This window comes from Xanthomarina maritima (genome assembly GCF_008084905.1).
Lineage (GTDB): Bacteria > Bacteroidota > Bacteroidia > Flavobacteriales > Flavobacteriaceae > Xanthomarina > Xanthomarina maritima.
This window is the reverse complement of sequence record NZ_VSFC01000050.1, coordinates 57672-115342: the sequence shown is the minus strand read 5'-3', so window position 1 is coordinate 115342 and position 57671 is coordinate 57672. Positions and strand designations below refer to the sequence as shown.

58 protein-coding genes (2 of these 58 cut by a window edge) are annotated in these 57671 nt (G+C 30.4%); 20 read left to right on the top strand and 38 right to left on the bottom strand.

The features are described from left to right. The 3 genes in view from FVF61_RS09715 to FVF61_RS09705 are tightly spaced (at most 56 nt apart) and all read right to left on the bottom strand, a layout consistent with a single transcriptional unit that may run on beyond the window. Positions 1-354: the beginning of an ATP-grasp fold amidoligase family protein gene (locus FVF61_RS09715; RefSeq protein WP_233586778.1), read on the bottom strand. It extends 549 nt beyond the left edge of the window; the window shows 354 of its 903 coding nt (coding positions 1-354); the start codon lies at positions 352-354; its stop codon lies beyond the left edge, outside the window. Positions 355-410: 56 nt separating this feature from the next. Then, entirely contained in the window at positions 411-1082 is a 672-nt protein-coding gene (locus FVF61_RS09710; protein WP_148455755.1) for an adenine nucleotide alpha hydrolase family protein, read from the bottom strand. A 4-nt stretch (positions 1083-1086) separates the two neighbouring features. Beyond that, positions 1087-1902, bottom strand: coding sequence for a 2,3,4,5-tetrahydropyridine-2,6-dicarboxylate N-succinyltransferase (locus FVF61_RS09705; protein WP_148455753.1), 816 nt, complete (start codon positions 1900-1902; stop codon positions 1087-1089). 133 nt (positions 1903-2035) lie between these two features. On the opposite strand from FVF61_RS09705, the gene ruvX reads away from it, so the two are divergent. The 6 genes from ruvX to mazG all read left to right on the top strand — a co-directional run bounded on the left by ruvX (position 2036) and on the right by mazG (position 5826). Beyond that, positions 2036-2452, top strand: coding sequence for a Holliday junction resolvase RuvX (gene ruvX, locus FVF61_RS09700; RefSeq protein WP_148455751.1), 417 nt, complete (start codon positions 2036-2038; stop codon positions 2450-2452). A gap of 149 nt (positions 2453-2601) precedes the next feature. Next, a complete protein-coding gene (locus FVF61_RS09695) occupies positions 2602-3195 on the top strand; it encodes a T9SS type A sorting domain-containing protein (RefSeq protein WP_148455749.1) in 594 nt (197 codons plus the stop codon). A 332-nt stretch (positions 3196-3527) separates the two neighbouring features. Continuing rightward, positions 3528-3776: a hypothetical protein gene (locus FVF61_RS09690; protein WP_148455747.1), complete on the top strand. Its 249-nt coding sequence runs from the start codon at positions 3528-3530 to the stop codon at positions 3774-3776. Positions 3777-3886: 110 nt separating this feature from the next. Then, positions 3887-4477 carry a peptide deformylase gene (gene def / locus FVF61_RS09685; RefSeq protein ID WP_148455745.1) on the top strand — a complete coding sequence of 197 codons (591 nt, stop codon included), beginning with the start codon at positions 3887-3889 and terminating at the stop codon, positions 4475-4477. Between the two features lie 53 nt (positions 4478-4530). Beyond that, positions 4531-4953 carry a DUF5606 family protein gene (locus FVF61_RS09680; protein WP_148455743.1) on the top strand — a complete coding sequence of 141 codons (423 nt, stop codon included), beginning with the start codon at positions 4531-4533 and terminating at the stop codon, positions 4951-4953. Positions 4954-5052: 99 nt separating this feature from the next. After that, complete coding sequence (gene mazG, locus FVF61_RS09675) at positions 5053-5826, top strand: nucleoside triphosphate pyrophosphohydrolase (protein WP_148455741.1); 774 nt, start codon at positions 5053-5055, stop codon at positions 5824-5826. A gap of 249 nt (positions 5827-6075) precedes the next feature. On the opposite strand, the gene FVF61_RS09670 is transcribed toward mazG, so the two are convergent. The 13 genes from FVF61_RS09670 to FVF61_RS09610 form a co-directional block, all read right to left on the bottom strand. Then, the gene (locus FVF61_RS09670) at positions 6076-7998 is read right to left on the bottom strand and encodes a DUF349 domain-containing protein (protein ID WP_148455739.1); all 1923 of its coding nucleotides are present in this window, start codon (positions 7996-7998) and stop codon (positions 6076-6078) included. Positions 7999-8095: 97 nt separating this feature from the next. Further along, complete coding sequence (locus tag FVF61_RS09665; RefSeq protein WP_148455737.1) at positions 8096-8857, bottom strand: shikimate dehydrogenase family protein; 762 nt, start codon at positions 8855-8857, stop codon at positions 8096-8098. Continuing rightward, positions 8826-9845 carry a DUF368 domain-containing protein gene (locus tag FVF61_RS09660; RefSeq protein ID WP_148455735.1) on the bottom strand — a complete coding sequence of 340 codons (1020 nt, stop codon included), beginning with the start codon at positions 9843-9845 and terminating at the stop codon, positions 8826-8828. Before FVF61_RS09660 ends, FVF61_RS09665 begins: the two co-directional genes overlap by 32 nt. Next, on the bottom strand, positions 9845-10858 hold the full coding sequence (locus FVF61_RS09655; protein WP_148455733.1) for a DUF368 domain-containing protein: 1014 nt from the start codon (positions 10856-10858) through the stop codon (positions 9845-9847). The genes FVF61_RS09660 and FVF61_RS09655 overlap by 1 nt, the downstream gene beginning before the upstream one ends. Positions 10859-10911: 53 nt before the next feature. After that, positions 10912-12300: a tetratricopeptide repeat protein gene (locus FVF61_RS09650; RefSeq protein WP_148455731.1), complete on the bottom strand. Its 1389-nt coding sequence runs from the start codon at positions 12298-12300 to the stop codon at positions 10912-10914. A gap of 137 nt (positions 12301-12437) precedes the next feature. Beyond that, a complete protein-coding gene (locus FVF61_RS09645; RefSeq protein WP_148455729.1) occupies positions 12438-13628 on the bottom strand; it encodes an aspartate aminotransferase family protein in 1191 nt (396 codons plus the stop codon). Between the two features lies 1 nt (position 13629). After that, the gene (locus tag FVF61_RS09640; RefSeq protein ID WP_148455813.1) at positions 13630-15471 is read right to left on the bottom strand and encodes an OstA-like protein; all 1842 of its coding nucleotides are present in this window, start codon (positions 15469-15471) and stop codon (positions 13630-13632) included. Positions 15472-15593: 122 nt separating this feature from the next. Continuing rightward, on the bottom strand, positions 15594-16865 hold the full coding sequence (locus tag FVF61_RS09635) for an adenylosuccinate synthase (protein WP_148455727.1): 1272 nt from the start codon (positions 16863-16865) through the stop codon (positions 15594-15596). A gap of 11 nt (positions 16866-16876) precedes the next feature. After that, a complete protein-coding gene (locus FVF61_RS09630) occupies positions 16877-17329 on the bottom strand; it encodes a Fur family transcriptional regulator (protein ID WP_148455725.1) in 453 nt (150 codons plus the stop codon). A gap of 28 nt (positions 17330-17357) precedes the next feature. Then, on the bottom strand, positions 17358-19571 hold the full coding sequence (locus FVF61_RS09625) for a RelA/SpoT family protein (protein ID WP_148455723.1): 2214 nt from the start codon (positions 19569-19571) through the stop codon (positions 17358-17360). Positions 19572-19639: 68 nt separating this feature from the next. After that, a complete protein-coding gene (locus tag FVF61_RS09620) occupies positions 19640-20878 on the bottom strand; it encodes a M48 family metallopeptidase (RefSeq protein WP_148455721.1) in 1239 nt (412 codons plus the stop codon). Between the two features lie 5 nt (positions 20879-20883). Then, entirely contained in the window at positions 20884-21681 is a 798-nt protein-coding gene (locus tag FVF61_RS09615; RefSeq protein ID WP_148455719.1) for a TrmH family RNA methyltransferase, read from the bottom strand. Between the two features lie 45 nt (positions 21682-21726). Continuing rightward, positions 21727-22794, bottom strand: a complete 1068-nt coding sequence (locus tag FVF61_RS09610) for a DUF3810 domain-containing protein (RefSeq protein WP_148455717.1) — start codon at positions 22792-22794, stop codon at positions 21727-21729. 73 nt (positions 22795-22867) lie between these two features. Here FVF61_RS09610 and FVF61_RS09605 point away from each other — a divergent pair, with 73 nt between their 5' ends. After that, positions 22868-24328 (top strand): aminoacyl-histidine dipeptidase, encoded by a 1461-nt coding sequence (locus tag FVF61_RS09605; protein ID WP_148455715.1) that lies wholly within the window; start codon positions 22868-22870, stop codon positions 24326-24328. 74 nt (positions 24329-24402) lie between these two features. On the opposite strand, the gene FVF61_RS09600 is transcribed toward FVF61_RS09605, so the two are convergent. Genes FVF61_RS09600 through FVF61_RS09590 form a run of 3 tightly spaced genes read right to left on the bottom strand, consistent with a single transcriptional unit; the run spans position 24403 to position 27156 of the window. Beyond that, a complete protein-coding gene (locus tag FVF61_RS09600; RefSeq protein ID WP_148455713.1) occupies positions 24403-25539 on the bottom strand; it encodes a peptidylprolyl isomerase in 1137 nt (378 codons plus the stop codon). Positions 25540-25595: 56 nt separating this feature from the next. Beyond that, on the bottom strand, positions 25596-26144 hold the full coding sequence (gene gldI, locus FVF61_RS09595; protein WP_148455712.1) for a gliding motility-associated peptidyl-prolyl isomerase GldI: 549 nt from the start codon (positions 26142-26144) through the stop codon (positions 25596-25598). Beyond that, positions 26137-27156, bottom strand: coding sequence for a DHH family phosphoesterase (locus FVF61_RS09590; RefSeq protein ID WP_148455710.1), 1020 nt, complete (start codon positions 27154-27156; stop codon positions 26137-26139). Before FVF61_RS09590 ends, gldI begins: the two co-directional genes overlap by 8 nt. Before the next feature lie 90 nt (positions 27157-27246). Between FVF61_RS09590 and FVF61_RS09585 the strand changes: the two genes are divergently transcribed. Continuing rightward, entirely contained in the window at positions 27247-27666 is a 420-nt protein-coding gene (locus FVF61_RS09585; protein WP_148455708.1) for a nucleoside-diphosphate kinase, read from the top strand. Positions 27667-27762: 96 nt separating this feature from the next. Beyond that, the gene (locus tag FVF61_RS09580; RefSeq protein WP_148455706.1) at positions 27763-30306 is read left to right on the top strand and encodes a M4 family metallopeptidase; all 2544 of its coding nucleotides are present in this window, start codon (positions 27763-27765) and stop codon (positions 30304-30306) included. Positions 30307-30379: 73 nt separating this feature from the next. On the opposite strand, the gene FVF61_RS09575 is transcribed toward FVF61_RS09580, so the two are convergent. The 3 genes from FVF61_RS09575 to recF are packed head-to-tail and all read right to left on the bottom strand — an operon-like array spanning position 30380 to position 32171. Then, positions 30380-30676: a DUF721 domain-containing protein gene (locus FVF61_RS09575; RefSeq protein WP_148455704.1), complete on the bottom strand. Its 297-nt coding sequence runs from the start codon at positions 30674-30676 to the stop codon at positions 30380-30382. Beyond that, entirely contained in the window at positions 30676-31095 is a 420-nt protein-coding gene (locus FVF61_RS09570) for a lipocalin family protein (protein ID WP_148455702.1), read from the bottom strand. The genes FVF61_RS09575 and FVF61_RS09570 overlap by 1 nt, the downstream gene beginning before the upstream one ends. Further along, positions 31092-32171, bottom strand: a complete 1080-nt coding sequence (gene recF, locus FVF61_RS09565) for a DNA replication/repair protein RecF (RefSeq protein ID WP_148455700.1) — start codon at positions 32169-32171, stop codon at positions 31092-31094. The genes FVF61_RS09570 and recF overlap by 4 nt, the downstream gene beginning before the upstream one ends. A 132-nt stretch (positions 32172-32303) precedes the next feature. On the opposite strand from recF, the gene FVF61_RS09560 reads away from it, so the two are divergent. From FVF61_RS09560 to FVF61_RS09530, 7 genes are all read left to right on the top strand, one after another. Beyond that, a complete protein-coding gene (locus FVF61_RS09560; RefSeq protein WP_148455698.1) occupies positions 32304-33074 on the top strand; it encodes a tetratricopeptide repeat protein in 771 nt (256 codons plus the stop codon). A 26-nt stretch (positions 33075-33100) separates the two neighbouring features. Next, on the top strand, positions 33101-33586 hold the full coding sequence (gene ribH, locus FVF61_RS09555; protein WP_148455696.1) for a 6,7-dimethyl-8-ribityllumazine synthase: 486 nt from the start codon (positions 33101-33103) through the stop codon (positions 33584-33586). A gap of 349 nt (positions 33587-33935) precedes the next feature. Further along, positions 33936-34211 carry a riboflavin synthase subunit beta gene (locus FVF61_RS09550; protein WP_148455695.1) on the top strand — a complete coding sequence of 92 codons (276 nt, stop codon included), beginning with the start codon at positions 33936-33938 and terminating at the stop codon, positions 34209-34211. Positions 34212-34218: 7 nt separating this feature from the next. Continuing rightward, positions 34219-36072, top strand: a complete 1854-nt coding sequence (gene mutL / locus FVF61_RS09545) for a DNA mismatch repair endonuclease MutL (RefSeq protein WP_148455693.1) — start codon at positions 34219-34221, stop codon at positions 36070-36072. Positions 36073-36086: 14 nt separating this feature from the next. After that, positions 36087-36845, top strand: a complete 759-nt coding sequence (locus FVF61_RS09540; protein WP_148455811.1) for a rhomboid family intramembrane serine protease — start codon at positions 36087-36089, stop codon at positions 36843-36845. A 2-nt stretch (positions 36846-36847) separates the two neighbouring features. Further along, positions 36848-37717 (top strand): rhomboid family protein, encoded by an 870-nt coding sequence (locus tag FVF61_RS09535; protein WP_148455692.1) that lies wholly within the window; start codon positions 36848-36850, stop codon positions 37715-37717. Positions 37718-37726: 9 nt separating this feature from the next. Then, on the top strand, positions 37727-38752 hold the full coding sequence (locus FVF61_RS09530) for an endonuclease/exonuclease/phosphatase family protein (RefSeq protein ID WP_148455690.1): 1026 nt from the start codon (positions 37727-37729) through the stop codon (positions 38750-38752). Here the strand turns inward: FVF61_RS09530 and FVF61_RS09525 are convergent. The 8 genes from FVF61_RS09525 to FVF61_RS09490 form a co-directional block, all read right to left on the bottom strand. Then, a complete protein-coding gene (locus FVF61_RS09525; protein ID WP_148455688.1) occupies positions 38741-39049 on the bottom strand; it encodes a DUF6122 family protein in 309 nt (102 codons plus the stop codon). The two genes, FVF61_RS09530 and FVF61_RS09525, sit on opposite strands and share 12 nt — an antisense overlap. After that, a complete protein-coding gene (locus FVF61_RS09520) occupies positions 39049-39669 on the bottom strand; it encodes a WbqC family protein (RefSeq protein WP_148455687.1) in 621 nt (206 codons plus the stop codon). Before FVF61_RS09520 ends, FVF61_RS09525 begins: the two co-directional genes overlap by 1 nt. Before the next feature lie 90 nt (positions 39670-39759). Beyond that, a complete protein-coding gene (gene lepB, locus FVF61_RS09515) occupies positions 39760-41337 on the bottom strand; it encodes a signal peptidase I (RefSeq protein ID WP_148455685.1) in 1578 nt (525 codons plus the stop codon). A gap of 63 nt (positions 41338-41400) precedes the next feature. Further along, positions 41401-42102, bottom strand: coding sequence for a 4-hydroxy-tetrahydrodipicolinate reductase (gene dapB, locus FVF61_RS09510; protein ID WP_148455683.1), 702 nt, complete (start codon positions 42100-42102; stop codon positions 41401-41403). A gap of 3 nt (positions 42103-42105) precedes the next feature. Beyond that, a complete protein-coding gene (locus FVF61_RS09505) occupies positions 42106-42708 on the bottom strand; it encodes a DUF5683 domain-containing protein (protein WP_148455681.1) in 603 nt (200 codons plus the stop codon). Continuing rightward, on the bottom strand, positions 42698-43597 hold the full coding sequence (locus FVF61_RS09500) for a ParB/RepB/Spo0J family partition protein (RefSeq protein ID WP_148455679.1): 900 nt from the start codon (positions 43595-43597) through the stop codon (positions 42698-42700). Before FVF61_RS09500 ends, FVF61_RS09505 begins: the two co-directional genes overlap by 11 nt. A gap of 2 nt (positions 43598-43599) precedes the next feature. Continuing rightward, positions 43600-44364 (bottom strand): ParA family protein, encoded by a 765-nt coding sequence (locus FVF61_RS09495; RefSeq protein WP_148455677.1) that lies wholly within the window; start codon positions 44362-44364, stop codon positions 43600-43602. 121 nt (positions 44365-44485) lie between these two features. Continuing rightward, positions 44486-45598: a PorT family protein gene (locus FVF61_RS09490; protein ID WP_148455675.1), complete on the bottom strand. Its 1113-nt coding sequence runs from the start codon at positions 45596-45598 to the stop codon at positions 44486-44488. A 206-nt stretch (positions 45599-45804) separates the two neighbouring features. Between FVF61_RS09490 and nirK the strand changes: the two genes are divergently transcribed. From nirK to FVF61_RS09470, 4 genes are all read left to right on the top strand, one after another. Next, a complete protein-coding gene (gene nirK / locus FVF61_RS09485; protein ID WP_148455667.1) occupies positions 45805-47280 on the top strand; it encodes a copper-containing nitrite reductase in 1476 nt (491 codons plus the stop codon). 92 nt (positions 47281-47372) lie between these two features. Beyond that, the gene (locus FVF61_RS09480; RefSeq protein ID WP_317131666.1) at positions 47373-48071 is read left to right on the top strand and encodes a formylglycine-generating enzyme family protein; all 699 of its coding nucleotides are present in this window, start codon (positions 47373-47375) and stop codon (positions 48069-48071) included. Positions 48072-48076: 5 nt separating this feature from the next. After that, positions 48077-48796 carry an SCO family protein gene (locus FVF61_RS09475; RefSeq protein WP_233586773.1) on the top strand — a complete coding sequence of 240 codons (720 nt, stop codon included), beginning with the start codon at positions 48077-48079 and terminating at the stop codon, positions 48794-48796. A 66-nt stretch (positions 48797-48862) separates the two neighbouring features. Continuing rightward, positions 48863-50137 (top strand): alginate export family protein, encoded by a 1275-nt coding sequence (locus tag FVF61_RS09470; protein WP_148455663.1) that lies wholly within the window; start codon positions 48863-48865, stop codon positions 50135-50137. A 13-nt stretch (positions 50138-50150) separates the two neighbouring features. Here FVF61_RS09470 and FVF61_RS09465 read toward each other — a convergent pair whose 3' ends face one another. The 8 genes from FVF61_RS09465 to FVF61_RS09430 all read right to left on the bottom strand — a co-directional run. Then, positions 50151-50612, bottom strand: coding sequence for a hemerythrin domain-containing protein (locus tag FVF61_RS09465; RefSeq protein WP_148455661.1), 462 nt, complete (start codon positions 50610-50612; stop codon positions 50151-50153). Continuing rightward, positions 50602-51795 (bottom strand): hypothetical protein, encoded by a 1194-nt coding sequence (locus FVF61_RS09460; protein WP_148455659.1) that lies wholly within the window; start codon positions 51793-51795, stop codon positions 50602-50604. The genes FVF61_RS09465 and FVF61_RS09460 overlap by 11 nt, the downstream gene beginning before the upstream one ends. A gap of 290 nt (positions 51796-52085) precedes the next feature. After that, on the bottom strand, positions 52086-52817 hold the full coding sequence (gene ric, locus FVF61_RS09455) for an iron-sulfur cluster repair di-iron protein (protein ID WP_148455658.1): 732 nt from the start codon (positions 52815-52817) through the stop codon (positions 52086-52088). A 48-nt stretch (positions 52818-52865) separates the two neighbouring features. Further along, positions 52866-53300: an RrF2 family transcriptional regulator gene (locus tag FVF61_RS09450; RefSeq protein WP_148455656.1), complete on the bottom strand. Its 435-nt coding sequence runs from the start codon at positions 53298-53300 to the stop codon at positions 52866-52868. A gap of 133 nt (positions 53301-53433) precedes the next feature. After that, complete coding sequence (locus FVF61_RS09445) at positions 53434-54642, bottom strand: threonine aldolase family protein (protein ID WP_148455654.1); 1209 nt, start codon at positions 54640-54642, stop codon at positions 53434-53436. Between the two features lie 49 nt (positions 54643-54691). Continuing rightward, a complete protein-coding gene (locus FVF61_RS09440; RefSeq protein WP_148455652.1) occupies positions 54692-55867 on the bottom strand; it encodes a DmpA family aminopeptidase in 1176 nt (391 codons plus the stop codon). Between the two features lie 117 nt (positions 55868-55984). Beyond that, the gene (locus FVF61_RS09435; RefSeq protein WP_148455650.1) at positions 55985-56965 is read right to left on the bottom strand and encodes an SDR family NAD(P)-dependent oxidoreductase; all 981 of its coding nucleotides are present in this window, start codon (positions 56963-56965) and stop codon (positions 55985-55987) included. Between the two features lie 3 nt (positions 56966-56968). Then, positions 56969-57671, bottom strand: partial view of a sulfotransferase family protein gene (locus FVF61_RS09430; RefSeq protein ID WP_148455648.1) — the 3' portion only. Its footprint extends 548 nt past the window's final position; only the last 703 of its 1251 coding nucleotides appear in the window; its start codon lies beyond the right edge, outside the window; its stop codon occupies positions 56969-56971.

Here is a 57671-nt window from a genome sequence, read left to right as displayed (position 1 = left end):
TTTATCTGTTACAATTATATTATGACTGCTTGTATGAGTAGCTTTAATGACAAACTGACTTGGTAAATTATCAAAGGGTATTTCATCAGGTTTTTCAAATACACCATAAATTTCATTAAGATATTGAGAACCTATTTTTTCTTCAACATAAGCTCTTACATCATATTTGTCAACTAATTGATTTAAAATTTTTGGGTGATAATATACTTTATACCATTGAATTTTTTCGTTAAACTCTTCAGGGTTTTCTAAATTTAATTTTTTTCCTGTATAATACTCATAAAGAAAATGGACATAGATTTTTGGAGGTAGAAACCTCATTTTACGTAATTGTCTTAATAAAACTCTATGCATTAGTTTAAGTGTTATTCAGTTTTTGAGTATAATTAAATTAATGTATTAATCAGATATTATTCATAATTCTCTAATCTATAACCAAAACCATCTCTTATATATTGTTTACAAGGTACACATTTACCACAGGGTTTAATATTTGATTTATGACAAAACCAAGTTTTCTCCATTAAATCAATAAAATTATTCTCTTCAGCGATATTTTTCATTTCAGGTTTAGAAATAGTAATTAAAGGAAAGGTCATATTTTTAAAAAGATGTCTTCTAAAAAAATCTAATTTTTTCGGATTTATTCGCCAATTTAAACCTATTTGCTCATCCTTAATTTCAATGAGTTGATCTTCATAAAAAAGTCTATCTCTATCTTCTTTATGTGCAGATAACTCTAAATTTTTATATTTTTTTGCTACAGTTGCCAACCAGTAATATTGTTTCCCTAAGTTTATTTTAATCTTAAGCACTTTAATAATTAATTTTAGGAAAAGGTTATAAGGAATCTCTTTTCTATTGATAATTATTATTGGAAGTATTTTTCCTTTTGATTGTTTGAATCTAGAAGGAATTTCTATAGATAAGTTATGTATTAATTCTAATTCTTTTTTTGATGACTTTCTACATTGGTCATGTATGTAAATGGGCTGGATATTTGCACCAAGACGATATAATTGGATTACTCTAAAGGTAGAATCCCAACCACCAGTCCAAAGAACGTAATTTATCTTTTTCATTTAATTATACTGCCACATCATACTCACGTAATGCATCATTTAGTGAGGTCTTTTTGTTAGTGCTTTCCTTACGTTTTCCAATAATCAAAGCACAAGGTACTTGAAATTCTCCAGCTTTAAATTTTTTAGTGTAACTACCAGGAATAACTACAGATCTTGCAGGAATTACACCTTTTGTTTCCACTGGTTTATCTCCTGTGACATCAATTATTTTTGTGCTCATGGTTAAAACCACATTGGCTCCTAAAACTGCTTCTTTTTCCACTTTTACACCTTCAACTACAATGCAACGCGATCCAATAAAAGCGCCATCTTCAATAATTACAGGAGCTGCTTGTAGCGGTTCTAAAACACCTCCAATTCCTACGCCGCCAGAAAGATGAACGTTTTTGCCAATCTGTGCACAACTTCCAACTGTTGCCCAAGTATCTACCATAGTGCCTTCGTCAACATAAGCACCAATATTTACATAACTTGGCATCATAATCACGCCTTTAGAAATATATGCTCCATGTCTGGCTACGGCATGTGGTACTACACGAATACCTTTTTCTGCATAACCAGTTTTTAAAGGAATTTTATCGTGATATTCAAAAATACCTACTTCAAAAGTTTCCATTTTTTGAATAGGAAAATACATAACAACAGCTTTTTTTACCCATTCGTTTACTTGCCAACCTGTATTAGTTGGTTCTGCAACGCGTAATGCGCCTTCATCTATTAGGTTTATTACATTTTTAATACTATCTATAGTTAATTTATCTGATAGTAATTCTCTGTTATTCCAGGCTTTTTCTATAATTTGTTGTAGTTGCATCATGTTTATTAGATAGTATTTTCACAAAGATATAGTTATAATTGAATTCTGTAAAGTCTAAAGATTTAAAATAATTATAAATATGAAAAAATATTTGTGTTGAGGTTCTTTTATTTATTAGTAGTAACTTTGTGACATGGGAAGAATATTGGCTATAGATTACGGAAAAGTTAGAACAGGTATTGCTGTTTCAGACGAATTACAAATAATTGCTTCTGGACTTAATACTGTGGCTACATCTGAGTTAATACCTTTCTTAAAAACATACTTGGCTTCAGAAAATGTTGAATTGTTTGTAGTTGGAGAACCAAAACAAATGAATAATCAAGTATCAGAAAGTGAGGCTCTTATAATTCCTTTTTTAGAAAAACTTAATAAAACTTTCCCTGAAATTCCAATTGAACGTATGGATGAAAGATTTACTTCTAAAATGGCTTTTAAAACAATGATAGATAGTGGTTTGTCTAAAAAAAAGAGAAAAAATAAAGCTCTTATAGACGAGATTAGTGCCACCCTCATTCTACAAAGCTATATGTCTTCTAAGAACCTGTAGAACAGTAATATACATGGGTTTTGGTGCATTTCGTCGATTAATTTGGCTATTATTAATGTTTAGACGTTTTTATTGAACAGTTCGTCTAAATTGTTTGATAAGTATTTTACTACAATAATATATTTGTCCCAAACCCAAATTATAAACTTATGAAAAATTATTACTTATTATTAGTGTTATGTATATCAATATTTAGCATTAATAACCTACAAGCTCAGTTTTGTCCACCTATTGGATTTTCAAATTCAGATTCATTATTCTTTTTTTACGACTCTGGAACTATACCATGTGGTAATAGACCTCAAACCATTCAAGTAGATGGTAGTGAATTTACCTTAATGGAATGTGAAAACACGTATTCTATTTACGATTTAACTTCTGGGAGCCCAATTTCTAATATTAATTCTTTTACAGCTGATTTTGGAATTGGAACTTGCGAGTATACAAATGGAAACTTAACTCAAGAAACCCTTTCTATTAATCAAGTAGATCAAGTATTAAACTCTACAAGAGTTTTTCCAAATCCTTTACTATCAGGTAATAATTTACATTTAGTATTTGATTCTTATATTCAAGGAAAAGGAAACATATTTAATATAACAGGAAAAAAAGTGTTAAGTTTTGAAATAGATAATTTATCTAGAAAGCAATTAGATGTATCTTCTTTATCTAATGGTGTGTACTTAATGCAACTAGATGCTGGTGCTTCTACAATTACTAAAAAAGTGATTATAATGAAATAATACCACTTTAAATAAAATTATTTAAAACTCCTTTTCAATTGAAAAGGAGTTTTTTATTTATAATTATTTGTCAAAACTTTTTTAAACTAATATTTATTAAATTATTGATAAATCTTGATTTTTCATTTAAGTGTGTATCATTTACATCAAGATAGAAGTATTTGTATATATCGACAAAAAACCATTTGTTAAGGTTTATAAGCAGTGCGTTTATCGATGAAATACATACCTTTATCATATTATCGAATTTACGTATGTTTTCAACAAATTTATTCTTTTAATACCGTTCGTCGATTATATATTTGTCTTGTTACAATAAATTAATGTTCGACATGAAACAATTTATAATTTTAATTTTTATTGCTTTATTAACTACTTTTCAAGTTAATGCTCAATCTAATGTAGATGTTATTAACCCAACTATTAAAGTTGAATTAAATAATACTATAGAGCAAATGCAAGCAGAATCATATAATGATATTACAGCTAAAAAGAAAGATATACTAAATGCTAAAATTAATTCTAAATTAAAAGGTGAAGTAGATTTATTCTTTGTTGCAGATAAAAGTAAAATATGCTAATTAGCTACTAAATATTTATATATAGTTAAACTCCTTTTTTATAAAAGGAGTTTTTTTATATATCTTAATTAAAGATTGTATTTTTGCAAAGAATTTACAAAACATAAAAAATGATTTTACCTATTGTAGCTTATGGAGATCCTGTTTTAAAAAAAATGGGTGAAGACATACCTAAAGATTATCCAAATCTGAAAGAATTAATTGAAAATATGTATCAAACTATGGATGGTGCTTTTGGTGTTGGATTAGCTGCTCCTCAAATTGGGCTACCAATAAGACTGTTTATTGTTGATACATCACCATTTGCTGAAGATGACGTATTGTCTCCTGAAGAGCAAGAAAAATTAAAAAATTTCAAGCGTACATTTATCAATGCTAAAATAATTAATGAAGAAGGGGATGAATGGGCTTTTAATGAAGGCTGTTTAAGTATTCCAGATGTTCGGGAAGATGTTTTTAGAAAGCCTACAATAACCATAGCGTATTTTGATGAAAATTTTGAAAAACATACAGAAACTTTCGATGGTTTGATTGCACGTGTTATTCAGCATGAATACGATCATATAGAAGGTGTTTTGTTTACAGATAAACTTTCAACATTAAAAAAACGTCTTATTAAAGGAAAATTAGCAAATATTTCTAAAGGGAAAATTAGTGTAGATTATAGAATGCGTTTTTCTAATCAAAAAAAGAAACGATAATATTTGTTTTAAAATAACAAACGCAGCATATTTGCGCTCCTTAAAAATTAATTATGAGTTTAGATAAAGTATTAGCCATTTCTGGAAAACCAGGATTATACAAATTAGTAACCCAAACAAGAGGTGGATTTATAGCTGAATCTTTATTAGATAAAAAAAGATTATCTGTAAATATTCATCAAAATGTAAGTGTATTAAGTGAAATAGCTATTTATACACTAACAGAAGAAGTGCCTTTAAGAGAAGTTCTTTCTAAAATAAAAAAGAAAGAAAATGGAAAAGAAACTTCTATAAGTCACAAAGACAGTAAAGATACTTTAGAAGAATACTTTTTTGAAATCTTACCAAATTATGATGAAGATAGAGTGTATGCAAGCGATATAAAAAAAGTTGTACAATGGTATAATCTACTTCAAAAACACGATATGTTAGATTTTGATTTAGACACTTCTGATTCTAATGAAGAAGAGGAATAATAAAAATTTAATAATTTAATTTAAAAAAATCTAGCATACTCTGCTAGATTTTTTGTTTTATATCACTTATAAAATTGTAATTTTATCAAAACTACCAGAATGAATTCTAGAGAAAACAAGCTTAAAGCATTTGACCGTTTATTAACTATTATGGATGAATTGCGAGAACAATGTCCATGGGATAAAAAACAAACTATGGAAAGCCTTAGACATTTAACCATAGAAGAAACATACGAATTAGGCGATGCTATCTTAGATAATAATTTAGAGGAAATAAAAAAAGAGTTAGGAGATGTACTGCTTCATATTGTTTTCTATTCGAAAATTGGTAGTGAAACTGATGAGTTTGATATTGCAGATGTATGTAACAGTATATGTGATAAATTAGTTGATAGACATCCACATATTTATGGAGATGTGGTAGTAGATAACGAAGAAGATGTAAAACGTAACTGGGAAAAACTTAAGCTAAAAGAAGGGAAGTCTAGTGTTTTAGAAGGTGTTCCAAATAGTTTGCCAGCTTTAGTGAAAGCAAATAGAATTCAAGATAAAGTTGCAGGAGTTGGGTTTGATTGGGAAGAACCAAATCAAGTTTGGGAAAAAGTAGAGGAGGAGTTAATCGAATTTAAACAAGAAGTAAAAAATAACAATAAAGACGGTATGGAAAACGAATTTGGAGATGTGCTATTTTCTTTGGTTAATTATGCAAGATTTTTAAACATTAATCCAGAAAATGCTTTGGAACGAACCAATAAAAAATTTTCTAAGAGATTTCAATACCTTGAATCTAAAGCTAAGACTATTAATAAAAATTTAAAAGATATGACACTAAATGAGATGGATATTTTCTGGGAAGAAGCAAAAAAAATATAATTTTTTTTACTTATGATAATCCAATTTCAAATACTATCCGTATATATAATAATTGAATGACATAATTATCATAAGTAGATTAATAGCATAATCAAATTCTTACCCTTAAAAAAATGTCATTTAAAAAGTAGGTTATTTTTGGTTGGGAAAAATAACTGTTTAGTTAGTTTAGTTAGATTAAAATCCTATTAGTTAGCTTAAGCAATTGCTTAAAACACTAATAGGATTTTTATTTACATGTATATTAACTTAATACAGCTCTTTAATCTTACTAAGCTTAGTTTTCCAAAGAGAAAGCGTGTCTTTATGTTTTTGAATATTGTCTATTACTTCTTTAACTAAAGGGTTACTTTCATCAACATTTGTAAAAAACTGTAAGTTATTTTCTAACTGATTAATTTCGCTTCTTACTTCTTTAATTTTTTTACTTATAAAAGTACGTTCATTATCTAAATGTCTTGAATCTTCAGAGTTATTTAAAACTTCAAGCTTATTGTCAAACTTAATAAGCTCAGCTTCAGTTTTATTTAATTTTAGACTTTTAAAATAACTATCTAGAGTTTTATTTAGCTTGCCTTCTATATATCTTTTATTATTTGGTACATTTCCAATGTTTTTCCATTTGTCAATGTAAGATTTAATAGTTTTTAAATCTGTTTCTTTTTTGCCAGAAAGTTCTAAAGATTTAATTTCTTCAAGTAATTTAACTTTATCATTATAAGCTTCAAATTCTTCTTTGTTAGCTTCATTTTTAGCTGCATGTAATTTATCGAAATAATGGTTACAAGCAGTTTTAAACTGATTCCATATTTTATCACTATTTTTTCTTGGTACATGACCAATTTTTTTCCAATCGCTTTGAATTTTTTTCATTAAAGACGTTGTAACTTTAAAATCTTCACTGTCCTTATTATCTTCAGCTATTTTTATTAAATCTAATTTTTTCTGAAGGTTTTCATATTGATCTTTCTTTAAATCTTTATAAAAAGCATTTTTCTTTCTATTGAAGCTTCTAACTGCTGTTTTAAACGATGACCAAGTTGCTTCATTTACTTTAATAGGTACTTTTCCAGCGCTAAAGAAATTATTTCTTAAGTCTTCAAGCTCTTTAATTTTCTTTTGCCATTCGCCATGAGATTTAGCTCCACCTTCATTCAATTTTTTTATTTTTTCTATAATCTCATTTTTAATCTCTAAGTTTTTTTCATAAACTTTATCTAATTCAATAAAATAGGCTTGACGTTTGTCATGTATGGTTTTAGTAGCAGCTTTAAAACGTTTCCATATTTCTTCTCGATATTCTTTATCAACTGGACCAAGTTCTTCTTTCCACATTTTGTGAAGCACTTGTAATTCTCTAAATGAACGATTTATGTCATCGTCTAGCGCTAATTCTTCAGCACGTTCAATAATTTTTAATTTTTGTTCTAAATTATGTTTAAAGTCTAAGTCTCTTAAATCTCGATTTAGGTGAAGAAAATCATAAAAAATCTCTACATGATGGTGGTAACTATTCCATGCATTATTGTATTTGTCTCTTGGAATTGGTCCTGCAACACGCCATCTTTCTTGTAACTCTTTAAAATGTTTGTAAGTTGTGTTTATGTTTTCTTCAACATTAATCAAGCCTTTTATTTCCTCAATAATTTCTAATCTTTCGGTTAAATTATCTTTTAGACTTTTTTCAATGTTTTTATAATGTGATGTGATTTTTGCTCTATAATCTTTAATGGAGTCTTTAAATCTTTTTTGAAGTGGACTAGAATAATAAAAATCTATTTCATTCCCACCATCATTTAAAAACTCTTCTTTCTTTTCGTCTAGAAGAGAACTGAATTTCGATTTAAATTCACTTCTAATTTCTTCAACATGATTTTTTATGGCTTGAGCTTTTTCTTTATTTACAAGATGTTCGAGTTCATCTGCAAGTTCTTCCATAGACATTTTTTCATAGTCTTTTTTTACTATAATATGTCTGTCTTTGCTACCTTCATCTTCAGCATCTTCGGCATTAGATTCATCTATTTCTGAAATAACTTCATCGTCATTATCATGATTATCAGTTTCTTCCACTCTTTTTTTAACAACTTCAGTTTCATTTTCTTTTTGCTTTGTTGAAACTAATAATTCTTCTTTTCCGTCTGCTTCTTGCAGGTTATCTTGCTCTGACATTTTTGTAAAATGTTATGGTTCGTAAAATACTCTAGCGTTAAAGATAATAACAACTTCAATATTTACAAAGGCTTAGATTGTTTTTATACAAAATGAACTAAGAATTCCATACTTCCCATGCTTTATTTGCTTGAAATATTAGCATGTCTAATCCATTCATAGTTGTTGCATTATTTACTTTTCCTAGTTTAAGAAATTGGGTTTCCTTTGGATTGTAAATTAAGTCAAAAAGTATGTGTTTGTCTGAAATAGCTTGATATGGAATCTTAGGACAATCCATTATCTTAGGATATGTTCCAAGAGGTGTGCAATTAATTATAATTTGATGATTTTCAATGTCTTTTTCCTTTAATGAGGCATAGGTGTAAGCTGCACTATTTGAAGATGTTCTTGAGACAAATGCATAAGAGATGTTCATTTTTGTTAAAGCAAATGCAATGGCCTTGCTTGCTCCACCTGTTCCTAGAATTAAAGCCTTTTCGTGATGTGGTTTTAAATTTGGCTTTATAGAATTTTTAAATCCATAACAATCTGTATTGTAGCCTTTTAGTTTTCCTTTTTTAGATATTTTTATAGTATTAACAGCTCCAATATTTTTTGCTTCTTCATCTATTTTATCTAGAAATGGAATAATTAGTTCTTTGTAAGGAATAGTAACATTTAATCCTTTTATATTAGGATTTTCTTTTAAAATATTAGGAAATTCTGTAATACTCTGAATGTCAAAATTTTCATATTTAGAAAATGCAATTGCTTCATCTTTAAATTTTTTATTAAAAAAATCTTTTGAAAAAGAATAAGAAATGTTTTTACCAATTAAGCCATATTTATCTATGTGCTTTTCTAGTTTTCTGACCATAAATTTCGAGAGCTAAAACAATTAAAATTCCAACAATTATGAACCCTATAGCATAATAAGTTTGGTTGTTAAAATCAGGTATGTATCGCGTATAATTTTCAACCACTTTTCCACCAGAAGAATCTAATATCAAAATTCCTTCTAAATTGGTTTTAAAAATGGTTTTTTTCCATGGCCAAACCACACCAAGAGAACCAACAATAAAACCAATTATAGTTGCTATTGTAATGTTTTTATAATGTTTTAAAATGTAGTTTAAAATATGTGAAAAAGTTACTAATCCAACCATAGATCCTATTGTGAAAACAGCTAAAACTTTTAGCATTCTAATGCGTTCACTATTACTTACAAAACTAAAATCTCCTGTTAATATTTCAGCAAAAGTATCGTATAGAGCATTAACCGAATCAACTAACAAAAGCACATAATTACCCAATAAGATTAATATAAATGAACCTGAAAATCCTGGCAGAGTCATGCCTGAAACACTTATTATACCACAAAAGAAAACAAATATTAGATTATCGTTTTCTGTAGCAGGATCTAAAAAACTTATGCCAACACCTAATATAATTCCTATAATTAAAGCAAAATAAGTTCTATAATTCCAATCTTTAAAATCTTTACTTATATAATAAATAGAACCAATAATCATACCGAAGAAAACACTCCAAACATATAATTCAAAATGATCAATTAAGTAATCTAGAATTTTTGAAACACTAAAATAACTCACTACCATTCCCAAGACAAGCAAGCCTAAAAAACGACCATTGATATATTGATAAAAACTTTTAAAACGACCATTTATAAGCAGTTTAAATGCTTTAGTGTTTATTTTTTGAAGAGAGTAAATAAATTCTTCATAAAAGCCAGCAACAAAGGCAACCACACCCCCTGAAATACCAGGAACTTTATTTGCTGCTCCCATTCCTAACCCTTTTAAGATTAGGAAAAGCTTATCAGTAAATGTTCTGGTTTTTTGCATTATTGTTTTGTGCTTCCTATTTTTTCAAGAATAAAAATAGTTAAAAAACCTGCAATAATAAGCGCTATTGCTACATTTAATTGTGACGCTACTACATTATTATTTATTGTAGAATATAGAAGAGGAGATACACTTTCTTCTGTAACAATTTTAAAAGACTCAAAATTATTTATTTGTTGTTGATAAACAGATAATGTGCCTAGATCTGAAATTTCTGAAAAAAGCATTGCTTTTCCATTTGAATCATTTAAAACTGTTATTGTTTTTTTCCAAGGCCATATTTTATTTAATGAACCGATTATAAAACCAGTTAAGAGGGCAAGTGTCGTATTATAAAAGTTTTTAAATAGCCATTTTAAAACACGACTAAAACTCAATAATCCAACTATAGCTCCAAAACCAAATACGGCAATACGTTTAAAATCCCAATCATGTATTGCATCACTTAGGGTTTTATAAGCACCTAGAATAACTAAAATAAAAGATCCTGAAATACCAGGTAGAATCATGGCGCAAATAGCAATAGCTCCAGCTATAAATAAAAATAAAGGATTGGTATTGCTAGCTAAAGAAGGCAGTGTGGTTATGTAATAAGCTATAAAAGTTCCAATAACTAATGAAACTATTGAGGCTACATTCCATTTGGTAATTTGTTTACCAACAAAGAAGATACTTGCTATTATAAGACCAAAAAAGAAAGACCAAATTAGAATTGGATGCTGTTCTAATAGGTATTTAGCAAGCCTCATGAAAGTTACAAAACTTGTTAGAATACCAATTAAAAGAGCAAGTAAAAAACTACCATTTAATTGTTTCCAAAATGCAACAAGACCGTTTTTTCTAAGTGTTTTTAAAAGGGATAAATTTACATTGCTTATGGTAGAAATCAATTCTTCATATATGCCAGAAATTAGAGCAATGGTTCCTCCTGAGACTCCTGGAACTGCATCAGCAGCTCCCATTGCCATCCCTTTTAAGGTAATCATGAAATAATTTTTAAAACGTCTTTGCATGCTTCGGTTTTTTTAAGAAAATCAAAGGTATATAAATTAAGTTAGACGTTTTACTAATGCTTAGATTTTAGTAAATTCTTTATTTGACATTTTTTAAAAACTTTAGGAAAAAGTTCTTCGATAATAAATGCATACTCAATATTAAAACATAAACCATTTTTTAAATGATATTCACCTTTTTCAGTTTCGTTTAAGGTGAAATACAAACCTGCTAATCTGTATTCTATTTCAGCATTTTCTGGATAGAATTCTGATGCTTGAATAAAATTGTAAATTGCAGCTTTTGGTTCACCAAGTTTTAATAAGATATCACCTCTAACTAACCAGGTTTCTAATTCGTAATTACCAAGTTCAAGTGCTTTTTTGTAACCTCTTTCTGCTTCTTCTAGAAAATTTAATCTAAAATTTAATTGAGCATATAGTTTCCAATAAACAACATTTTCAGAATCTATATTTATGGCTTTGTTAATATAGTATAGCGATTTTTTATAGTTTCTTTTTTTGTTATAAAACTTTGTAATTGCTATCCAACCTTTGTCTAATAAAGGGTCTTCTTTAACTGTTTTAGAATAATATTGTATAGCTAAATCATCTTGATTTAATTTTTCATAACAATGACCAATTCTTAATAAAGCAAATGAAGTTATATCATCTAATTTTAAAGTTAAAGAATAAGCTTCTAACGCATCTTCATAACGTTTTAACTTTTCTAAAACTTTCCCTTTTTCAAGATAAGCTCCAATAAAAGAGTCTTCAGAAATAATAGCAAAATCGAATGCTGCTAAAGCTTTTTCATAATCTTTTAAGGAATAGTATTGTTTTCCTAATTGATGCCATGCTACTTCGCAATATGGATTGTTATTTAAAAAAGCATTTAAATATTCTATGGCTTCTGTATGTTGTTCTAAAAAATCAAAACAATATACCATATTATATAATGCAGAATAGTCTTCAGAATTTTCTTCCATGCATTTCATGAAATAATATTTGGCTTCTTCAAATTTGTCAAGAAACAGATATTCCATGCCTATTAAAGAATAAATGTCTTGAATATCATCTGTTAATTCTAAAGCCTTTTTTAATACATGAATAGCTTTTTTATGTTTGTCTTTCTTGGAAAAAATATTAGCTTTCTGAATATATATTTCCTCATTGTGTGGTTCTAACTCATGAAGCTCATTTAGCATGATATCTGCTTCATTAAGTTTGTCTTCAAAAACATAAATTTCAATTTTAAAAAGTTTTAAATTGGTAGAAGTAGGATGTTGCTCTAGTCCTAATTTAATGGCTTTTTTAGCTAAGGAAACTTTACCTTGAGTTAGGTAATGATGAATGATATTTTCAAATTCTTCAGAATCGAAAAACAACACATGGTTTGTTTTTAGCATCGATTCAAATTTCGTAAGTGGTAAATTGTTGTTGTCGTTGGGACTAAACTCCATAAGCACATTTATATGGTTTACAGTACTAAATGTAACGTACTAATTGATTTTAATGAGATAATAGATTAAATGTTTTTAACAAAGTAATCAACACTTTGCAAAAACATTTTGTTTTTTGTTGATTATCAGCAAGTTGTTTAACTGTGTTTTTGTTGGATTTTATCTAAAACAGATAAAATAATTTGGCATCCTTTAATAATTTCTTCGTTTGAGATAGTTAATGGAGGTGTTATTCTAATAGCTTTTGGCTCAAAAAGCAACCAGAAAAGGATTAATCCTTCTTCCTGACATCCTAAAATAAGTTGATTTGTAATTTCAGCTGATGGAGTTATAGCTGCTAACATAAGTCCTTTTCCTCTTATTTTTAAAATTAATGGATGTGTTAAATGTTCTCTTATTAATTTTTCTTTTACTAAAGTTCTAGCCATTAAATCACTTTTAATAACTTCTTTTAAAGTAGCTAACGCAGCAGCCGCTATTACTGGATGTCCACCAAAGGTAGTAATGTGTCCTAATTTAGGATTATTTTGAAGTAAGTCCATTAATTTTGCTGATGCTGTAAAGGCACCAATTGGCATTCCACCACCAAGTCCTTTACCAGTAACTAATATATCTGGTACACAATTATAATGTTCAAAACCAAAAAGCTTACCAGTTCTTCCAATTCCAGGTTGAATTTCATCTAGAATTAATAAGGCTCCAACTTTATCGCAACGCTCTCTAACTTTTTGTAAATAATGGTTTTTAGGCTCAATAAATCCAGCACCACCTTGAATAGTTTCTAAAATAACACAAGCTGTTTTTTTAGTTATTTTACTTAAATCATCTTCATTATTAAACTCAATAAAATCAACATCAGGAATTAAAGGTCTAAAAGCTCTTTTGCGTTCTTCAAAACCCATAACGCTCATTGAACCCATCGTGTTTCCATGATATGCGTTTTTGGCAGAAATTATCTGACTTCTTCCAGTTGCTCGTTTAGCTAATTTTAAAGCACCTTCTATAGCTTCAGTTCCTGAATTGGTTAAATATGTTTTTTCTAAGGAATTTGGTAAGTTTTTAGCTAATAATTTGGCAAGTTCTACAGCTGGTTCTTGAATGTATTCGCCATATACCATGACATGCATGTATTTGTCTAACTGTTCTTTAATTGCTGTAACTACTTTTGGATGCCCATGACCAAGAGTGCAAGCTGATACTCCAGCAACAAAATCTAAATAGGATTTGTTATTTTCATCATAAATATACGAGCCTTTAGCATGAGACACTTTCATTGCTAATGGATGTTGAGAAGTTTGAGCTTGGTATTTAAAGAAATCTATAGCCATATTAATTGCTATTTTCTTTTATTGTAGGTTTCTGTTTTTCTTTTTTAAGATTCATGCTATCCATAATATGTTGAGGTACTTGTCTAGCAGCTTTGGATCGCTTCTTTTTTTCGGTTTTAGTCTTATCGTTATTTATTAACTCCTTTTTAGGTTTTTCAGCTTTTTCAGCTTTTTCAATTCTACCCAACATCTTTTCATCGAAAAATTCAGCCTGTGGTACATAATCTTCCAAACCTTTAATTTTTGGTAATTTTAAGGGTGGATCTTCACTAAATAAGTCTTCTACACTTTTGGGTCTTTCGTCTTCTCGCCAATCGAAACCTCTTAATTTTCTTGCGTTCTTAGGAAAATCTGATTCAGGATAGGTTTTAGCATCGATTTGATTGTATCTAACATACTGTTCCATTTGTCCATCTGCAAAAAAGATGGAAATACTTCCAGATTTCGCTTTATCTATTCCAAAAAGTTCTTGTTTATCGTTTCTAGCAAAGAAAATGGATTCTGCATTTTTAATTACATCTACTTGTCTTAAATTGTTTTCTTCATCAAATAATCCAATCAATCTTTTACCTGAAATCTGATTATAACTGTCTTCGCTAATCGTGTCTTTACTTATTAGAAAAGTATCATAAAACACAATTAAGGAATCTATTTTTTCTGTTTTTGGATTCGATTTAATGTGAATTGTATCTCCAGTTATTTGATTATCTAAATTCCAAATAATAGGTCTTCTTTTAACAGCAAATGCATCTTTGGGAGATAAATTAGCAAGATTAATAAGTTGTGTTAAACCTGTTTGATGATTGACATGAATTGAATCTGCTTTTCCACTCATATCAGATTTGTACATTTTGGTGTTTCTAAAAGCTCTGGTAATTCGTTTATCAGGTTTTCCTGTTACCATAAGTGTATCTGCATGAATATAGATAGAATCGTTTTCTTGAACAGTTATGGCTAATGCTCTTTTGGTTATGAAAACAGAGTCCTTGGCTTTATAAACTTCAGCATAATGCCCTTTAATGATGCTTTTATTTATAGTATCTGTAACCGTAATATTATTGGTTGCTGAAGCAAAATTTCTAGAATTGTCAAAATACATGCTATCTCCTTCAAATACACGATTGTCGTATTCAATCTTTGTTTTTTTAACACCATATCCTTGTTTGTTTTCTGTATCGTAAAAGCCTTTTTCGCAATAGGTTTTACTATCCTCTGTAACAATAGTTGATGGTCCATATAAATAAGCATGACCAGTTTTTGAGTAAAAATCCAGATGTTTGGTTTTAATTTTATAATCGGGATGTGTTAATACCACATTTTTTACAAACTGGTATTTTTCTTCATTCATATAATAACGACCTATTCGGCTTGTAATGGTACCTGAAGAATCACGAACTACTTTTCCGCCACTTTTATAATAAGACTGCTGTTTAACACGATCAAAATATAAAGTATCTGTAGTTAAAGTTGAATTAGGTTCTTTTAATATTACATTTCCACTAGCGAAAGCTAATTTGGTTTTTCCACTGTATTCTACATATTTAGCAGACATGTTTATGGTGTCTCCTTGTACCATTTTTACATTGCCATAAGCTTCTATAAAATCTTCATTACTGTAAAGCAACGCTTGATCGCAATACATGTTGACGCCTTCGTGAATTACGTGGATTTGCTGAGAATCGTCTCGTGTCATGACTTTTAACCCTGGTGCTTCTTCTTCTTTAAATTCTAGAAATCCAGAGTATTTAATTTCAATGCGCTTTTGTTCTTGGGCATATGATAAGCCAAAGAATAAAAGACAAAAGAATAAGGTTAAAAAGTTCTGACTTGGTTGTTGCAACATTTTAAATTTTGTCAAAAATAATGATTAATATCTTCTGTTGGGTTGCATTAAGATATTTTTAATAGAAAAGACCTGTCATATTTAAATACAACAGGTCTTTATAATATGAAATAAATAAATTTTTATCTAAAAATAGTTTGTTTTCTATCTGGTCCCACAGAAACGACATGAATAGGAATTTCTAATTCTTTTTCTAAGAAATCGATATAGTCGTTCAATTCTTTTGGGAATTGAGATGTTTCAGTCATTTTCGTTAAATCTTCTTTCCAGCCTTTTAATTCCGTGTAAATAGGAGTGATGTTTTCTGGCTCAATATTATAAGGTAAATGTGTAATAGTCTCACCTTTATAATTGTAAGATGTACACACTTTTAAGGCTTTAAACCCTGAAAGGACATCGCCTTTCATCATCATTAATTTGGTAACACCATTTACCTGACAAGCATATTTTAAAGCCACTAAATCTAACCAGCCACAACGTCTTGCACGTCCAGTAACTGCGCCAAATTCATTACCTATTTTAGCCATTTTTTTACCAACTTCATCAAACAATTCTGTTGGAAAAGGTCCAGAACCTACACGTGTTGTATAAGCTTTAAAAATTCCATAGACATCTCCAATTTGATTAGGAGCTACACCTAAACCAGTACAAGCTCCAGCAGCTGTTGTGTTACTTGAGGTTACAAACGGATAGGTTCCAAAATCGATATCTAATAAAGAGCCTTGTGCACCTTCGGCTAAAATAGATTTTCCAGCTTTTTGTGCTTGGTATAAATATTCTTCAGAATCGATAAATTGTAAGGATTTTAATACTTCAACTGCTTCAAAAAATTCAGCTTCCATTTCTTCTAAATCGTACTGTACATCTACATTGTAGAATTTAATCATAGCTTCATGCTTATCTGCTAAAGCACGATATTTTTCTTTCCAATCTGCAAGTTCTAAATCGCCAACACGAATACCATTTCTGCCTGTTTTGTCCATGTAAGTTGGTCCAATACCTTTTAAAGTAGAACCAATTTTAGCTTTTCCTTTTGAAGCTTCGCTGGCAGCATCCAACAATCTATGAGTAGGAAGGATGACATGAGCTTTTCTGGAAATAATAAGTTTCTTTTTGTAATCGATATTAAATTGATCTAATCCTTCTAATTCTTTAGCAAAAACCACAGGGTCGATTACCACTCCATTTCCAATTACATTGATGGATTCTTTATGAAATATTCCAGAAGGAATGGTTCTTAATACATGTTTTATGCCATCAAACTCCAAAGTATGACCTGCATTTGGTCCACCTTGAAAGCGTGCAATAATGTTGTAGTTGGAGGTAAGAACATCAACAATTTTTCCTTTGCCTTCGTCTCCCCATTGTAATCCTAGTAGTAAATCTACTGCCATTGTAAAATAAGTTATTTGGTTGTTTTTCTATTGCCGTAAAAGTAGAGTGAATGGTTTTTGATTTCAATATCAAAAACTTCTTCGATAGTTTTTTTAATGCTTTGTATTCTTGGATCGCAAAACTCTATCACTTCGCCAGTATCTGTTAAAATAACATGGTCGTGTTGTTTGTCAAAATACGATTTTTCATAATGTGCTTGATTTTGACCAAATTGATGTTTTCTTACTAATCCACATTCTAATAATAATTCAATAGTATTATAAAGAGTAGCACGAGATACACGATACTTTTTGTTTTTCATGCTCAGGTATAAAGACTCAATATCGAAATGTTCTTCATTATTATAAATTTCTTGTAAAATAGCATAACGCTCTGGTGTTTTACGATGACTTTTTTGTTCTAAAAAAGCTGTAAACACGTTTTTAACAATTTCCTGATTTTTAGTATCTGTTTTTAAACTCATAATTTCGATTGCAAATTTACACTAATTTTTAAACTCTTGATACTTTATCGATACCATTAATTTTTTTTAAGTTTTCCATTAGTTTTTTAAGTAAGGTGTTGTTTTTAACTATGACATTTATTTTTCCTGTAAAAATACCATCGTCACTTTGAAAACTTAAACTTTTCATGTTTACATGCATATTAGAAGAAATAACTTTAGTTATATCGTTTACCAATCCTAAATTGTCAATTCCTGATAATATAATTTGGGCCGCAAATTCCTGTTGTGAAGAATCAATCCATTTGGCTGTCATGATTCTGTAAGCATAGTTTGATTGTAAACTTACTGCATTTGGGCAATTTTTTTTATGCACTTTTAGACCATCGTTAATGGTTAAAAAACCAAATACAGGATCTCCAGGAATTGGATTGCAGCAATTAGCAAATTTGTAATCCAACTTTTCTTCTTCTTTACCAAATACTAACATGTCGTATTTGGAAGTAATCTCATCTTTATCTAGTTCTTCCTTAGTAATGGTTGGTTTTCTGGATATTTTATTTTTAATATAGCTCATAAAAGCATTGCTTCTCGATGAAGCAAACTCTTTAAGCATGGTATTATCAATAGTTCCAATTCCTACTCGATAAAATAAATCTAAACTGGTTTTTAATTTAAAATGGTTTACTAATTCATTTATAGATTTTTCATTTAAAATAATTTTTAATTGTTTTAATTTTCTACGAAGAATCTCTTTGCCATCTTCAGCAATTATTTTTTTATCTTCTTTTAATGCTGATTTTATTTTACTTCTAGCTTTTGCAGTTGTTGCATAATCAAGCCAGTTAGGGTTTGGTTTAGCTGTTTCAGAAGTTAAGATATCTACACGATCGCCACTTTTTAGTTCATGACTTAAAGGGACTAATTTACCATTAACTTTGGCCCCTCTAGTTTTCATGCCAACTTCGGTATGAATGCTGAATGAAAAATCTAATGGTGTTGCCCCTTTTGGTAAAGATTTAAGTTCTCCTTTAGGAGTAAAAACAAATATTTCTTTTGAATATAGATTGAGTTTAAACTGCTCCACAAAATCTACAGCATTAGTTTCGTGATTTTCTAGAGCCTCTTGAAGTTTAGCAATCCAGCTATCTAAGCTATCGTCGTTTTCACTGCCTTCTTTGTATTTATAGTGAGCAGCGAAGCCTTTTTCGGCAATTTCATTCATGCGTTCACTTCTAATTTGAACTTCCACCCAGCGTCCTTTTGGACCAACTACTGTAATATGTAAGGCTTCATAACCTGTAGATTTTGGCGATGAAATCCAATCTCGAAGTCTGGTTGGGTTTGGTCTAAAATGATCGGTTACTATAGAATAAATTTTCCAGGCTAAGAATTTTTCGTCTTCTGGTTTGCTTTTATAAATAATTCTAACAGCAAATTTATCATAAACTTCATCGAATGAAACACCTTGGTTTTGCATTTTTCGTCGAATAGAAAAGATGGATTTCGGTCTTCCTTTAATGTCGTATTCTAAATGTTCTTTGTCTAAAGATGTTTTTATAACATTATTAAACTCATTTATGTATTGGTCTTGTTCTTCTTTACTCTCTTTAATTTTTGTTAGAATGTCTTTATAAACCTCAGGTTCGGTATATTTTAAGCCTAAATCTTCAAGTTCTGTTTTAATGTTATAAAGCCCTATTCTATGAGCTAAAGGTGCGTAAATATAAAGGGTTTCTGAAGCAATCTTCACTTGTTTATCAGAACGCATGGATTCCATGGTCTGCATGTTATGAAGTCTATCGGCAATTTTAATTATAATTACTCTCACATCATCATTTAATGTAAGTAGCATGCGTCTAAAATTTTCAGCCTGTAAAGACACATCCATTTCTGTATCTAAAGATGAAATCTTAGTTAAACCATCTACAATTTTAGCAACGGTTTCACCAAATAATTGCTCAATGTCTGCAATGGAATAATTTTCATTGTCTTCTACAACATCATGAAGTAATGCAGCAGCAATAGACGTGGCATCCATACCAATTTCTTGAGCGACAATTTTAGCCACAGCTATGGGATGGAAAATATAGGCTTCTCCAGACTTTCTTCTCTGATCTTTATGCGCATCTACAGCAATATCAAAGGCTTTTCTAATTAATTTTTTATCTTCGTCTGTAAGTGTTCTATAGCTTACACGAAGCAACTCTTTGTAAGCCTTTGCAATTGCAACATTTTCTTTTTCTAGCTCTAATTCTGTCATAGATTTAAAATTAGTGTAAATGGAATGAATTTACAACCCTTTTGCATTTTAAATTATTAGGACTTTTTTTAACTTTTTACTTTTAAGTTTTTTACTCGATCTAAAAGTGTTGGATGCGAATAATGCATAAATACGTAGGCTTTATGTGGGGTTAAATTACTCAAGCTGTTTTTAGATAGTTTTTTAAGTGATGTTATTAAAGGCTGTGCTTTATAGGTGTTTTTAACATAATTATCTGCTTGATATTCAAAGGTTCTTGAGAACCAATTCATAATTAAACTAGTTACTTCTGAAATTGGAGAATACAATAAACCAAAGGCAATTAAGCCTATATGAAAGCTTGGAATTTTGACACTTAAGGCTTTTGAAAGTAATGGGTTTGATATAAAAATTGATAAGATATAAAGTGTTAAACCAGTTAATAAAACCGAAGCAATTAAATTAAAAACGATGTGTTTCTTTTTATAATGTCCCACTTCGTGAGCAAGAACAGCTACAATTTCTTCATCTTCTAAATCGTTTATCAAAGTATCATAAAGGGTAACGCGTTTTTCGCTTCCAAAGCCAGAAAAATAGGCATTGGCTTTGGTGCTTCGTTTGGAGCCATCAATCACAAATATTTTATTCAATTTAAAACCAACAGAATTTGCATAATTAGAAATATTGTCTCGTAACTCACCAGCTTCTAATGGTGTTTGTTTATTAAATAGAGGCACAATTAATTTGGCATAGAACATGTTCATGATAATGGTAAACACAGAAATTAAAGCCCAAGCATATAGCCAAAAATTCTCGCCATAGAATTGATACAACCAAATAATAAGTGCTAAAATACCACCTCCTAAAACAGCCATCAAAAGCCATCCCTTAATTTTATCCATTACAAAGATTTTTTTAGTGGTTTTATTAAAACCAAAGCGTTCTTCTATAAAAAAGGTTTTGTAATAAGAGAAAGGTGTTGAAAGGATATCGCTTCCAATCATGATAATTCCGAAAAAAATAAGAGCTATAACAATTGAATTTTCGGAATAATTTCTAGCGATGTTATCTATAAACTCGAACCCGTCAAAGACCAAAAAAGCTAATGTTAAAACAATCGAGAATGTAGATGTAAGTAAGCCAAATTTATAATTGGTTTTTTTGTAGGCTTGAGATTTTTTGTATTCTGTTTCATCATAAACATCTTGGAGCTCTAGTGGAACTTCATCATTAAAATGTTTTGCATTTAAAGCATCAAGGATTTTATCAATAATAAAATTGACAATAATTATGGCTATGATGATATAGAATAGAGTAGTAGAGGTCATTAAATTTATTTAAAATTTCGTTGTCTTTTGGCTTCAAAAATAAGAATTCCAGCTGCAACAGATACATTCATAGAATCTATTTCTCCTTGCATTGGAATGATAATGTTTTGAAGGGAATTTTCTAACCATTCCTCACTAAGTCCTGTAGCTTCCGTGCCAACAACAAAAGCTGTTGGTTTAGTATAATCTTGTGTATGATAATCCTTACTTGCTTGAAGTTCTGCACAATAAATGGATATGTTATTTTCTTTTAAAAACTGAATAATGTCACTTGTAGACCCAGTCGCAATTTGATTTGTAAAAACACAGCCTACACTAGAACGAATAATATTTGGATTGTATAAATCTGTTTTAGGATTAGCAATAATAACTGCGTCTACATTAGCAGCATCTGAAGTACGTAACAAAGCTCCAATATTTCCTGGTTTTTCAGGAGCTTCAGCAACTAAAATTAAAGGATTTTCAGTATTAAAAGTTAAGGTTTTTAGAGAAAATTCTTTGGCTTTAGCAACAGCTATAACACCTTCTGTTGTTTCTCTATGGGCTAGTTTTTGGAAAACGTCTTTCGATATCTCTATCGTGTTTTGTTGTGAAGTTGTTAAGCTATTTACTTGTACTTCAGAAAATAAGTCTGGGTAAAATAAGAGCGTGTTAATTGTATAGCCTCCTTTAATAGCTAAGCTAATTTCTCGAGCTCCTTCAATTAAAAACAAACCAGATTTTTTACGATCTCTGGATTTTTCTTTAAGTTGAAATAGTTCTTTAATGTAAGTGTTTTGACTGCTTGTAATTTGCTTTATCATAAGTTGCAAAATTAGTTGTTTTGAAATTAAATGAAACTAACAAAATTATTTGATTTTGTCTTCAAAATAATTCACAATTAAAGCCACGACATAGCTGTAGCTTTCCATCCCATCTTTCTGGTTGTTAGCAATTAAATACCTGTTGTAAGTGCTTTTAAAAAGTGGTTCGGCTGGATTTTGGTAATTGTCCCAGAAATCTTGAACTTCCTGATAATTCTTTAGAACACCTTTGTTTAAGGTTTTTAAAATTTCAAAATACAATTCGTTGTCACGTTTATAAATTTCCAGTAGACAATGTTTCAGTAAAAAGGTGTAACCACTGTATTCAAAATAGCTATCTGGATGATTTATTGCCGCCAAGCCTCCAATAAAATTGGCTTCATTTTCTTTGGCATAACCTAGTTGATGAGCCACTTCATGAGATGCAACTACAGGAAATCTGTATGTAACAATGAGGTTGTTAATTTGTGCTTCATTGGTTAACGGATTTAAATATCCACTAAAACCCATATAAGTTAATGGTAAGCTAAAGAGCGATTTTTTGATGCTTTTTGGGTGATATTCTAAATGAGGAAATTCTTTTTCTAATGATTTATATCCATCTGGAATTAAAGATAAAATTTCGTTTTTACTATAAGGCAAATCAATCTTTGTAGAATCGTTTATAGCTAATTCCAGATGAAGTTTATTCGACTTTTCAATCAATTTTTCAGTTACAGAAATTAGCTGTTCTGTTGAATAGTCGGCTTCCAAATTTAAGCTTTCATGCAAAGGCAGTCTGTGGTAGTTCATGGCCCAAAACAGATGAAATGCAAAATAAATAATTGAAATAGCAGAAAACACATCTAACAACCAATGTTTTGTGTCCTTAATAATTCGTCTTCGGTTTAAAATAAACCATCTTGTTATGTATATGATTGCAAAGCCATAAACCAAATCTCCGAACGAAAACGGGATCCAACCTAATGTAAAGCGAAACAAACTAGAAATAACTGGATATATTCCTAAGCTATAATACATTTCGATTACTTCAGGAAATTGTTTTAGTAGTTTCACTAAAAAGAATAATGGAACTATTAAAATAGCTATATATGGCTTTGTGTTTTTAAACATCTTTCAAAAATAAGTAAATGTTTTAATACTCTATGAGATATAAGTACCTTTGTAAAACTTTTAAAATACAGATATGAATTCAGAAATAAGAAACTTAGAACCAAAGCAACTTTGGAATAAATTTGCCGACTTAAATGCTGTGCCAAGAGCTTCAAAAAAAGAAGAGCAAGTGATAGCATTTATGAAAGATTTCGGTAAAAAATTGAATCTTGAAACTATTGAAGATGAAGTTGGAAATGTGATTATCAAAAAACCTGCAACTCTAGGAATGGAAGACAGAGTAACTATTGTTATGCAGTCGCATTTAGACATGGTTCACCAAAAAAATGCTGATACCAATTTCGATTTTGCAACGCAAGGTATCGAGATGTTTGTCGATGGCGATTGGGTTCGTGCTAAAGGTACCACACTTGGTGCAGACAACGGTTTAGGGGTAGCAACTATTATGGCTATTTTAGAAAGTACAGATATTTCTCATCCTGCTATTGAAGCGTTGTTTACAATTGATGAAGAAACTGGAATGACAGGAGCCATGGGTTTAAAAGGTGGTTTGCTTGAAGGTGAGATTCTTTTAAATTTAGATACTGAAGAAGATGATGAGATTGGTGTTGGTTGTGCAGGAGGAGTCGATGTAACTGCTACAAGAACTTATAATGAAGAAGAAACACCTGAATTTAAAACAGGATATACTATTACTGTAAAAGGACTACAAGGTGGACATTCTGGAATGCAAATTCATGAAGGATTAGGGAATGCTAATAAAATATTGAATCGTTTGCTATTTGATGGTTTTGAGAATTTTGGATTGCGAATTTCTGAAATTGATGGAGGTAGTTTACGTAATGCAATTCCTAGAGAAAGTAAAGCCATTGTTGCTATTGATGCCATTCATGAAGACGCTTTTATTGCTGAAATGGCAGAACAAGCTAAAGAAATAAAAACAGAATTAAAAACCAAGGAACCAGATTTAGAGATTGTGATTTCTAAAACTGAAACTCCTAAAAACATCATGGATTTAGGTGTTCAGGAAGGTTTGACCAGAGCTTTATATGCTGCCTTAAATGGGGTTTATAGAATGAGTGCAGATATTCCAGAATTGGTAGAAACATCTAATAACATTGCAAGAGTAATAGTTAAAGAAGGTGTAATTAAAATAGGATGTTTAACGCGTTCTTCAGTTGAAAGTTCTAAATTGGATTTAGCTAATATGCTACGTGCCACGTTTGAATTAACAGGTTGCGAAGTGGAATTTTCAGGAGATTATCCTGGTTGGAAACCAAATATGGATTCTGCCATTTTAAAAGTGTTGGATAATTTATATGAAAAAATGAATGGCCAAAAAGCACATGTGGCTGCTTGTCATGCAGGATTGGAATGTGGTATTCTTGGACAAAATTACCCAGACATGGATATGATAAGCTTTGGACCAAATATTAAAGGTGCACACTCGCCAGATGAAAGAGCGCAAATATCATCAGCTCAAAAATACTGGAAATTTGTTTTAGAGATTTTGAAACAGATTCCTAAGAAATAATTTAAATTTAATAATTGATAAATAAAAAAGCAGCTCATAGAGCTGCTTTTTTTATTTTATATGCTGACTGTTAATTATTCAGCTAAACCAGAAATCTCTAAATCGAAAACTAAATTTGTGTTTGGTGGAATAGGACCCATTCCATTTGCTCCATAACCTAAATAACTAGGAATAAATACACGAGCTTTATCGCCTACATTCATATTTAGCATGGCTTCTCTAAAGCCAGGTACTAATTGAGCTGTTTCGTTATAAATCATTGGGAATGGTTTGTAACCACCTTGTGTATCACGTTGTTCGTTATAAGCATTGTTTTCTTTTGCAACTTCTGCCCAAGACGTATCGAATAAACGACCATCTTCAAAATATCCAGCGTAGTTAACAAGTACTTTTTGAGCAGATGTTGGTTTTACGCCATTTTCTGCTTCAGTAACAATCATGATTAGTCCAGTAGGTAATTCTTTAACAGTACCTTCAAGAGCTTCACTTTTCTTTAAAAACTCTTGACCAGCTAATTTAGCTGATTCTTTCATTTTAGCTTGTTCTTCTTCTTTTAATTGTTTTTGTCTTTCTTCTATCTTAGGAAGATCTTCAGTATATACTTTTGCAGCATCAAATGCTTCAGCATCTTGACCTTTTCTAATAATATTTATTGTTTCAATTACAACAGGTTCAACTGGCTTATTGTTACCTTGACTTACTGCAACATTAGAAATGGTGTCTTGAACTTCTAATCCAATAACCAATTCGCCAAAAACAGCGTGTCTGTTATCTAAATTAGGAGTTGGCACTTCCGTAATAAAAAACTGACTTCCATTAGTTGCAGGACCAGAATTGGCCATAGATAAAATACCTGGTTTGCTATGTTTTAAATCAGGATGAAATTCATCAAGGAATGCATATCCAGGATTACCAGAACCAGATCCAGTTGGATCTCCACCTTGAATCATAAATTTATCGATAACTCTGTGAAAAGTTGTGCCATCATAATATCTTTTTCCTTTTAAAGAATCAGGAAGGTTTGGTTGTGTTCCTTCAACTAAACCAACAAAGTTTGCAACTGTAACAGGGGCTTCTTTGTAATATAATTTAGCAACCATGATGCCTTTATTGGTTACAAATTCAGCATATAGTCCATCTTCTAAATCAGGATATTTTTGCTGTTCACACGATGTGAAACTTAATAAAATAGTTAGGAATAAAATTTTCATAGTATGTTTAAAAATGTTCATTGGTAATTATAATTTTTGTGAAATATTAGTGTTTTTTATTGTTCTTGTTTATTATCTATAATGGAGTTTACAGAGACTTCGCATAATAATGGGACATTTGTACCAATTCTGTTTTCGTCACCATAATATCCAAATGCTTTTTGCGATGGAAACATAAAAGTAACTGTTTCTCCAGCTTTCATGAGTTTTAATCCTTCTCTTAAGCCAGAAAAAAGTTCTTGTTTATCCATGACATAATTTTGAGTTTTTATGTCGTCTTTTGAATAAATAACTTGGCCATTTAATGTTTTTATGTCGTAATTAAAGTTTATAATATCTCCAAAATCTGGAGAGATAAGACTATCTGCTTGTTTTATATTATAGTAATACCAAAATCCATTTTCAGATGCGATATAGTTTTCATCTGGATTTTCTTTCATTAATTTTTTAATATAAGACTGTTCTTTCTCATTTAGTTTTATGTTTCTAGCAACAGAAGCATCAATAAAAGAACCAGATTTTGAAGACACAGGTCTTCTGGCTTCAGGCGATTTACAAGCAACCAAAAGAAGAGTGCATACTATTAAAGTTACAATTCTACTCATTGTTTAGGGCATTTTTATAGCTTGGTAATATACTAATAAAATTTTCAACTGTTGTTTTTAAATCTAAATTGCTCTTTCCTCCAGCTGCATTTGTGTGTCCGCCACCTTCAAAATGGGCTCTAGAAAACTCATTTACAGAAAAATGTCCTTTAGAGCGTAACGATATTTTTATGATGTTATTTTGCGAATCTTCAATAAAAATAGCTGCAAAAATAATATTATTTAAAGAGAGTGCATAGTTTACAAAGCCTTCAGTATCACCTTTTTTAAAGTTGAATTTGTTGAGTTCTTCTTGAGACAGAGTTATAAATGCTGTTCTGTATTCTGGTAATACTTTTAAATTAGTAAGTGCACAACCTAAAAGTTGCATACGTTCATAACTATTTGTATCAAAAATTTGATTGTGTATGTCTGAATGATTTGCGCCTTTATCTATTAAATCTGCTACAACAAGATGTGTTTTGCTTGTAGTTGAAGGAAAACGAAACGATCCAGTATCTGTCATAATTCCAGCATATAAGCAGCTGGCAATATCTACATCTATTAGATTATTATCTCCAAGCATGTCTATAAAATTGTAAACCATTTCGCAAGTGGAACTCATGTTAACATCTGAATACATATAAGTTGCGTATGCATCAGGTTGTTGATGATGGTCTATCATTATTTTTATAGCTTCACTTTTTGATAAAGCATCTTCCATGTCGCCAGCTCGATTCAATACATTAAAATCTAGAGTAAAAACTATATCAGCAGTATTAATTAGGTTATCACTTTGCTCTTTCTGTGAATCGTATTTTAAAATTTTAGATTCTTCAGGCATCCATTTCAAAAAATCTGGAAAATCGTTAGGAGAAATTACTGTTGCTTTATGATTGTGTTTTAAAAGGTAATGATATAATCCAAGTGTAGAACCAATAGCGTCTCCATCAGGGTTTTTATGAGGTACAATAACAATCTGTTTAGGTGTTTCTAACAGTTGTTTTATTTTTTTAATATCGTCTTTTGTCATAGGCAACGAAGATACAATTTTTTAATATTGGAAATTGTGGTTTTTATAATGAAATACACTACTTTTGCACGAAATTATAAAAAAAAATAAATGGCAACTAACAGAACATTTACAATGCTTAAGCCTGATTCGGTTGAAAAAGGATACATTGGCGCAATTTTAGAAAAAATCAATGCTTCAGGTTTTAGAATCGTAGCAATGAAATTAACACAAATGACAACAACAGATGCACAAGCATTTTACGCAGTCCACAAAGAAAGACCTTTCTTTGGAGAATTAGTAGAATATATGACTCGTGGTCCTATTGTAGCTGCTATTTTAGAAAAAGACAATGCAGTTGAAGATTTTAGAACTTTAATTGGAGCTACTAATCCTGCTGATGCTGCAGAAGGAACAATTAGAAAATTATATGCTGCTTCTATTGGAGAAAATGCTGTTCACGGAAGTGATAGTGATGAAAATGCTGCTATAGAAGGTGCTTTTCATTTTTCTGGAAGAGAGATGTTTTAAAAAGACAATTTTTTATATATAAAAAAAAGCCTGAAAATAATTTTCAGGCTTTTTTGCTTTTTTATAGTTAAATTCGCCAAACTCAAAAATTTACAAATGAAAAAAACTACATCTCTACTTACTTGTTTTTTGTTAATTAGCTCTATAGCTTTTTCGCAAAATATACAAGAAGCTATTAAAAAATTGCGTACAGAAACAAATGCAAAAGTTACGGTAAACAACAATGGTGTAGCCGAATTTATTAAGTTTCCATTTGCAAACGCTTTATCTATAGAAGGTTCTTCAATTCAAGAAAAAGTTGTTACTTTTTTAGAATTGAATCCTGATTTGTTTCCATTTCAAACAGTAGAAGCATCTTTTATGTTTGGAACTGTAAAAACAGATAATTACGGATTTAAACAGCTTGTTATTACCCAACATAAAAATAATGTACCAGTATTTGATGGGCAATTGCGTTTTCATTTTAATGCAGATAACCAGTTAACTGCTATAAATGGAAATTATATTCCAAATATTAAAAATCAAACAATACCTTCTATAAGTATTTCAGAAGCAAAGGCAATAGCTATTGAAACTGTAAATAAGCAAGAACTTAATCATTCAGGAGTTTCTTTATTTGCTTTTGATGCGAACTTATACCTATTTCAAAAAGGATTAATTGATAACTCTTTTGGAGCTACTTTTTTAGTTTATGAAGTTGAAGTAAGAAATGATGCAGATGTTAGAGAATATATGTATGTAAATGCCGATTCAGGTGAAATTACAGAGCAATTTACAGGAATGGCTCATGCTTTAGATAGAATTGTATACGAAAACAGCACATTTAATGTCGTATGGCAAGAAGGTGATGCTTTTCCAGGGACGTTAAGTATCTGGCAGCAAAATGAAGTTATGGCTTCAGAACATACGTATAATTTTTTCAATAATGCTTTTGGATATGTATCCTATGATGGAGCAGATGCACAAATGAGAACTATTAATAATAATCCTAATATTTCTTGTCCAAATGCGAATTGGAATGGAGTAACAGCAAACTATTGTAATGGAACGGCGTCTGATGATGTGATTGCTCATGAATGGGGACATGCTTATACAGAATATACTAGTGGTTTAATTTATGCATACCAATCTGGCGCAATGAATGAAGCTTTTTCTGATATCTGGGGAGAAACCATAGATTTATTGAATAATTATGAAGATGCAGACGATGATCACACTTTAAGAAACGCTTGTAATAGCTCTGATAGATGGAGAATGGGAGAAGATGCTACTGCTTTTGGTGGAGCTATTAGAGATATGTGGAATCCACCATGTAATGGAGACCCAGGGAAATTAACTGACTGGAATTACTATTGTGGAGAAGGAGATGGAGGAGGAGTTCATTCAAACTCTGGAATTCCTAATCATACCTATGCTCTTTTAGTAGATGGAGGGACTTTTAATGGGCAAACTATTAATGGAATTGGTTTTACAAAAGCAGCTCATATTTTTTGGAGAGCTCAAAGCGAATATTTAACTGCAACTAGTGATTTTTATTCACTAGCGGATGCTTTAGAAGCTTCTTGTACAGATTTATTAGGAATTGATTTAGAAGGATTAAGTACAGCAGCAGCTGTTGGATCTTCAGGTGAAGTGCTTACAGCTTCTGATTATAATGAATTAGTTAATACCTTAATAGCAATTGAGTTAAGAACTGAAAATAATTGTGGTCATATTCCAATTCTATCTGCAACTGAAGATCCGTGTGATTCAGCTTCAAATGCACCAATATTTTTGGAAGATTGGGAATCTGGAATGAGTGGTTGGACAGTGTCTCAAATTGCATCAAATCCTGGAACTTGGGAGTCTAGAGATTGGGTTTTAGAATCTAATTTACCTGATGGTAGAACTGGTCAAGCTATTTTTGGTGTAGATCCAGTAAATGGAAACTGTACTACTTCTTTACAAAATGGAATATTAAGATTGGAAAGCCCAGTTATAATCATTCCTAATCAGTTAACTGGAACTTTTGAAATGACGTTTATGCACTATGTTTCTACAGAAGATAGTTGGGATGGAACCAATATTAAATATAGTTTAGATGGTGGTTCTTGGACTTTATTGCCTTTATCTGCTTTTACTGTTAATGCTTATAATGGCACTATTAATAATAATGGGAATGATAATCCCATGGCTGGTGAACCAGCCTTTACTGGTTCTGATGGAGGTTCTACATCAGGAAGTTGGGGAAGAAGTTATATAGATTTATCTGTTTTAGGAGTTGCAGCAAATTCAACTATTCAATTTAGATTTGAAGTTGGTACAGATGGATGTAATGGTAGAGAAGGTTGGTATGTAGATGATATTTCTGTCTATAATTGCGAAATGCTACTTTCTGTTACAGATTTTGAAAGTTTACAAAATAGCATTAAAGTTTTTCCAAATCCTTCAAATGGAGAATACACTATTAAAAATTTAAATAATATCGATTTAGTCAAAGCTGAAATATATGATATCAATGGAAGATTAATTAATACTATTGATCTTTCAAGTGGTCAAAACCTTCAGACTATAGATATCACACAAGTAACATCTGGAATTTATTTCATGAATGTTTATACTAAAGATGCAACTCAAGTTATCAAGCTTATTAAGCAATAAAACTAGAGTTTATTTTATATAAAAAGCCTTGTATATAACTACAAGGCTTTTTTATTTTTATTAGTTTTTGGTGTTAACGCAATACCAATTTTTTTATCACTTCTTTTCCAAGAGATTCGTTTAACATACAGATGATTTTTTCTTTTCCATAACTTAGCTCTTCTCTTAATACGCTAGAGCTCAATTGCACATATAGCGTATCATTTTTTAATTGGATATCAGTTGTGTAATTATTTACACCATTTCCCATCATGTCTCTCCAAGTATCTTTTACATTAACAACATCCAAGCCATGTTCCAGTTTGTTGGTTTCAACAAATTCTTTTAAGGCATCTGCTATGCTAATATGTTCATTATTGCGTTTTGCCATTATTCTAGATTTAAAGGTTTAAACCGTTTGTATAAAAATACTGCTTTATTTTTATTTATAACTTTAAGTTGATTTTCTGTTGTTAACAAAACAGTTTCTTTCCAAGTATCAAAAGGAGTCTTATAATATAAATTTAGACTATCATTCTCTATTTTAATTGTAAATTGTTCAGAATCTTTAGAGGTTTCAAAAGTACCATCTAAAGCTGGTTTTAGTTTCATTCTGAAACCATCCAAACTATCTGAAATTTCAATAAAATCTACAGTATCATTATATGTGTAACTTTTTTTGGAACCATCTGCTAAAATAACTTCTTCAATTTCCCAATAGCCTTCAAGATGTTCTATATAAATTTCAGGATTATTAGAACAGCTTATGCAGCATAAAGCAAGCATGCTAAATATCAAAATTCGTTTCATAATTTAAAAATTTCGTAAGATTGATGCACCTGTTTTACAGCCTGTTCTGTCCTTTCCGCATGTGTATCGCTTATAAACAACTGACCAAAATTTTCGTCATTAACTAGTTTAATTATTTGTGATACTCGATTTTCATCTAGTTTATCGAAAATATCATCAAGTAATAAAATAGGATTTACACCACTTTGCGCTTTAATAAAATCGAATTGAGCTAGTTTTAAAGCAATTAAATAAGATTTTTGTTGTCCTTGACTTCCAAACTTTTTAATTGGATGGTCTTCTATTTCAAAAACTAAATCGTCTTTATGAATTCCAACACTTGTATATTGTAAGGCTTTATCTTTAGGTATCGATTTCTTTAAAAGAGATTCTAAATTACCTTCTAATAAAAGGCTGCTATAACTTAAATTAACATTTTCATTTCCTTTGCTAATTATCTTATAGCGTTCTTTAAAAATAGGAATAAAAGCTTCTAAAAAAGCCTCACGTTTTTCAAAAATAACACTTCCATACGTGTCTAATTGTTTGTCGTAAACTGCTAAAGTGTCATTATTAAACGTGTTGTTTAAAGCAAAATATTTTAATAAAGAATTTCGCTGAACCAGAATTTTATTATAGTTAATTAAATTATCTAGATACTGTTTATCGCTTTGCGAAATCACACTATCCATAAACTTTCTTCTAGTTGTGCTGCCTTCTGTAATTAAATCTCTGTCAGCAGGAGAAATAATAACAAGTGGTAAAAAGCCAATGTGATCGCTAAATCTTTCGTAAGCTTTGCTATTTCTTTTTATAATTTTTTTCTGACCTTTTTTTAAACTTATAACAATCTTTTCAGTATCACCTTCTTTTTCATAATCTCCATTAATAACAAAAAAAGTTTCGTCATGCTTAATATTTTGAGAAGCTATGGGATTAAAATAGCTTTTTCCAAAAGATAAATGATAGATAGCATCTAGGATATTGGTTTTGCCAACACCATTATTACCTACAAAGCAATTTATTTTGTTATTAAAAGTAAAAGACTGACTTTCAAAATTCTTATAGTTTAGTAATGAAAGTGATTTTAAAATCATAAAAAAGTAACTTTATTCTGTTTTTGAATTTTTAATTAAAAAAGGAAGTGCAAATTATTGAAAAATAACAAATAAATAGGCTTTTATTTATGAAGAAAAATCATATTTTTGCCACGCATTAATTTAAAAAATATGGCAACTTACAAGAAAAGAGGATATAAACCAGCTACGAAGGAAGAAAAAGAGCATGATATTGTTGATCATTCTACAACAGCTGAGGTTTTTAATACATTAGACGAATCTGCTTCTAAAACAGAAGATTGGGTTATAGCAAATCAAAAATACATTTTTGTAATTATTGGAATTGTTGCAGCCATCGTTTTAGGTTATTTAGGTTTTAACGAATTTATTGCTAAACCTAAACAAAGCGAAGCTATGAACGAAATGTTCCAAGCTAAAAAATATTTTAACCAAGCAGTAACTGGTACTGAGAAAGATTCTCTTTATACTTTATCACTTAATGGTGGAGAAGGAAAGTTAGGAATGTTAGACATAGCTTCAGAATACAGTGGGTCTCAAGCTGGTAATTTAGCAAACTATTATGCTGGAATGGCTTATATTAATCTTAAGGATTATAAAAATGCGATTACTTATTTAAGTGAATTTTCTAGCGAAGATGAAGTTTTAGCTCCAATGGCTAAAGGAAGTATTGGTGATGCTTTTGTGCAATTGAATCAACCAGAAGATGCTTTAGATTATTATGAGCAAGCTGCAAAATTAAGGACTAACGAGTTTACAACTCCATTATATTTATATAAAGCAGGTATTATTGCTTTAGAATTAGGGAAAGCTAATAAAGCATTAACTTACTTTGAAGACATTAAAGAAAATTATGCAGCATCAACAGAGGCAGCTAATATTGATGTTTTTATAGGAAAAGCACAAGCTTTAGCAAGCAATTAATTTCTCCGATTAGTCGGAAAGTAAACATGGCAACAGAAAATAAAAATTTATCAGAATACGATAAAGCTACAATCCCAAACGCGAAAGACTTTCGGTTTGGGATTGTTGTTTCAGAATGGAATGACACCATTACAGAAGGGTTGTTTCAAGGTGCTTTCAATGCTTTAATTGAAAACAAAGTGTCTTCTGAAAATATTATTAGATGGAATGTTCCAGGTAGTTACGAGCTAATTTTTGGTAGTAAAAAAATGCAGGAACAACATGTCGATGCAGTAATTGCTATTGGAAGCGTTATACAAGGTGAAACCAAACATTTCGATTTTGTTTGCGAGGCTGTTTCTCTAGGGATTAAAGATTTAAATATTCTTCATCATGTTCCAGTAATTTTTTGTGTACTTACAGATAATAATTTGCAACAAGCCATTGATCGATCTGGAGGAAAACATGGAAACAAAGGCACTGAAGCTGCTATTGCTGCAATAAAAATGGCAGATCTTAATAAAAAGGCCTAAGGTTCTTGTTGCTAGTTCTTCATAATAATTCAGTTTAACTAAAGTCTTTTGTTAACAATTTTTGGCATTTCAAAACCCTTATTTCTTTGTATTTTAAGTACATTTGAAGTATATCAAAGTAATTTCTCGTGGCATTATTCAAAAAGAATAGACAATTTTATATCAAGCCGAAGTATCAAAATGATAATAAAGACAATCTTGAAAAAGATATACAGTCAAAATGGCAAGAGTTAAAACGGACTAGAGAGCGAAAAAGTAGTATTCTAACGTCTCCGATATATATGGTCTTATTTTTGATAGCTATTTTAATGCTTTGGTATTTTTTAAGTGGTTATGAATAGAAGACATTATGGGGATTTTTAAAACAAGAAAAAATAAAACATATAGTTACACACCTAGACATTATAAAGGTGAAGGCAATCCGTATGAAATAAAACACAAGTTCGACGATTATAGAACAACAGTAGGTAGTAATAAAGGATTGAAAAATAAGATAGTTACTGCACTTAACGACTATAAACATAACACAAATCAAACAGCAAATAAAAGGGTTTTAATAATTATTGGAATCCTAATTCTTGTTTTCCTTTTTATAATTGAATTCGATTTATCCATATTCTTTTAAAACGCTAATGTCAGATATTATACAGTTATTACCAGATCATGTAGCGAATCAAATAGCAGCTGGAGAAGTAGTACAACGTCCAGCTTCTGTGGTTAAAGAACTTATGGAAAATGCCATAGATGCTAATGCTACAACCATCAAGCTTATTATTAAAGATGCTGGTAAAACTCTTGTGCAAGTAATAGATAATGGTTCTGGAATGAGTGTTACTGATGCTCGTTTAAGTTTTGAGCGTCATGCTACTTCAAAAATACGTTCAGCAGAAGATTTATTTCAATTACATACCAAAGGTTTTCGTGGTGAAGCACTAGCAAGTATTGCTGCTATTGCTCATGTGGAATTGAAAACTAAACAAGAACAAGATGAGGTTGGAACTCAAATTGTTATTGAAGGTAGCGAAGTGGTTTCGCAAGACGTTATTGTAACTCCAAAGGGTACTTCTATAGCAGTAAAAAATCTTTTTTTTAATATTCCAGCAAGACGTAATTTTTTAAAGTCGAATCAAGTCGAAACACGTCATATTATTGACGAATTTCACAGAGTGGCTTTAGCTCATCCAAACATTCAGTTTCTAATGTACCACAATGGGAGTGAGGTTTTTAACCTTCCAGAAAGTAATTACAGACAACGCATCGTTAATATTTTTGGGGCTAAAACCAACGAAAAACTAGTTCCAGTAAACGAAGAAACCGAAGTGGTGAAAATCTCAGGCTTTGTTGGTAAGCCTGAATATGCTAAGAAAACAAGAGGTGAACAATACTTCTTTGTAAACGATAGGTTTATAAAAAGTGCTTATTTAAATCATGCTATAACTTCTGCTTTTGATGGACTTTTAAAAGATAGTACACATGCTAGTTATTTTTTAAATCTTAAGGTAAATCCGAAAACGATAGATATAAATATTCATCCAACTAAAACAGAAATCAAGTTTGATGACGAGCATACACTTTATGCTATTTTACGTGCTTCTGTAAAACATAGTTTGGGGCAATTTAATATTGCCCCAGTTTTAGATTTTGAAAGAGATTCCAATTTAGATACGCCTTATAGTTATAAAGATGTAAATAATCCGAATACACCAAAAATTGAAGTTGACAGAAGTTTTAATCCGTTTCAGGAAAAACAATTTGCAGGTAAACAAACTACTGCTTTTAAAAGGCAAACACCAGCAAATTGGGATAGTCTGTACGTAGGATTAGAATCTAAAAGCACACAAGAGCAACAAGATTTTAGTAGTATTCAATTTGAAAGCGAAGACCAAACTGCTTCTATTTTTAAAGACGATTCTCAAGTTGAAACCAAGCAAACTACTTTTCAACTTCAAAATAAATATGTAATTAGTACTATTAAATCTGGCATTTTGGTTATTGATCAACATAGAGCACATCAACGTGTTTTATATGAAGATTTTCTGCAACATATTACTGTAAAAGAAAGTATGAGTCAACAGTTATTATTTCCTGTTCAACTTCATTTTTCTACTCAAGAAATTGAAATTATAAGACAAGTAAAACAAGATTTAGAACATACTGGTTTTCAATTTTCAAATATCTCAAAAGATAATATTGAAATTTCAGGGGTTCCAATTAGTGTGCCAGAGAGCGAAGTTTCAGTTATTTTAGAACAATTAATAAACGATATTCAGAATGAAGTTCCAGACAGTAATTTTAGTTCTACAGATTTGCTGGCTAAGTCTATGGCAAAGAGTCTGGCAGTAAAAACTGGGCAATCGTTAACTGTAATGGAACAAGAACATTTAGTAAATAGTTTGTTTGGTTGTAAAGAACCAAATATGTCTCCTACAAATAAAACCACATTCATTACGTTAAGTGTAGATGAATTAGAGAAGAAATTTATTTAAGTATTTTTAATATGATGAACAGAATTACAGATACCGTAAAGCATTTATTAATTATTAATGTTATCATGTTTGTTGGTACACTTACTATTGGAGGAGGCACTTTGTTTTACGACTGGTTTGCATTACATTTTCCTAAGAACGCTGCTTTTCAGCCTTGGCAAATACTTACACATATGTTTATGCATGGTGGTTTTATGCATATTTTCTTTAATATGTTTGCGCTTTGGATGTTTGGTACAGCTGTTGAAGAACGTTTTGGAGCAAAAAAATTCTTGTTTTTTTATATTTCATCTGGATTAGGTGCAGCTTTATGCATGATTGCCTATTATTATTTTAGATTTTATACAGGTATGTCTATCTTAATCGAAGCTGGATTCGATCAAACTCAAACTTTAGAAACTTTAAAATCTGGCTATAGTGTGTATGACACACGTTGGAATCAATTTTTAAATCAAGAACAACTACAGAATTTTGTAGGAGTTTTTAATAGTACTATGGTTGGAGCTTCTGGAGCTATTATGGGAGTTTTAGTAGCCTTTGGGATGTTGTATCCAGAATCTAAATTAATGTTGATTTTTTTGCCTGTTCCAATAAAAGCCAAGTATTTTATTCCTGGAATTATAGCTTTAGATTTAATTTCAGCAGTTACAGGACAATCGTTTTTTAGTCCTAGTAATACGGCTTATGTAGCTCATATTGGAGGTGCATTAACAGGATTTTTAATTATGTGGTATTGGAAAAAAACACAATTTAATAAAAATAGGTGGAATTAAATATGACATCACTTAATAAAGACATACAAGACAAACTTCAAAATTTAAACGTATTTGAAAAAATTATAGCAGCTAATCTGTTCATATTTTTTATTGGATTAATAATAAAAGTGTCTTTCAATATCAATGAGAGTTTAAGTTGGTTGGAGTTGCCAAGTAGTCTTTCAGAATTTATATTAAAACCCTGGAGTATTATTACCTATGCCTTTGTTCATTACGATTTTTGGCATATCCTCTTTAACATGCTATGGTTGTATTTTATAGGTCGTATGTTTTCTAATTTATTTCCTGTAAAACTTGGATTGAACATCTATTTTTTGGGTGCCATTTTTGGAGGATTATTGTTTTTATTTGGCTATAATGTTATTCCATCTTTTTTTGATACAAATAGTCGATTAGTTGGAGCTTCGGCTGCTGTAAGAGCTTTATTGATATTTATCTGTACATATATGCCAAATATGGAAGTCCGGTTTTTTACCTTTAATTTAAAACTTTGGTATCTAGGTGTTGCTATTGTAGTTATTGACTTTTTAGGGTTATTCGGATTAAATGCAGGTGGTAATTTCGCTCATCTTGGAGGTGCTTTGTTAGGTTATATTTATGCAATTCAATTAAAAAAAGGACATGATATAGGTAAAGGCTTCGAGCGCATTATGGACTGGTTTGTTAGTTTGTTTAAAAAATCGAATAGATCTCCTTTAAAAACAGTTCATAAAAATAAATCTGAAAGGGTAGCTGGTTATACTAAGAAAGACTTTGATGCCTTTAATAATCAGAAAAAAATTGATGTTATCTTAGATAAAATCAGTAAAAGTGGATACGATAGTTTAACGAAAGAAGAAAAAGAGTTTTTATTTAAAGCTGGTAAATAGTCATAGTTTATGAAGAATCTAAAGCTTATCGATAAAATAATATATGTTGTTAATGCTTTAGTTGCAACCATGCTTTTACTTTCTTATTTATTGCCTTATTTTCCTCCAAAAAACTTTGCTATTCTTTCGGTTTTAAGCTTAGGAGTTCCTTTCTTGATTCTAATCAATGTGTTATTCTTTATATATTGGTTAATTAAAGTGAAAAAGCAATTAGTACTTTCACTTTTGGTTTTAATTATTGGTTATTTTACCTTAGGTTCTTTATATAAATTTTCATCTTCAGATTTAGAGCCAAACCAAACAGATCTTTCAGTAATGAATTACAACGTGCGATTGTTTAATTTATACGAATGGATTCCTGAGAAAGGTGTTGAAACTAAAATGATAGATTTTATTGAATCGAAAGCTCCTGATATATTAAGTTTACAAGAATACCATCCACATAAGAATGTCGATTTATCCTTTTTTAAATACAAATTTGAAAAACTTTCTGGTAAGAAGGTTATGAATGGTCAGGCTATTTTTTCGCAATATCCAATCATAAATTCTGGCTCTGTTGAATTTCCAGATACCTCTAATAATGCCATTTTTGTAGATGTTGTTAAAAATCAAGACACTCTAAGAATCTACAATGTTCATTTACAATCGCTTGGTATAGATGCTAATGTAGACAAATTAAAACAGGAAGATTCCGATAGGCTTTTTAAACGAGTGGAACAAACCTTTAAAATGCAACAGTTTCAAACAGAATTATTTATTAAACACAAAGAGCAGTCACCTTATAAAATGATTATTTGTGGCGATTTTAATAACACTGCTTTTTCTTTTGTTTATAAAGAAATTAAAGGTAGTTTAAATGATGCTTTTAAGGTGGCAGGAAATGGTTTTGGTAGAACTTACGATTTTAAATTTTTTCCAGTAAGGATCGATTTTATATTCGCAAATAAAGAATTTGAAATAACAGATTTTAAAACATTCGATAACAAGTTTTCAGACCATTATCCCATTTTTGCAACTTTTAAATTACATGAGTAAGCAATCTGCACTATCTGCAAGTATATGAATAACTAACCCTAATCCTAGAATTCTTGTTTTTTTTTGAATTAATAAAAGCACATAAATTGCTATAGCATAATAGGAGTGTAAGGGATGAAAATTGATACTACATCTATTTGGGTCAAACATTGGATTTGCAAAGAAATGATCTATATCTATTAAAAAACAAGCTAACATAATTAAGTAAGCCTTCAGCCATGTGTCTTTAAACCATATTAGAGCTACCAGTAATGGGACTAAGAAGTGAATGCCATAATGTATAATTGACTGCAGCATTATAAACTTAACTTTTGAGCCTCTAAATAATTCAGAGCATTTGGGCCTTCGTTAAAGAGCAAATCCAGAATACTTAAATTGTTTATAAAACCATGCTTATTTCCAAAAACCTGAGTATATGTATCAAAGTTATATACTTGTTCTTTTCTTGCGTTTGCCAGATGTCTAAAGTCTGTTTTGCCTTCTGTTTTTTTTTGAAAGATGTCTGTTTTAGAACTATTTAAATTTAGTTGTAAGCTATCTAAAACGACATTCAAACAAGACATATTAAAATCTAATAGATAATCTGCTTTTTGAGTAAATAAAGGCTGAATGTCATCTTCGTAAAACTCAAAAAAAGGAGATGTTCTGTATGCAGTCTCTAAAGATTTCCAATGAATGGCTTGCCAGTTTTCAGCATTATAGATCTTTAAATCGCGATATTTTTGCCTTTCTTTTTGCGAATGAATTATAGGAATACTTAACTGTAATTTCCCATTTGCACCATAAATATAAGTTCTATTTCTATAGGTTTGTTTTTGGTAATTATCATCCATTTCAAACGTTACTTCTTCAGCTTGAGCGATTGCTACAAAATGAGCTAAGTTTGGAAAGTATGTTGGATGGATTAAAATGTTCATATGTTGTTTGTCGTTGAGATGTTTGTTGTTAAGTTGTAGAAAATATTTCAGCTAAACAACAAACACCTTTACAACTCTACGTTTTTTCAACTAACTATTAGCTTTTTTATGTTTTCTCCACTTACTAAAACCAAACCATACAGCCAGTAAAAATAAAAATGGAATTATGTATGACACTGGTTTTCCACTTCCATGAACGGTTGTAAAGAATCGATCCCAACGTGGTTTGCCAAAACTATCCCAACTCATCCAGATAAATACAGGTTTTCCAACAACATGATCAAAAGGTACAAATCCCCAAGATCTTGCATCTTGAGAGTTGTGTCTATTGTCTCCCATTAGCCAATAATAATCATTTTTAAAGGTGTAAGTAGTTGCTAGTTCATCATTGATATAAATCTGATTTCCTTTAACTTGAAGTTTATTGTTTTCGTATTCTGTAATAACACGTTTGTACAATGGTAGAACCTCTAAATTTAAATCGATAGTTGCTCCAGCTTTAGGAATATAAAGTGGCCCAAAAAAATCGTTATTCCAATTGTAATTAGGGTCATGTGGAAAAACACTTGCTTCGCGTTCACCTTTTTCACGTTTAAGAGATTCTATACTTTCAACATTTGGATGATTTTTAAATTGATTTAAAGTTTCATCTGTAATGCCAGGAAAATAACTTAAAGAGTAATCTTGGTTGTATTGAGGTAAATCTGTAATATCGTATCTTTTAACTAACTGGTCATTATTAAAAGGTCCATTTTTAGTTTCAATTTTATAAGAAAACTGAAGTTTCGCTCTATCTGGTAATTCGTTTTGTTTGCCATTAATATAAACATAACCATCACGAACTTCTAAAGAATCTCCAGGTAAGCCAACAGCACGTTTTACATAATTGGTTTTCTTATCGATAGGTTTATATCTATTTCTATCTGTATAACGCATGTTTAACATGGTGTCTACAGGCCAGTTGAAAACAACAATATCATTCTGTTTTATCTTCTGAAAACCAGGAATACGCATATAAGGCAAAGATAATTTGTTTATAAAAGCAGTATTCTTATTCTCTAAATGATCGTCATACAAATATGATTTTTTCTTTATAACAGGAATCGTATCATGAACCATTGGAGCAGAAATAGTTGTCATAGGTACTCGAGCGCCATAATGAAATTTACTTACAAATAGGAAGTCTCCAACAAGTAATGATTTCTCTAAAGAAGATGTTGGAATGGTATATGGTTGAATAAAATAAGTGTGTACAATGGTTGCAGCTACAATTGCAAAAAGAATAGAACTAACCCAATCTCCAGCTGCTGTTTTTGGATGTAAACTTCTATCTTTAACATGTTCAACATTTAAAGCGTAATTAAGATAGTAATTATAGAATCCTAAAGTTACTATTGCTAAAATAGTATCTGTTGTAGAGTTTTTACCAAAACTTCTAGCTGTTTCAACCCAAACAACTGGGAACATAATTAAATTAACGATAGGCAAGAAAAGTAAAATAGTCCACCACCAAGGTCTATTAATTATTTTCATTAAAATAATTGCATTGTAAACAGGTACAAATCCTTCCCAAGCTTGTCTGCCTGCTTTTATATATAATTTCCAAGTACCTAATCCGTGTATAACCTGAATGACAAGAAGGAAAATAAACAATTGCGTTAAAGTCATAATTTTATCTTTTGTTTTTATAAGTGTTAAAGCACTTAAAAATGTTACTTGTTTTATATTGTGTTAACCAATATTTAACACATCTTTCATAGTATAGACTCCTTTTTTGTCTAATATCCATTCTGCAGCAACAATGGCTCCAAGAGCAAAGCCTTGTCTGTTATGTGCTGTATGTGTAATTTGTATGCTATCAGTTTTACTTGTGTAATCAATAATATGAGTGCCTGGTACTGAGTCAATTCTTTTAGCAGTTATTGGTATTACTTGTTCTTTAGATTCATTTAATAACCATTTACTATATGCAGTGTGTTCAGAAATAATTCCTTCAGCTAAAGTAATTGCAGTTCCACTTGGAGCATCTAATTTTTGAGTATGATGAATTTCTTCAATAGTTACATTGTATTGTTTGAGTTGACTCATCATTTTGGCTAATTGTTTATTAAGCTCAAAAAAGATATTGACACCTAAACTAAAATTTGAAGCATAAATAAAAGCGCCATTTTCTTCCATACAGATATTTACGGCATTTTCATAATTATCTAACCAACCAGTTGTTCCAGATATTACAGGAACTCCATGTTTTAAACAATTTACTATATTAAAAAAAGCTGCTTTTGGAACACTAAAATCTATGGCAACATCTGCTAAAGTTATATCATAACCATCTTCATCAGAAGTTTTTATAACTATTTCATGACCACGTTGAATAGCAATTTCTTCAATTGTTTTGCCCATTTTTCCATAACCAAGTAATGCTATTTTCATGATTTAGAATTTGAAGTTTAAAGTTAAACCAAGATCACCAGATTTGTCAAACTCATTAATTTTATAATGAGGTTGCAGAGATAGGTTGTCATCAATATTAAATTGCATTAAATGTGCATCCACATTTGCCCAAATAATATTTAATGCATAAATACCAATAGTTACTAGAAGAGATATTTCTCTATTTCTACCAAATTGTTCTTGGGCATCTTGCAACCCATCTGTAGAAATGGTGCCATAAAACTCATCGTCTTCATAACCAGCTAATCGACGTTTATAAGCATCTCTATAACGATTGTATTCGTTGTTATTATCTATATAAAAATAAAGTCCAGCACCTAGACCAGCATAAATAATTGGAATTTTCCAATATTGTTTTAAATAAGCATGCCCAAGACCAGGTAATACTGCCGAATAAAATGCAGCACGAGCAGGAGATAATGGGTCGATAGGTTCTTTTATAATAGTACCTGTATCAACCACAAGTTCTTCTGTTGGAGTTGCTTTATTTTTTTTCTTTTTATCGTCTTTTTCACCTTCTTGAGCAAAAGTAGAAAAACAAAAAGCTAATAAAAATACAGATATAATTACAAGTTTATTTGGCACGCTTAACAAGTTTTATAATACGATTAAAATCTTCTTCTGAATGAAAAGGAATACTAATATTTCCTTTACCATTTTTTGAAACTTTAACGTGTATTTTATGACCAAAGTATTCTGAAAATTCTTTAGCTCCTTTTTTAATGTATTTTGGAAGTTCTTGTTTTGTTGGGACATTAATTGTTTTTTCAGTTTGATAGTTTTTTACTAAGGCTTCAGTATCTCTCACTGAAAGTTTGTTTGAAATAATTTTTTCGTAAATATCTAATTGAACTGATTGATCTTCAATATTAATAATAGCACGGCCATGACCCATTGAAATAAAACCATCTCTCATTCCAGTTTGAATAATTGGGTCTAGCTTAAGTAATCTTAAATAATTAGCTATGGTAGATCGTTTTTTTCCAACACGTTCACTCATTTGTTCTTGTGTTAGATTTATTTCATCAATTAATCTTTGGTAAGATAATGCAATCTCAATAGGATCTAAATCTTGACGTTGAATGTTTTCAACTAAAGCCATTTCTAACGATTCTTGATCGTTAGCAATTCGTATATAAGATGGAATGGTTTTTAAACCTATTAGTTTTGATGCTCTAAAACGACGTTCTCCAGATACTAATTGAAATTTATTAAACTCTAATTTCCTAACTGTTATTGGTTGAATTACACCTAACTCTTTAATAGAAGAAGCTAATTCAATTAATGTTTCTTCATTAAAATTAGTTCTTGGTTGAAATGGATTTATTTCAATCGAATCAATATCTAATTCAACAATGTTTCCAATAACCTTATCTGCATTTTTATCTTGTACTGAAGAGATGTCATTTGATGGGTCTTTTAAAAGAGCCGATAATCCTCTACCTAAAGCCTGTTTTTTTGTTGCCTTCGCCATTTTTAGGAGTTTTTAATAATAAGTTCTTTTGCCAAACTTAAGTAATTACTTGCACCTTTGCTACTTGCATCATAATTAATTATGTTTTCGCCATAACTTGGAGCTTCGCTTAATCTCACATTTCTTTGAATGATAGTTTGAAAAACCATATCATTAAAATGTTTTTGTACTTCTTCTACTACCTGATTCGATAAGCGTAAACGAGAATCGTACATGGTAAGTAATAAGCCTTCTATATCTAAATTTTGGTTATGTATTTTTTGAACACTTTTAATAGTGTTTAAAAGTTTCCCTAAGCCTTCTAAGGCAAAATATTCACATTGTATAGGGATTAAAACAGAATCTGCAGCAGTTAAAGCATTTAAGGTTAATAAACCTAAAGATGGAGCACAATCTATTAGAATAAAATCGTAATCGTTTTTAATTTCTTGTAATGCTTTTTTAAGCATGTATTCTCTTTCATCTTTATCAACTAATTCTATTTCTATAGCTACTAAATCTATATGAGAAGGTATAATATCTAGATTTGGTGTATTAGTTTTAATAATAGCATCTTTTGCTATGTTAGTATGTTCAAGTAGTTGGTAGGTTCCTACTTCAACAGTTTCAACATCAATCCCTAATCCTGAAGTTGCATTTGCTTGTGGATCTGCATCAATAAGAAGTACTTTTTTTTCTAAGACACCTAAGGATGCAGCTAAGTTTACTGAAGTTGTTGTTTTTCCAACGCCACCTTTTTGGTTAGCAATTGCGATGATTTTACCCATTAATGATTTGGTTTTTTATAACGGTAAAAATACAATTATTTACGAGGATAAAAAACGTAATTTGTTAACAATAATAGTCGCCTTTTAGAGCGACTATTAATTGTAATTTGATTTGTTGTTACTAAAAAATATAAGATGCTTTTAACTGAAAACCAGAGACAGTATAATAACTTTCTAATCTGTTTAAGTTATCTGTTGACTCTAAACCAAAATTAATTTTTGGTTGATACATAAGGTTAAAATCAATTTTTTGTTTACCAAATTTGATATATGTCCCAGCACTAAAGTTGTAAGTAAGCTCGTTGGTAGTATCAAAATCTAAAATAGCTGCACCAACTGTATTTTGTTGTTTAGTTACATACGACATGGAATTAAATAAAAATCCAGTATTAAATCCTATATAGGGACTAAATGACTTACTTATGTTATTAAACGTATATCGAATACCTAACATTGTTGATAAATAAGCTGTTTCTGTATTAAGATATATGTTATTACTTAAAGAATTAAATTCATTAGGAAACGTATAATCTACCATTGCAATAAAACCTAAGCTTTTATTAAACATATTAGTATTCATATAAATTTGTACCCCAAGAACAGGAGTTCCAAAGTTATTTGAAACACCAGAAGATAATTCATCAAAATCTGTACTTAAAAAATTATATCCAACATTTACAGCTATTTCAATAAATTCTTTATCTGCATTTGCTAGTGTAATTACATTATTTGCAAACTGAGTGTCTTCACTTAAATTACAGTTATTATAAGTTTCTATAATTGCTTTTAAATTACTAATAGTTAGAGAATCGTATTGATTGTATGCGTTTTCTTGAGCTTCCTTACATTTATTAACATAAATAGAAACAGTTGCATAGTTAAATGTTTTTAGAGTTAATCCTTTAACTACCTTTTTCTCTAATTCTCTAAATCCATCTTCATTATTTTCAAGAAAATAATGTTCACCACTTTTGTATAAAGAAATAGAGCCCGAGATGAGTACTTCAAATAAATATGGGTTTTTCTTATAAGATTTAACTATAAAACTAGTTCCTTCAAAATTTACATTTGTAACTCCTACCAAATCAATTATTAATTTTTGATTAGAATCAGATTTTGTTTCTATTCCAACAATAAAATCTTTAGAATTATAAGATAAATTCGCTTTATCAAACTGCTTAGTTTCACCACTACTATATTTTATTGTTGTGGTGTTGTTTTTTTGTGCGAACATGAATGTTGCACAAAAAAGGAAACATAATAGAATTGGGTTTTTCATTTATTTTTTTTATTTTTTACCAAAACAAAGATATTTATATTTAAAGTTTAATACATGATTTATGTCATGTTTTTGATAACCTTAGCAAACTATCTTTGTCAGGATTAAGAGACTAATTAGTCTTTTATTGAATCAAAAAGAAATCAACAAACAATTTATTCATGAAAACAAACCAAAAATCAAAAAGTAAATTAACAATAATGAAAGGCATTCTTTTATTATTAACACCTATGTTTTTCATAGCGTGCTCAAATGACACAAAGAAGGCAGATGTTAATGCTGCTGATATTCAAGTAAGTCAAGAAATGATTGCAGAATTAACTGCACCACCTCTTGTGCCAACACCTGTTGGAAACAGAAAAGCAAAAAAACTTATTGTAAACATGGAAATTCTTGAAGAAGAAGGAGAAATGACTAATGGAGTAAAGTATGTCTACTGGACTTTTGGAGGTAGTGTTCCTGGTAGTTTTATAAGAACTAGAGTAGGAGATGAAGTTGAGTTTACTCTGTCAAATCATCCAGACAATAAATTACCACACAACATCGATTTACATGCTGTAACTGGTCCAGGTGGTGGAGCGACATCTTCTTTCGTAGCTCCAGGTCATGAAAAGACATTTAGTTTTAAAACAATAAATCCAGGTCTTTATGTGTACCATTGTGCAACTGCTCCTGTTGGGATGCATATAGCAAATGGTATGTATGGTCTTATCTTAGTTGAACCAGAAGGAGGTTTGCCTAAAGTAGATAAAGAATATTACATCATGCAAGGAGATTTCTATACAAAAGGAGAAAATGGTGAACCAGGTTTACAACCTTTTGATATGCAAAAAGCTGTTGACGAAGATGCAGACTACGTAGTATTTAACGGAAGTGTAAATGCACTTACTGGAGATAATGCCATTACTGCAAATGTAGGTGAAACAGTTCGTCTATTTGTTGGAAATGGTGGACCAAATTTAACCTCTTCTTTCCATGTTATTGGTGAAATTTTTGACAATGTTTATGTTGAAGGTGGAGATTTATTAAATGAAAACGTTCAAACCACTTTAATACCAGCAGGAGGATCTGCTATAGTAGAGTTTAGAGTAGATGTTCCTGGAACCTTTATTCTTGTAGATCACGCTATTTTTAGAGCATTTAATAAAGGTGCTTTAGGAATGTTGAAAGTAGAAGGTGAAGAAAACAAAACAATTTATTCTGGTGTGAAACAAGAAGGTATTTATCATCCAGAAGGAGGAGGAATACAAGCTATGCCAAATGGCGATGAGCCTGAAGCTGTAGCATCTACAACTGAGAAAAGTTTAGAAGAGAAAATTGAATCTGGTAAGCAAATTTACATGCAAACTTGTTTTGCTTGTCACCAAGCAGAAGGACAAGGTATACCAAATGCATTTCCTCCTTTAGCAAATTCAGATTATTTAAATGCTGATGTAAAACGTGCTATTGGTGCTGTTGTTCATGGATTAACAGGTGAAATTACTGTAAATGGTGAAAAATACAACAGTGTAATGACTAGACAGTCTCTAAGCGACGAAGAAGTTGCTGATGTATTAACTTATGTGTATAATTCTTGGGGTAACAATAAAACCAATGTTACTAAAACTCAAGTAATGGAAGTTAAAAGTAGTCACTAATAATAACTAACTATTATATTATGAAAACTGTTTTGAGATTGACAATTTGCTTACTAATTTTTTCGATGAACACGGCAAATTGTCAATCTAAAATGGTTACTATAAAGGGAGGGACTTATATTCCTCTTTATGGAAGAGATTCTATGCAGGTTACCATTACAGATTTTCAAATGGATGTTTATCCAATTACCAATGCACAATATTTAGAGTTTGTTAAAAAATATCCAAAGTGGAAACGTTCTCAAGTGAAAAAACTATTTGCAGATGATAATTATTTAATTAATTGGAAATCTGATACTTCTCTTGGAGACAACCAGTCACTAAATGCACCTATTACCAATGTATCTTGGTTTGCAGCGAATGATTATTGCGAATGTCAAGGCAAACGATTACCAACTGTAGATGAGTGGGAATACGTTGCAATGGCTAATGAAACCATGCCAGATGCGAGAACCTTAGAAACCTTTAACGAATACATTTTAGGTTGGTACGAAAAACCCAAAACCTTTAATAACGATATTGGTTCTACCTTTAAAAACTACTGGAATGTTTACGATTTACATGGTTTGGTTTGGGAGTGGACTTCAGATTTTAATTCGGTGTTAATTTCTGGAGAATCTAGAAAAGATGTCGATAAAGATAGCAACTTGTTTTGTGGAAGTGCAGCTGTTGGAGCTACAGATTTAATGAACTATGCAGCTTTTATGCGCTATGCTATTCGTGGGAGCTTAAAAGCTAAATACTCTATGAAAAATCTAGGTTTCAGATGCGTTCAAGATATCAATAAATAAGAAAAATGAAACACTTTAAAATATTATTCTCAGTCTTTTTGATGGTTATCACTTTGTCATCATGTAATTCTAATAAATCTGAAAAAATAAATGATGAATTAGCAGTATATCAATGTCCTATGATGTGTGAAGGTGATAAAACTTATGAAGAAGCTGGAAGTTGTCCTATATGTAAAATGGATTTACAGTCAATAGAAATCCAAGAAGAAAAAGTGATAGATGAAAATGGTATTTCAGATGAATCTATTTTCAATTTAACATCTAAATGGAATACTGAAGAAGGTAAAGAAATTCAGCTTGAAGATTTAAAAGGAAAAACCTTAGTCATGGTTATGATTTATACAACCTGTAAAGCTGCTTGTCCAAGATTGGTTGCAGATATGCGAAACATTGAAGCTAAAATTCCTGATTCAAGTTTAGACGATCTTCGATTTGTATTAGTAAGTATCGATCCTATTAATGATACTCCAGAACGTTTAAAAGCCTTTGCTATAGAAAATTTTATGGATGGAGAACAATGGACTTTTTTACAAGGAACAGAAAGTAGCGTGAGAGAATTTGCCAATGTTCTTGCTGTTAAATATAAACAGATTTCACCTTTAGATTTTTCACATTCAAATATTATAAGCGTTTTTAATACTGAAGGAGAATTGATGCATCAACAAGAAGGATTAGGAGTAGATAATAAAGAAACTATTGAAACTATCTTACAACTAACACAATAAGAATAATAGTAAATAACTAAAAGAAAGCGTTTTAATTAACGCAAAAGAATCCTTAAAATATTACAAATGAAAAAATTACTAGCAATACTATGTATTGGGCTAGGGATGGTAACCTATGCTCAAGAATTTGAAATTTCAGCAGAACTGAAACCCAGATTTGAATACAGACATGGTTATAAAACATTAGCTGTAGATTCATTAAATGCAGCCACTTTCGTATCTCAACGTACGCGTTTAAATTTGGGATATAAAAGCGAAAAATACAATGCCTATTTTAGTGTTCAAAATGTTAGAGTTTGGGGAGACGTTTCTACTTTAGCTACTTCAGATAAAAACGGAACGACTATACATCAAGCTTGGGCAGAAGCTATTTTAACTAACCAATTTTCTATAAAGTTTGGACGTCAAGAAATTGTATACGACGATCAGCGTATGTTTGGTAATGTAGATTGGGCTCAACAAGCACGTAGTCACGATGCGCTTATTGTTACTTTTAGACCAAATGAAAACAATAGAATAGATTTAGGTTTGGCAATTAGTGCCGAAAGTGAATCTCTTTTTGAAGAAGATTATACAGTTAATAACTACAAATCGTTTCAGTATTTGTGGTATCATACCAATCTAAAAGACTTTGGTTTAAGTTTTTTAATTCTTAATAATGGTTATGCGTTCGATGATGAAAATGACGAACAACAGGTAGACTACAACCAAACGTTTGGAACTTACGCAACTTATGCTAAAAATAAATTAAATGCAGATGCTTCTATTTACTTCCAAACTGGAAAAATAGCAGATATCGATTTAAGTGCTTATGATTTTGCTTTAAATGTGCATTATGCTATAACAGATAGTTTTAACATAGGAATAGGAGGTGAATATTTATCTGGAACAGATATGAATGCGACAGATAACAAATTAAAGTCTTTTAATCCTTGGTTTGGAACCAATCATAAATTTAATGGTTGGATGGATTACTTCTATGTTGGTAACCATATAAATAATGTTGGTTTGATAGATTTAAATGCAACTATAGCATATCAGAAAAATAAATTTTCAGCTAAGTTAGTGCCACATTTCTTTTCATCTGCAGCTACAATTGTAGATGGTATGGGAGAAGAAATGAGTAATGGGTTAGGAACTGAAATCGATTTAGTTTTAGGCTATAAATTCTCTAAAGACATTAATTTTCAAGTAGGTTACTCACAAATGTTTGCAACCGAAAGTATGGAAGTTATTAAAGGAGGAGATAAAGATGCTACAAACAATTGGGCTTGGGCTATGATTGTTGTTAAGCCAACTTTATTTAAAACAAATTTTAAGAAAGAAGAAATTAAAGACTAAATAAACTTAAGAGTTACCTCCAAAATTCATCGTCAAGTTTGTCTACAAAAGAATCTTGATGATGAATTTTTTCTATTAGATCCATTTGTTCTTCACTTGCAACTTTTTGTATTTCTGGAAACAATACTCGTTCTTCAAACCGAATATGTTGTTCTAATTCTTCTTCAATTTTGCTTAAAGTTTTTGGGTCAGCTTCTGTTTTAGAAAACAAACGTTTAAGACGTCTGTGTTCAGCTAAAGCACGTTTAATTAATTCATGATCGTTATCTAATATTGGAAAAATGTGATTTTCTTCCATTTCAAAATGTGGAATTAAATGCGTATTAAAAAACCAGTCTGCATATATTTTTATGCGTTCAGAATCTATATTTTTGTTGAAACCACTTCTTATTTTCCAAGACAAAAGCAATCCATGATGATGCTCTCTGCTCAGTGGTTGTAATGCTTTATGTCTTTTTTGAGGTTTAATTTTCATATTGTTTGGTTTTCATCATGTTAAAAATAAGTCCAATAATGCCTAAAGGAAGTAAGATGCTACTTAAAAAAAGTAATAGATAGTAATTTGGTAATATATTTTTTCCGAAGAAAAATAATCCTCCTTGAAGTAAAAGTATGAATTCAGTGGTAATAAACCCAAGAACAAACAAATACATGCTTAATGTAAGAGTTTTATTATTTTGTATCAATCTGCTTTGTAAAATAAATGAAAATAAAAACCCAGAAATGACTCCTAACATGGTTAAATGAATAAAACCAATAACTAAGTTTCTATGTTGATAAGCCATATTAGATATCTCTGGAATTAAAGATAAAGCTTGAATACAAATTTTTAAAATAAAACAGCATAAAGCAAAATATAACATAAATTTAGAAATGCTAGAATAATTTACAATTAGAGATTTAAATGTGTCTTTTATTAGTTTTAAAAATAAATATAAAGCAGCTAATTGTAACAATACACCTAAGCTATTAATCCATAATAGCGAGATATGTGGTACAAACCAATTTACAGGTAAAGCAAAAGTAAGTATGGTTGAAGCTACTAATAATTTAAAAAACAAACGAAATTCTTTAGAATTTTTAATATGTAATTTATGAAACAAAATGGCTATAACAGCAATTAAAAACCAGCCATTAAATTGAAAATGTAAAAAAAATTGAATAGCAATTTGGTAAAAGGCTGAAGCCGGACCTAAGAGTCCTACTGCTGGACCTAAACACCAAACTCCTATAGTAGAAATTAACATGAATAGGAGTGATACTTTAAGTAACAATTTTGAAACTAAACTTTCTGTTTTATGGTTTTTCCAAAGAAGTCTAACAAAATAATAACTGCAAAATATATGAAGCGTTGAAAATGTTATAGAAATAGCAGCATAACCTTGAATAGAAAAACTAATCATCATACCTACTACAGATATTTGAGTGATCCAAAAAAGTCTATTGTACACTGGATTTTTTTCAGGAATAAAATAATGAACAAAAAGCGTATAGATTATTAAATACAACCAACCTAACATTGCAACATGAGAATGTGCATGCGTAAGAAATCTGTAATTAACAGAGATTGGAGATAGATAGGTATAGCGTAAAGCTAATCCCATTAAGGCAGCTATTAAGAAGTTTAATAAGCAAGTTAAAACGAGCTTTTTGGGCATAAAATAAGTTTAAATGTTAAAATATATAGAAAGAAAAACACTCCTTTTGAAGCTATAATTTTAAATAACATAAATTTCCTCCTCAACAAATTTAATATTATAATTATTTACAAAAGAAGTGTTTTAAAAACAACTATTACTAACCAAAAACTTAATTCCCTTATAGAGGGTATGATTTTATTTATAATTTGAGGATTTCTCCTGTTTTAAATTTTTAAAATCAGGGAACCTTAGGGGAGAGATTCCCTGATTACTACAATAAAGAAAATATCATTTGCTATTAATCATTCTTAAAGAAAAGCTTTTTCTAATTTAGCTGCTTCAGGGAATAATATGTTATTTTCTAAATGGATATGTAGATGTAAATCTTTTTCAAACTCGTCCAACATGGCAAACGTAACTCTATAGGTGTTACAAGCGTCAGCTGGTGGATTGTAATTATCTGTTAATTTAGCAATTTGTCTAAAACGTTCGCCTTCATTATCGTGTTCTTGCATCATCATGGCAATAGGATTTTTTACAGATCCAAATTGTGGTGCTAAAATAGCTCCATGATCTATTTTAGCTTTTACCATCTTTTTAATGAAAGGGAATAATATTAATTCCTCTTTTTTCATATGTGAAGCTAATTCGCCAGCCGATGCAGTAAATAACTCATTGATTTTTAATAATTCTGGATGTCTTTCTCCATGAACTCTACAAAGTTTATCTAAAAACTGACGTATTACAGGAATCTTTTCTTCCACATATCTGTGGTGTTTTTTCTCAATGTATTCAGCCAGTAGGTCTAATGGCCACGATTTATAATCTATGGATTGATTTGTATTTGTAGATAACGCTTTGCTTAATTCATTAAGAAGCTGATTGCTATCAATTTCATTTTTAGCACAAACTTCTTCAATCGTTCTGTGACCTTTACAACAAAAGTCAATTCCGTATTTTGAAAATACTGCTGCTGTTCTGTAATTTTGAGCAACAAATTCTCCTATTTGCTTTTGTGTTTCTTTACTTAATGTTTCCATAATTACTAATTATTCGGATAGTTTTATCCTATTTCTATTCAAATTTTTTTATGTCTTCAAAAATGCTACACCAGATTTAATATCTAATGCTAATTCTTCTAAATTGGTACTTTCTAGCATATGTTTTAATTCGTCTCTTACCGCTTTAAACTTATCATGTACTGGACAAGGATGCTCTTCATCGCAAGTATGTAAACCTAAACCACAACCTTTGTATATACTGTCTCCATCAATAGCATTTACAATTTGAGATAATTTAATAGATGAAATAGCATATTTATCAATTTCAAAACCACCATGTGCTCCTTTGGTAGAGTTAATAATGTTATGTCTAGCTAAATCTTGTAATATTTTGGCTGTAAAAGCTTCTGGTGAATTTATTTCTTTAGCAATAGCTTTTAGGCTAACTCTCTTATTTTCGTAGGAGTTTAGCGCAATAAATATTGACGCTTTTATACCATATTCGCATGCTTTAGAAAACATATATTCGTTTTAATTATGGAACAAATGTAAAACATATTTTTAATACGGACAAATTTATCCGAATTAAAATAATGTTAAATTTATTTTTTGTAAAAGAGTAGGTTATATGCAGAAAATAATGAATTATTTAAGATTAATTTCGTGCTTTAATAATACTTTGTTTCCAAGCTTGAATGATATCTTGAATATCCCTTGATAATAAACTCTCATTTACAGCAAATCTTGTTATACCATCTTGATTAGCTGAGCTTATCCAAATGTAATGTTCTTTATATAAAATGGATTCTAGCTTTTCGGAATTAATGTTTTTAGATAATTTTAAATCATAAAGATTCGTTCCATTTTCAATTTTTGTAATAGAAATGCCATCTATTTTATTTAATTCTGGAATTAAAATGCTTGTGATTTCTTTAACTTGTTTTAATTTCTCTTCAATAGTCTGTAAATAGTGTAAAGCAACTGAAGTGTTAGGCCATGTTTTATAAGCTGCTCCACCATGAATCTTTATTTGATGTGCCACTTGATCTATAATTTCTGCATCTCCACAAAGGATTGCTCCTCCAGCTGCATTTAAATATTTATAAAGAGAAATATAAACCGTATCAAAATATGAAGCATACTCTAAAACAGATACGTTTGTAAATGCAGATGCAATATGTAATCTTGCTCCATCTAAATGCATTTTATAACCTTTTTGCTTACAATAATTAGATATTTTCTGAATTGTTTCAATAGGAACTGCTATTCCGTTTGCACGACGGATTGGATTTTCAATAACAACTGTGCCTAATCCACTTTTAAAAACTTCATTATTATTAGTTTCTTTGATGGTTTTTTCTAATTCTGAAAGATTAAAATAGGCATTGTCAGTTTCAACAGGAATCAGCCTTTTATTGAAAACACTTTGTGCTGCATCTGCTTCGTCTCTATATACATGTGAGTTTTCTGGAACAATTACTTTGGTATTATTTCCATTGAGTAAATAAATAGCAATCTGGTTCGCCATAGTACCAGTAGGAAGATAGATCGCTTTTTCTTTACCAGTTATTTTAGCAAAGGATTTCTCTAATAATTCCGTTTCACCACCACTACCATAGAAATCTTTTGAAATGGGATTTGATAGGTTTATTTCGGTTAATTTTTCTATATATTCTTGTGGCGAAAAATTAAAGCCATCAAAAATAAAATTTACAATTGGTTGATTTTTATTAGATATTATTGGTTTGTCTTTTATAGATGAAAAAGCATTTATACTTGCAGTGGGCATTAAAAAAGGGATTGTAGATAAGCCACATGTTTTTAAAAACTCTCTTCGATTATTGCATTTTTTGTTTTTTTTCATTTTTAAATTTTAAACGTTTTTAAAACCATAGTAATTGTTATTTGATTAATCATGGCTCGATACGATTATACTTTTTAAGTGTTTCAATAAGTAAATCGTGTGGTAGTGCGTAGGCTTTATTACCATTAATACCTTCCATGGTTTCTGCAGCAATCATGGCATTAATAATGGCTTCTTCAACTGCTTGAACAGTTGCATCGAATACTGGAAATAATTGATCGTTTGGATAGGTTTCAACTTCAACTACATCGTCTCTGTTAAAAGCTTGTTCATTTGCAGTTGAGAAAGCAATAAAGATGTCGCCAGATCCATTACTGCCACGTCCTCCAACAATTCCCACACCTAAAGGGATGCGTTGTGCCACTCTTTTTAATTGATGAGGTAGAAGAGGCGCATCGGTTGCTAAAACTATTATTATTGAACCATCACCTTCCTGACGTCTGGATTTAGGTGGTGCATTATATTTATAGTTTAAAGTATCTTTAAGTTCTTCTCCAACAGGAACACCTGCAATGGTTAAGTTCTTCTTAGCTCCAAAATTAGATTGTACTAAAACTCCAATAGTATATTCATTTGGTCCGGCTTTAATAACTCTAGACGAAGTGCCTGTTCCACCTTTAAAACCCAAACACATCATTCCTGTTCCACCACCAACATTGCCTTCAGCTATTTTGCCAGTTTTAGCGTCGTTAATTGCTTCTAAAACATGTTCTTCTTTGACGTGAAATCCATAAATATCGTTTAAAAAGCCATCATAAGTTTCGCCAACAACAGGATAGGTATACCACCAATCTTCTCCTCGATACCAATCTGTATCGACATACCATTTTAAAACAGCATCTCTTACAACACCAACACTATTGGTATTGGTAATCATAATTGGTGTCTCTAGAAAACCAGATTCTGTCACCCAAGTGGTACCTGTCATTTCACCATTGCCATTTAAACTATACCAATTAGCATAAACAGGACTGAATTTTTTAACTTTTCCTCTTGGAAAAATCGCTGTGACACCTGTTCTTATAGGTCCTTCGTCAAGAATGTTTTTACCTATTCCAGAAATAATGGTACTGTAACCCACTTCAACACCTTTTACATCTGTAATGGCATTATATATTCCAGGAGTTCCATTAAACGGAATACCTATATCTCTGGCTCTTGGCTTTTGTCCGTAAGTTTGATAGCAAAATAGTAAGATTGTGAAAATTATGAAGACTCTTTTCATTTGATTAGTTTTTGGTCAGGTTAAAAGAATAAGTAACTAAGATAGTGAAAATTAGAGTTGTTTTAGACTGTTAATTTAGATCAAACTTAATTTGGTTAAGTTTAATTACTTTTTAATTTAAACATGCTCTTTTAACAAATTTTCTGTCATTTCCCATAATCGTTTTCCATTTTCAGGATTTGATGCATTGTCGTCTACGTCTCTTTTGCTCATTAAAAATAAATAATCTTTATTCTTGCCTTCCACATCTTTTGACGTTGTTAAATATACTACTGGTTCTGCTGCCTTTTCAGGAGAACTAAAAAATAATTTAAAAACTAATTTCATTGCAGGCTGAACCAATTTTGGGGCTTCACGTGCAATGTTGGAATTTATCGGTCCTGGACATAAAGCAAATACGGAATAATTTACTTTTTCTTTATTCAATCGTCTTTCTAATTCTTGTGCAAATGTGGTTAGTAATAATTTATAATAGCCATAACGTTCAACGGTTTTAGCCATTTTATGTTCTTGGAATTTCCCAAAAGTATCCCATTCAAAAGCTTTCGGGTTGCGATGACTTTCAGAAGATATAAAAATAATCTTTGGAATTGAATTGCTTTCTGTGTTGAAACAATCTTCATTTAATAAGCCATTTACCAAGACAAATTTTGATAGATAATTGACTGTAAGCATTTCATCTAATCCAATAGCAGTTTTTCTAGCTTCATTTACAACAATAGCTGCATTGCAAATCAGTACATCAATCTTTCCAATTTTCGATTTGACTTCTGAAATTAAGTTTTTTATAGAATTGAAATCTGATAAATCAACAGATAACATTTTAATTTTATTACTTCCTGAAGCTTTCATAACTTCTTCACCTTTTTCAGGAATACCACTTCTAACAGCCATAATAACTTCGGCATCTAACTTTGCCAATTGCTTGGCTACAGCCAGTCCCAAACCAGAACTTGAACCTGTAATGAGTACTTTTTTTCCGGTTAAATTATCTGAAGTATCTAAACTGCCAACACGTTCTCTTTTTTTAAATAAATCTAAAATTCCACTAACAGTTGCTTGTAATGGACTATCATATTTTTTAGTTTTTTTACTCATTTGTTACTGTTCTAATGTTTGTTGAAATGTTTGATATTCCTTTGTAAACTCACTTATGTACGTTTCATCTATACCAAAATCTTCTAAATTATATTTGTGAATGCCATATTTTCCTTTTGGATTTTCATTATTTGATTTTTCAAGAATGTTTTTTAATTCTGGTGAAATAATCTCATCTCGATCAGCATAAATTTTTTTAATAGCAACTAAAGAATCTTTTACTAATGCGTTATATGAAATATCAGTAAATATAATATCAGCCTCGATTTTAGTTCTGTAATCCAGTGCTTTTTGTAGCATATAACCGTTTTTCCGAACCCAATGTTTTGCCACTTCAATTTGTTTAACCTCTTTACTAAATAAAATTCGAGAATAAGAAACCATGCTTAAAAAAGATGGAATACATTCTTGAACGTTTCTATGTGTCCAGATAAATTGAACATCTCCAAAATGCTTTTTTACCATGGGTAAAAATTCTAAATGATGAGGGGTTTTCAATACCCAACGTTTCGCAGGTCTTTGCCATTGTAGTAATTTTAGCAATTTCACCATATATTCATAAGCTGGTGATTGATCTGTTTTTTCTAACCAAGCAGCATACGTTGGTACATTCATGGTTGCTTCAGTAGTGGTGCTTAAGAAAGAAACATCTAACAATAGAACATCTTCTTCGGGAGCTTCAGATTCAAGTGGATGAATAGCAAAA

Coding starts and splice junctions, on each gene's coding strand:
- FVF61_RS09710 (WP_148455755.1), bottom strand. CDS start 1,082: ATGAAAAAGATAAATTACGTTCTTTGGACTGGTGGTTGGGATTCTACC.
- FVF61_RS09705 (WP_148455753.1), bottom strand. CDS start 1,902: ATGATGCAACTACAACAAATTATAGAAAAAGCCTGGAATAACAGAGAA.
- ruvX (WP_148455751.1), top strand. CDS start 2,036: ATGGGAAGAATATTGGCTATAGATTACGGAAAAGTTAGAACAGGTATT.
- FVF61_RS09695 (WP_148455749.1), top strand. CDS start 2,602: ATGAAAAATTATTACTTATTATTAGTGTTATGTATATCAATATTTAGC.
- FVF61_RS09690 (WP_148455747.1), top strand. CDS start 3,528: ATGAAACAATTTATAATTTTAATTTTTATTGCTTTATTAACTACTTTT.
- def (WP_148455745.1), top strand. CDS start 3,887: ATGATTTTACCTATTGTAGCTTATGGAGATCCTGTTTTAAAAAAAATG.
- FVF61_RS09680 (WP_148455743.1), top strand. CDS start 4,531: ATGAGTTTAGATAAAGTATTAGCCATTTCTGGAAAACCAGGATTATAC.
- mazG (WP_148455741.1), top strand. CDS start 5,053: ATGAATTCTAGAGAAAACAAGCTTAAAGCATTTGACCGTTTATTAACT.
- FVF61_RS09670 (WP_148455739.1), bottom strand. CDS start 7,998: ATGTCAGAGCAAGATAACCTGCAAGAAGCAGACGGAAAAGAAGAATTA.
- FVF61_RS09665 (WP_148455737.1), bottom strand. CDS start 8,857: ATGGTCAGAAAACTAGAAAAGCACATAGATAAATATGGCTTAATTGGT.
- FVF61_RS09660 (WP_148455735.1), bottom strand. CDS start 9,845: ATGCAAAAAACCAGAACATTTACTGATAAGCTTTTCCTAATCTTAAAA.
- FVF61_RS09655 (WP_148455733.1), bottom strand. CDS start 10,858: ATGCAAAGACGTTTTAAAAATTATTTCATGATTACCTTAAAAGGGATG.
- FVF61_RS09650 (WP_148455731.1), bottom strand. CDS start 12,300: ATGGAGTTTAGTCCCAACGACAACAACAATTTACCACTTACGAAATTT.
- FVF61_RS09645 (WP_148455729.1), bottom strand. CDS start 13,628: ATGGCTATAGATTTCTTTAAATACCAAGCTCAAACTTCTCAACATCCA.
- FVF61_RS09640 (WP_148455813.1), bottom strand. CDS start 15,471: ATGTTGCAACAACCAAGTCAGAACTTTTTAACCTTATTCTTTTGTCTT.
- FVF61_RS09635 (WP_148455727.1), bottom strand. CDS start 16,865: ATGGCAGTAGATTTACTACTAGGATTACAATGGGGAGACGAAGGCAAA.
- FVF61_RS09630 (WP_148455725.1), bottom strand. CDS start 17,329: ATGAGTTTAAAAACAGATACTAAAAATCAGGAAATTGTTAAAAACGTG.
- FVF61_RS09625 (WP_148455723.1), bottom strand. CDS start 19,571: ATGACAGAATTAGAGCTAGAAAAAGAAAATGTTGCAATTGCAAAGGCT.
- FVF61_RS09620 (WP_148455721.1), bottom strand. CDS start 20,878: ATGACCTCTACTACTCTATTCTATATCATCATAGCCATAATTATTGTC.
- FVF61_RS09615 (WP_148455719.1), bottom strand. CDS start 21,681: ATGATAAAGCAAATTACAAGCAGTCAAAACACTTACATTAAAGAACTA.
- FVF61_RS09610 (WP_148455717.1), bottom strand. CDS start 22,794: ATGTTTAAAAACACAAAGCCATATATAGCTATTTTAATAGTTCCATTA.
- FVF61_RS09605 (WP_148455715.1), top strand. CDS start 22,868: ATGAATTCAGAAATAAGAAACTTAGAACCAAAGCAACTTTGGAATAAA.
- FVF61_RS09600 (WP_148455713.1), bottom strand. CDS start 25,539: ATGAAAATTTTATTCCTAACTATTTTATTAAGTTTCACATCGTGTGAA.
- gldI (WP_148455712.1), bottom strand. CDS start 26,144: ATGAGTAGAATTGTAACTTTAATAGTATGCACTCTTCTTTTGGTTGCT.
- FVF61_RS09590 (WP_148455710.1), bottom strand. CDS start 27,156: ATGACAAAAGACGATATTAAAAAAATAAAACAACTGTTAGAAACACCT.
- FVF61_RS09585 (WP_148455708.1), top strand. CDS start 27,247: ATGGCAACTAACAGAACATTTACAATGCTTAAGCCTGATTCGGTTGAA.
- FVF61_RS09580 (WP_148455706.1), top strand. CDS start 27,763: ATGAAAAAAACTACATCTCTACTTACTTGTTTTTTGTTAATTAGCTCT.
- FVF61_RS09575 (WP_148455704.1), bottom strand. CDS start 30,676: ATGGCAAAACGCAATAATGAACATATTAGCATAGCAGATGCCTTAAAA.
- FVF61_RS09570 (WP_148455702.1), bottom strand. CDS start 31,095: ATGAAACGAATTTTGATATTTAGCATGCTTGCTTTATGCTGCATAAGC.
- recF (WP_148455700.1), bottom strand. CDS start 32,171: ATGATTTTAAAATCACTTTCATTACTAAACTATAAGAATTTTGAAAGT.
- FVF61_RS09560 (WP_148455698.1), top strand. CDS start 32,304: ATGGCAACTTACAAGAAAAGAGGATATAAACCAGCTACGAAGGAAGAA.
- ribH (WP_148455696.1), top strand. CDS start 33,101: ATGGCAACAGAAAATAAAAATTTATCAGAATACGATAAAGCTACAATC.
- FVF61_RS09550 (WP_148455695.1), top strand. CDS start 33,936: ATGGGGATTTTTAAAACAAGAAAAAATAAAACATATAGTTACACACCT.
- mutL (WP_148455693.1), top strand. CDS start 34,219: ATGTCAGATATTATACAGTTATTACCAGATCATGTAGCGAATCAAATA.
- FVF61_RS09540 (WP_148455811.1), top strand. CDS start 36,087: ATGAACAGAATTACAGATACCGTAAAGCATTTATTAATTATTAATGTT.
- FVF61_RS09535 (WP_148455692.1), top strand. CDS start 36,848: ATGACATCACTTAATAAAGACATACAAGACAAACTTCAAAATTTAAAC.
- FVF61_RS09530 (WP_148455690.1), top strand. CDS start 37,727: ATGAAGAATCTAAAGCTTATCGATAAAATAATATATGTTGTTAATGCT.
- FVF61_RS09525 (WP_148455688.1), bottom strand. CDS start 39,049: ATGCTGCAGTCAATTATACATTATGGCATTCACTTCTTAGTCCCATTA.
- FVF61_RS09520 (WP_148455687.1), bottom strand. CDS start 39,669: ATGAACATTTTAATCCATCCAACATACTTTCCAAACTTAGCTCATTTT.
- lepB (WP_148455685.1), bottom strand. CDS start 41,337: ATGACTTTAACGCAATTGTTTATTTTCCTTCTTGTCATTCAGGTTATA.
- dapB (WP_148455683.1), bottom strand. CDS start 42,102: ATGAAAATAGCATTACTTGGTTATGGAAAAATGGGCAAAACAATTGAA.
- FVF61_RS09500 (WP_148455679.1), bottom strand. CDS start 43,597: ATGGCGAAGGCAACAAAAAAACAGGCTTTAGGTAGAGGATTATCGGCT.
- FVF61_RS09495 (WP_148455677.1), bottom strand. CDS start 44,364: ATGGGTAAAATCATCGCAATTGCTAACCAAAAAGGTGGCGTTGGAAAA.
- FVF61_RS09490 (WP_148455675.1), bottom strand. CDS start 45,598: ATGTTCGCACAAAAAAACAACACCACAACAATAAAATATAGTAGTGGT.
- nirK (WP_148455667.1), top strand. CDS start 45,805: ATGAAAACAAACCAAAAATCAAAAAGTAAATTAACAATAATGAAAGGC.
- FVF61_RS09480 (WP_317131666.1), top strand. CDS start 47,373: ATGGTTACTATAAAGGGAGGGACTTATATTCCTCTTTATGGAAGAGAT.
- FVF61_RS09475 (WP_233586773.1), top strand. CDS start 48,077: ATGAAACACTTTAAAATATTATTCTCAGTCTTTTTGATGGTTATCACT.
- FVF61_RS09470 (WP_148455663.1), top strand. CDS start 48,863: ATGAAAAAATTACTAGCAATACTATGTATTGGGCTAGGGATGGTAACC.
- FVF61_RS09465 (WP_148455661.1), bottom strand. CDS start 50,612: ATGAAAATTAAACCTCAAAAAAGACATAAAGCATTACAACCACTGAGC.
- FVF61_RS09460 (WP_148455659.1), bottom strand. CDS start 51,795: ATGCCCAAAAAGCTCGTTTTAACTTGCTTATTAAACTTCTTAATAGCT.
- ric (WP_148455658.1), bottom strand. CDS start 52,817: ATGGAAACATTAAGTAAAGAAACACAAAAGCAAATAGGAGAATTTGTT.
- FVF61_RS09450 (WP_148455656.1), bottom strand. CDS start 53,300: ATGTTTTCTAAAGCATGCGAATATGGTATAAAAGCGTCAATATTTATT.
- FVF61_RS09445 (WP_148455654.1), bottom strand. CDS start 54,642: ATGAAAAAAAACAAAAAATGCAATAATCGAAGAGAGTTTTTAAAAACA.
- FVF61_RS09440 (WP_148455652.1), bottom strand. CDS start 55,867: ATGAAAAGAGTCTTCATAATTTTCACAATCTTACTATTTTGCTATCAA.
- FVF61_RS09435 (WP_148455650.1), bottom strand. CDS start 56,965: ATGAGTAAAAAAACTAAAAAATATGATAGTCCATTACAAGCAACTGTT.